Source organism: Microbacterium shaanxiense, assembly GCF_054779995.1.
On sequence record NZ_BAAGXE010000001.1, the window covers coordinates 625,672 to 681,772 of the forward strand.

Annotated in this window: 54 protein-coding genes and 1 tRNA gene (2 of these 55 running past the window's edge); 39 read left to right on the forward strand and 16 right to left on the reverse strand. The window is 67.6% G+C overall.

Features of this window, described 5'->3' with window-relative positions; translation table 11 throughout:
• A protein-coding gene (locus ACYVG2_RS02875) for a TPM domain-containing protein (RefSeq protein WP_460779596.1) crosses the window boundary here: on the reverse strand, positions 1–1,739 show its 5' portion. Its footprint begins 298 nt before the window's first position; 1,739 of the gene's 2,037 nt are visible here — the first part of the coding sequence; its start codon is at positions 1,737–1,739; the stop codon falls past the left edge of the window.
• Between the two features lie 136 nt (positions 1,740–1,875).
• Here ACYVG2_RS02875 and ACYVG2_RS02880 point away from each other — a divergent pair, with 136 nt between their 5' ends.
• The 4 genes from ACYVG2_RS02880 to ACYVG2_RS02895 are packed head-to-tail and all read left to right on the forward strand — an operon-like array spanning position 1,876 to position 4,714.
• Positions 1,876–2,718 carry a DUF3097 domain-containing protein gene (locus ACYVG2_RS02880; protein ID WP_460779597.1) on the forward strand — a complete coding sequence of 281 codons (843 nt, stop codon included), beginning with the start codon at positions 1,876–1,878 and terminating at the stop codon, positions 2,716–2,718.
• A gap of 28 nt (positions 2,719–2,746) precedes the next feature.
• Positions 2,747–3,472, forward strand: coding sequence for a tRNA (guanosine(46)-N7)-methyltransferase TrmB (gene trmB, locus ACYVG2_RS02885; RefSeq protein WP_448965260.1), 726 nt, complete (start codon positions 2,747–2,749; stop codon positions 3,470–3,472).
• Positions 3,469–4,296, forward strand: a complete 828-nt coding sequence (locus ACYVG2_RS02890) for a CPBP family glutamic-type intramembrane protease (RefSeq protein WP_460779598.1) — start codon at positions 3,469–3,471, stop codon at positions 4,294–4,296. The genes trmB and ACYVG2_RS02890 overlap by 4 nt, the downstream gene beginning before the upstream one ends.
• A 25-nt stretch (positions 4,297–4,321) precedes the next feature.
• A complete protein-coding gene (locus ACYVG2_RS02895) occupies positions 4,322–4,714 on the forward strand; it encodes a DUF1304 domain-containing protein (RefSeq protein ID WP_460779599.1) in 393 nt (130 codons plus the stop codon).
• 6 nt (positions 4,715–4,720) lie between these two features.
• Here the strand turns inward: ACYVG2_RS02895 and ACYVG2_RS02900 are convergent, their stop codons facing one another.
• From ACYVG2_RS02900 to ACYVG2_RS02915, 4 genes are all read right to left on the reverse strand, one after another.
• Complete coding sequence (locus tag ACYVG2_RS02900) at positions 4,721–5,341, reverse strand: GyrI-like domain-containing protein (protein ID WP_460779600.1); 621 nt, start codon at positions 5,339–5,341, stop codon at positions 4,721–4,723.
• Positions 5,342–5,445: 104 nt separating this feature from the next.
• Positions 5,446–6,870 carry a threonine synthase gene (gene thrC, locus ACYVG2_RS02905; RefSeq protein ID WP_460779601.1) on the reverse strand — a complete coding sequence of 475 codons (1,425 nt, stop codon included), beginning with the start codon at positions 6,868–6,870 and terminating at the stop codon, positions 5,446–5,448.
• Between the two features lie 97 nt (positions 6,871–6,967).
• On the reverse strand, positions 6,968–7,513 hold the full coding sequence (locus tag ACYVG2_RS02910; protein ID WP_460779602.1) for a hypothetical protein: 546 nt from the start codon (positions 7,511–7,513) through the stop codon (positions 6,968–6,970).
• Positions 7,510–8,799, reverse strand: coding sequence for a hypothetical protein (locus ACYVG2_RS02915; RefSeq protein ID WP_460779603.1), 1,290 nt, complete (start codon positions 8,797–8,799; stop codon positions 7,510–7,512). Before ACYVG2_RS02915 ends, ACYVG2_RS02910 begins: the two co-directional genes overlap by 4 nt.
• A gap of 263 nt (positions 8,800–9,062) precedes the next feature.
• Between ACYVG2_RS02915 and ACYVG2_RS02920 the strand changes: the two genes are divergently transcribed.
• Positions 9,063–9,135, forward strand: a tRNA-Arg gene (locus ACYVG2_RS02920).
• 71 nt (positions 9,136–9,206) lie between these two features.
• On the opposite strand, the gene ACYVG2_RS02925 is transcribed toward ACYVG2_RS02920, so the two are convergent.
• The gene (locus ACYVG2_RS02925) at positions 9,207–9,998 is read right to left on the reverse strand and encodes an SGNH/GDSL hydrolase family protein (protein ID WP_460779604.1); all 792 of its coding nucleotides are present in this window, start codon (positions 9,996–9,998) and stop codon (positions 9,207–9,209) included.
• A gap of 71 nt (positions 9,999–10,069) precedes the next feature.
• Here ACYVG2_RS02925 and argS point away from each other — a divergent pair, with 71 nt between their 5' ends.
• Together argS and ACYVG2_RS02935 are read left to right on the forward strand one after the other, a co-directional pair.
• On the forward strand, positions 10,070–11,734 hold the full coding sequence (argS, locus tag ACYVG2_RS02930) for an arginine--tRNA ligase (protein WP_460779605.1): 1,665 nt from the start codon (positions 10,070–10,072) through the stop codon (positions 11,732–11,734).
• 31 nt (positions 11,735–11,765) lie between these two features.
• Positions 11,766–12,602, forward strand: coding sequence for an LmeA family phospholipid-binding protein (locus ACYVG2_RS02935; RefSeq protein ID WP_460779606.1), 837 nt, complete (start codon positions 11,766–11,768; stop codon positions 12,600–12,602).
• Here ACYVG2_RS02935 and ACYVG2_RS02940 read toward each other — a convergent pair.
• Positions 12,599–13,651, reverse strand: coding sequence for a YhjD/YihY/BrkB family envelope integrity protein (locus tag ACYVG2_RS02940; RefSeq protein ID WP_460779608.1), 1,053 nt, complete (start codon positions 13,649–13,651; stop codon positions 12,599–12,601). The two genes, ACYVG2_RS02935 and ACYVG2_RS02940, sit on opposite strands and share 4 nt — an antisense overlap.
• Positions 13,652–13,790: 139 nt before the next feature.
• Between ACYVG2_RS02940 and lysA the strand changes: the two genes are divergently transcribed.
• From lysA to ACYVG2_RS02970, 6 genes are all read left to right on the forward strand, one after another.
• Positions 13,791–15,200 carry a diaminopimelate decarboxylase gene (lysA, locus tag ACYVG2_RS02945; RefSeq protein WP_460779930.1) on the forward strand — a complete coding sequence of 470 codons (1,410 nt, stop codon included), beginning with the start codon at positions 13,791–13,793 and terminating at the stop codon, positions 15,198–15,200.
• Positions 15,197–16,531, forward strand: a complete 1,335-nt coding sequence (locus tag ACYVG2_RS02950; protein WP_460779609.1) for a homoserine dehydrogenase — start codon at positions 15,197–15,199, stop codon at positions 16,529–16,531. Before lysA ends, ACYVG2_RS02950 begins: the two co-directional genes overlap by 4 nt.
• Positions 16,531–17,463 (forward strand): homoserine kinase, encoded by a 933-nt coding sequence (gene thrB / locus ACYVG2_RS02955; RefSeq protein WP_460779610.1) that lies wholly within the window; start codon positions 16,531–16,533, stop codon positions 17,461–17,463. Before ACYVG2_RS02950 ends, thrB begins: the two co-directional genes overlap by 1 nt.
• 168 nt (positions 17,464–17,631) lie before the next feature.
• Positions 17,632–19,707: a transcription termination factor Rho gene (gene rho / locus ACYVG2_RS02960; RefSeq protein ID WP_460779611.1), complete on the forward strand. Its 2,076-nt coding sequence runs from the start codon at positions 17,632–17,634 to the stop codon at positions 19,705–19,707.
• A gap of 24 nt (positions 19,708–19,731) precedes the next feature.
• A complete protein-coding gene (gene prfA, locus ACYVG2_RS02965; RefSeq protein ID WP_460779612.1) occupies positions 19,732–20,811 on the forward strand; it encodes a peptide chain release factor 1 in 1,080 nt (359 codons plus the stop codon).
• Positions 20,812–20,840: 29 nt separating this feature from the next.
• Entirely contained in the window at positions 20,841–21,242 is a 402-nt protein-coding gene (locus tag ACYVG2_RS02970; RefSeq protein ID WP_448965273.1) for a hypothetical protein, read from the forward strand.
• Positions 21,243–21,255: 13 nt separating this feature from the next.
• Here ACYVG2_RS02970 and epsC read toward each other — a convergent pair whose 3' ends face one another.
• The gene (gene epsC / locus ACYVG2_RS02975; protein WP_448965274.1) at positions 21,256–21,828 is read right to left on the reverse strand and encodes a serine O-acetyltransferase EpsC; all 573 of its coding nucleotides are present in this window, start codon (positions 21,826–21,828) and stop codon (positions 21,256–21,258) included.
• A 6-nt stretch (positions 21,829–21,834) separates the two neighbouring features.
• Entirely contained in the window at positions 21,835–22,773 is a 939-nt protein-coding gene (gene cysK / locus ACYVG2_RS02980) for a cysteine synthase A (protein WP_448965275.1), read from the reverse strand.
• Between the two features lie 107 nt (positions 22,774–22,880).
• On the opposite strand from cysK, the gene prmC reads away from it, so the two are divergent.
• The 17 genes from prmC to ACYVG2_RS03065 all read left to right on the forward strand — a co-directional run bounded on the left by prmC (position 22,881) and on the right by ACYVG2_RS03065 (position 39,679).
• Entirely contained in the window at positions 22,881–23,741 is an 861-nt protein-coding gene (gene prmC, locus ACYVG2_RS02985) for a peptide chain release factor N(5)-glutamine methyltransferase (RefSeq protein WP_460779613.1), read from the forward strand.
• Positions 23,742–23,786: 45 nt separating this feature from the next.
• Entirely contained in the window at positions 23,787–24,476 is a 690-nt protein-coding gene (locus tag ACYVG2_RS02990) for an L-threonylcarbamoyladenylate synthase (RefSeq protein WP_460779614.1), read from the forward strand.
• Positions 24,473–25,639, forward strand: coding sequence for an MraY family glycosyltransferase (locus ACYVG2_RS02995; RefSeq protein ID WP_460779616.1), 1,167 nt, complete (start codon positions 24,473–24,475; stop codon positions 25,637–25,639). Before ACYVG2_RS02990 ends, ACYVG2_RS02995 begins: the two co-directional genes overlap by 4 nt.
• Positions 25,636–26,118 (forward strand): hypothetical protein, encoded by a 483-nt coding sequence (locus tag ACYVG2_RS03000; RefSeq protein ID WP_448965279.1) that lies wholly within the window; start codon positions 25,636–25,638, stop codon positions 26,116–26,118. The genes ACYVG2_RS02995 and ACYVG2_RS03000 overlap by 4 nt, the downstream gene beginning before the upstream one ends.
• Positions 26,119–26,255: 137 nt before the next feature.
• A complete protein-coding gene (gene atpB, locus ACYVG2_RS03005; RefSeq protein WP_448965280.1) occupies positions 26,256–27,056 on the forward strand; it encodes a F0F1 ATP synthase subunit A in 801 nt (266 codons plus the stop codon).
• Positions 27,057–27,095: 39 nt separating this feature from the next.
• A complete protein-coding gene (atpE, locus tag ACYVG2_RS03010) occupies positions 27,096–27,344 on the forward strand; it encodes a F0F1 ATP synthase subunit C (protein WP_033104658.1) in 249 nt (82 codons plus the stop codon).
• Positions 27,345–27,372: 28 nt separating this feature from the next.
• Positions 27,373–27,924 carry a F0F1 ATP synthase subunit B gene (locus tag ACYVG2_RS03015; protein WP_448965281.1) on the forward strand — a complete coding sequence of 184 codons (552 nt, stop codon included), beginning with the start codon at positions 27,373–27,375 and terminating at the stop codon, positions 27,922–27,924.
• Positions 27,924–28,712, forward strand: a complete 789-nt coding sequence (locus ACYVG2_RS03020; RefSeq protein ID WP_448965282.1) for a F0F1 ATP synthase subunit delta — start codon at positions 27,924–27,926, stop codon at positions 28,710–28,712. Before ACYVG2_RS03015 ends, ACYVG2_RS03020 begins: the two co-directional genes overlap by 1 nt.
• 52 nt (positions 28,713–28,764) lie before the next feature.
• Entirely contained in the window at positions 28,765–30,405 is a 1,641-nt protein-coding gene (gene atpA / locus ACYVG2_RS03025) for a F0F1 ATP synthase subunit alpha (RefSeq protein WP_460779617.1), read from the forward strand.
• Positions 30,406–30,424: 19 nt separating this feature from the next.
• Positions 30,425–31,324, forward strand: a complete 900-nt coding sequence (locus tag ACYVG2_RS03030) for a F0F1 ATP synthase subunit gamma (RefSeq protein WP_033104654.1) — start codon at positions 30,425–30,427, stop codon at positions 31,322–31,324.
• A 23-nt stretch (positions 31,325–31,347) separates the two neighbouring features.
• Positions 31,348–32,799, forward strand: a complete 1,452-nt coding sequence (gene atpD / locus ACYVG2_RS03035; protein ID WP_033104653.1) for a F0F1 ATP synthase subunit beta — start codon at positions 31,348–31,350, stop codon at positions 32,797–32,799.
• 2 nt (positions 32,800–32,801) lie between these two features.
• Positions 32,802–33,062: a F0F1 ATP synthase subunit epsilon gene (locus ACYVG2_RS03040; RefSeq protein ID WP_448965284.1), complete on the forward strand. Its 261-nt coding sequence runs from the start codon at positions 32,802–32,804 to the stop codon at positions 33,060–33,062.
• Between the two features lie 112 nt (positions 33,063–33,174).
• Positions 33,175–33,921, forward strand: a complete 747-nt coding sequence (locus ACYVG2_RS03045) for a YaaA family protein (protein ID WP_460779618.1) — start codon at positions 33,175–33,177, stop codon at positions 33,919–33,921.
• A gap of 174 nt (positions 33,922–34,095) precedes the next feature.
• Positions 34,096–34,884: a DUF5684 domain-containing protein gene (locus ACYVG2_RS03050; protein WP_460779619.1), complete on the forward strand. Its 789-nt coding sequence runs from the start codon at positions 34,096–34,098 to the stop codon at positions 34,882–34,884.
• Positions 34,885–34,962: 78 nt separating this feature from the next.
• Complete coding sequence (locus ACYVG2_RS03055; protein ID WP_460779620.1) at positions 34,963–35,946, forward strand: aldo/keto reductase; 984 nt, start codon at positions 34,963–34,965, stop codon at positions 35,944–35,946.
• Positions 35,947–36,016: 70 nt separating this feature from the next.
• Positions 36,017–36,853 carry a PP2C family protein-serine/threonine phosphatase gene (locus ACYVG2_RS03060; protein ID WP_460779621.1) on the forward strand — a complete coding sequence of 279 codons (837 nt, stop codon included), beginning with the start codon at positions 36,017–36,019 and terminating at the stop codon, positions 36,851–36,853.
• Between the two features lie 57 nt (positions 36,854–36,910).
• Positions 36,911–39,679, forward strand: coding sequence for an FtsK/SpoIIIE domain-containing protein (locus ACYVG2_RS03065; RefSeq protein WP_460779622.1), 2,769 nt, complete (start codon positions 36,911–36,913; stop codon positions 39,677–39,679).
• On the opposite strand, the gene ald is transcribed toward ACYVG2_RS03065, so the two are convergent.
• Complete coding sequence (gene ald, locus ACYVG2_RS03070) at positions 39,672–40,784, reverse strand: alanine dehydrogenase (protein WP_460779623.1); 1,113 nt, start codon at positions 40,782–40,784, stop codon at positions 39,672–39,674. The two genes, ACYVG2_RS03065 and ald, sit on opposite strands and share 8 nt — an antisense overlap.
• 53 nt (positions 40,785–40,837) lie before the next feature.
• Entirely contained in the window at positions 40,838–41,833 is a 996-nt protein-coding gene (locus ACYVG2_RS03075) for an asparaginase (RefSeq protein ID WP_460779624.1), read from the reverse strand.
• 61 nt (positions 41,834–41,894) lie between these two features.
• Between ACYVG2_RS03075 and ACYVG2_RS03080 the strand changes: the two genes are divergently transcribed.
• Positions 41,895–42,386 carry an OsmC family protein gene (locus ACYVG2_RS03080; RefSeq protein ID WP_460779625.1) on the forward strand — a complete coding sequence of 164 codons (492 nt, stop codon included), beginning with the start codon at positions 41,895–41,897 and terminating at the stop codon, positions 42,384–42,386.
• Here ACYVG2_RS03080 and ACYVG2_RS03085 read toward each other — a convergent pair.
• Positions 42,355–43,158: a lysophospholipid acyltransferase family protein gene (locus tag ACYVG2_RS03085; RefSeq protein ID WP_460779626.1), complete on the reverse strand. Its 804-nt coding sequence runs from the start codon at positions 43,156–43,158 to the stop codon at positions 42,355–42,357. The two genes, ACYVG2_RS03080 and ACYVG2_RS03085, sit on opposite strands and share 32 nt — an antisense overlap.
• Before the next feature lie 145 nt (positions 43,159–43,303).
• Between ACYVG2_RS03085 and ACYVG2_RS03090 the strand changes: the two genes are divergently transcribed.
• Together ACYVG2_RS03090 and dxr are read left to right on the forward strand one after the other, a co-directional pair.
• Positions 43,304–44,251: an FKBP-type peptidyl-prolyl cis-trans isomerase gene (locus ACYVG2_RS03090; RefSeq protein ID WP_460779627.1), complete on the forward strand. Its 948-nt coding sequence runs from the start codon at positions 43,304–43,306 to the stop codon at positions 44,249–44,251.
• A 48-nt stretch (positions 44,252–44,299) separates the two neighbouring features.
• Entirely contained in the window at positions 44,300–45,382 is a 1,083-nt protein-coding gene (gene dxr / locus ACYVG2_RS03095; RefSeq protein ID WP_460779628.1) for a 1-deoxy-D-xylulose-5-phosphate reductoisomerase, read from the forward strand.
• A 13-nt stretch (positions 45,383–45,395) separates the two neighbouring features.
• On the opposite strand, the gene ACYVG2_RS03100 is transcribed toward dxr, so the two are convergent.
• The 3 genes from ACYVG2_RS03100 to ACYVG2_RS03110 form a co-directional block, all read right to left on the reverse strand.
• Positions 45,396–47,012, reverse strand: a complete 1,617-nt coding sequence (locus tag ACYVG2_RS03100; protein ID WP_460779629.1) for a Mur ligase family protein — start codon at positions 47,010–47,012, stop codon at positions 45,396–45,398.
• Positions 47,013–47,083: 71 nt separating this feature from the next.
• Positions 47,084–47,749, reverse strand: a complete 666-nt coding sequence (locus tag ACYVG2_RS03105; protein WP_460779630.1) for a YcnI family copper-binding membrane protein — start codon at positions 47,747–47,749, stop codon at positions 47,084–47,086.
• Between the two features lie 124 nt (positions 47,750–47,873).
• Positions 47,874–48,443, reverse strand: coding sequence for a hypothetical protein (locus ACYVG2_RS03110; RefSeq protein WP_460779631.1), 570 nt, complete (start codon positions 48,441–48,443; stop codon positions 47,874–47,876).
• Positions 48,444–48,494: 51 nt separating this feature from the next.
• On the opposite strand from ACYVG2_RS03110, the gene ACYVG2_RS03115 reads away from it, so the two are divergent.
• A complete protein-coding gene (locus ACYVG2_RS03115; protein ID WP_460779632.1) occupies positions 48,495–49,805 on the forward strand; it encodes a M50 family metallopeptidase in 1,311 nt (436 codons plus the stop codon).
• A 217-nt stretch (positions 49,806–50,022) separates the two neighbouring features.
• Complete coding sequence (locus tag ACYVG2_RS03120; RefSeq protein WP_460779633.1) at positions 50,023–51,636, forward strand: HNH endonuclease signature motif containing protein; 1,614 nt, start codon at positions 50,023–50,025, stop codon at positions 51,634–51,636.
• Between the two features lie 19 nt (positions 51,637–51,655).
• Here the strand turns inward: ACYVG2_RS03120 and ACYVG2_RS03125 are convergent, their stop codons facing one another.
• Positions 51,656–53,566, reverse strand: coding sequence for an anthranilate synthase family protein (locus tag ACYVG2_RS03125; protein ID WP_460779634.1), 1,911 nt, complete (start codon positions 53,564–53,566; stop codon positions 51,656–51,658).
• 235 nt (positions 53,567–53,801) lie between these two features.
• Between ACYVG2_RS03125 and ispG the strand changes: the two genes are divergently transcribed.
• The 4 genes in view from ispG to ACYVG2_RS03145 are tightly spaced (at most 10 nt apart) and all read left to right on the forward strand, a layout consistent with a single transcriptional unit that may run on beyond the window.
• On the forward strand, positions 53,802–54,953 hold the full coding sequence (gene ispG, locus ACYVG2_RS03130) for a flavodoxin-dependent (E)-4-hydroxy-3-methylbut-2-enyl-diphosphate synthase (protein WP_448965302.1): 1,152 nt from the start codon (positions 53,802–53,804) through the stop codon (positions 54,951–54,953).
• A gap of 7 nt (positions 54,954–54,960) precedes the next feature.
• Positions 54,961–55,569 (forward strand): SIMPL domain-containing protein, encoded by a 609-nt coding sequence (locus tag ACYVG2_RS03135; RefSeq protein ID WP_460779635.1) that lies wholly within the window; start codon positions 54,961–54,963, stop codon positions 55,567–55,569.
• A gap of 10 nt (positions 55,570–55,579) precedes the next feature.
• Positions 55,580–55,912 carry a nuclear transport factor 2 family protein gene (locus ACYVG2_RS03140; RefSeq protein ID WP_460779636.1) on the forward strand — a complete coding sequence of 111 codons (333 nt, stop codon included), beginning with the start codon at positions 55,580–55,582 and terminating at the stop codon, positions 55,910–55,912.
• Positions 55,912–56,101, forward strand: the beginning of a protein-coding gene (locus ACYVG2_RS03145) for an alanyl-tRNA editing protein (protein ID WP_460779637.1). 680 nt of this gene lie beyond the right edge of the window; only the first 190 of its 870 coding nucleotides appear in the window; the start codon lies at positions 55,912–55,914; its stop codon lies off the right edge, out of view. Before ACYVG2_RS03140 ends, ACYVG2_RS03145 begins: the two co-directional genes overlap by 1 nt.

Genomic DNA, 56,101 nt, shown 5'->3' on the forward strand with positions numbered 1-56,101 from the left:
ATGGCTTCGGCGGCGAGACTCGCAGCGCGGGTCGCGCGTTCGGTGGCGAGGGCAGGATCCGTCGCCTGCGCCGCGACGGCTTCTGCGTACGCCGCGTTCGCCTCCGCAAGACGGGTACGGGCGGTCGCACCGATCGCACCGCGACGGGTCGTGATGAAGTCGGTGGCAGCAGATATCTGCGCCTGGGCCTGGGCGAGCTTCTGCTGCAGCATGCGCTGCGTGCGTTGTGCGAGCGCAGAGGCCTCGCGAGCCTGGCCGAGCGCCGCGTCGATCTGCGTGTTCGCCGCGTCGAGCGTCTCGAGCACCTGCTGAGGATTGCGCTGCGCGGTCTGAAGGCTCGTGTGCGCGCTGTCGATGTTGGTCCGTGTGCGGGCGATGAGAGGCGCCAGCTGCGTCTGGGCATCGGGCATCGCGGCTGCCGCGGCGAGGTCCGCCTCGAGGTCTGCGATGAGCGCGCGTGCCTGCTCTTCCACTGTCGACAGGTTCGCACCGAGGTTCGTCACAGCCGCGACGAGCTCCTCACTCTGCTGAACAGCCGCCTCCGCGGTTCGGATGGCGAATGCGGCTTCGCCGTTCTTGCCGGCGGCGATGAGCTGGGCCGCCTCTGCCATCTCGGAGTCGGCGAGCGACAGCCTCTGCTGCGCCTGGGCCGGGTTCTCGGCGACGGTCGACAGGGCTGCCGCGTCGTACTCCTGCGACAGTGCGGCCAGAGCGGCCGGCGCCGTGGTGAGGGCCTGCTGGGCCGCCGCGCGGCGTGCAGTGAGACGTTCGAGCGCCTGCGGCGCTTCGGCCTCGAGCTTTCGCAGTTGTTCGAAGGCTTCGACGTTCTCGTCGAGCAGGTCGTCCGCCGCGTCGCACAGCTGGATGATCTGGATGTGCCAGGCCCGACGCTGCTCTGCCGTGTCCGGCACCTCATCATCGATCTTCTGCTTGAGGGCGAAGGCCTCGGAGACCTTCGCGTGTGCGGCTTCGACCACCTGCGTGAATGCGGCCGTCGAGTCCTCGCCGTACTGCGCGACCGCGAAGCCGACCTCCTGACGGCTCGACGTGATGGCATCGTCGGCCTGCACGAGGGCGCTGCCGGCCTGGGTAGCGAGGTCGTCGTCGCTCACCGAGGCGAAGGGATCGTTCGGATCGGGCACGGTCGGACGGGCTGCATCCTTCGTCTTCCTGCGCGAGCGCACGATCATCACGATCACGATGACGATGATCGCCACCACGACGAGTGCGATGAGGATGCCGATGAATCCGCCGGCGTCGCCGCCCTGGCCCTGCCCGGGGAAGGCATCAGCGGCCGCGATGATCGCGCCGTCCCAGTCGCCCGCGCGCAGGCCGTTCTCCATGGCCTGCACGACCGCATCGATCTGACTGTCGTCCAACGGCCCGCCGGCATCGGCCGATATCGCATACTGTCCTGCGTCGATCGCCACGGCGATCAGGTACTGATCGGGACCGAGTCCGTTGTCGGCGGCCACTCGGTCGGTCCACGCCACGCTGTCTTCGGGGTCTGTGAACTCATCGACGAACACGACGTACAGATCGCCGCCGTTCGCCGCAGCCAGGTCGCCGAGACGCGCATTGGCTGCATCGAGCTCACCGGAGCTGAGCACACCGGCCTCATCCGTCACGAACTCGGAGCTCAACGTCACAGGAGGCGTCGCGACAGCCGAGGATGCCACCCAACCCGAAGCGAACATCGCCACGATCAACCCCAGCACGACCGTCATACGAGTCCGCATTGTGCTCCCTCCGAGGCGGCTCAGAGCCCCCGTGCGCATCGAGTCTATTCACTACCGGCGACCGACGATAGCGACTCTAGGGAAAGAGTCTGTGTCGCCGCCGGGAAGCGCTGAGCAGGCACATACGCTGGAAGGCATGGACGACAGGTACGGCTCGGATGTGCTCGCAAGTGGATGGCGGAACCGCGGCGTGAAGCCCGTTCCGACCGTCGCCGCCGAACACGACCTGGTCGTCGAGGTCGCGGACGACGGATTCTGCGGAGCAGTGACGCGTGTGCAGTCGGGGCATGTCGAGCTCGAGGACCGCGTGGGCCGCAAACGACTGTTCCCTCTCGGTGGCGGTTTCCTGATCGACGGAGAGCCCGTGCGCCTCGCGCCGCCGGCCGCGGCGAAGCAGACGATGAAGCGCACGGCATCCGGCTCATTCGCCGTCGCCGACCAACGCGCTCGTGTGGCGCTGCCCAGCCGCATCCTCGTCGAGGGCAAGCACGACGCGGAGCTCGTGGAGAAGGTGTGGGGCGCCGACCTGCGAGTCGAGGGCGTGGCCGTCGAATTCCTTCAGGGCGTCGACAAGCTCGACGATCTGCTCGCCCAGGAACCGCCGAGTGCAACGCGCCGCTACGGCGTGCTGGTGGACCATCTCGTTCCCGGATCGAAGGAGTCGCGCATCGCCGACGCGATCCTGCGGGGTCCGCACGGCCGTCATCTGAAGATCGTCGGCCACCCGTTCATCGACGTGTGGCAGTGTGTCACGCCGAAGACCCTCGGCATCTCCCGCTGGCCCGAGATCCCGCGCGGAACGGACTGGAAGACGGGGATCTGCCGCGCGTTCGGGTGGCCGCACGAGACGCAGGGCGACACGGGCCGTGCCTGGCAGCACATATTGAGCAAGGTCCACACCTACCACGACCTCGAACCGGCTCTGCTGGGTCGTGTGGAGGAGCTGATCGACTTCGTCACCGAGCCTGCCGGGCGCTGAACGCATACCCGCCGGTTAAGATCGAGGCATGCCCGAAACCCCCGTCTTCCGTGAAGAACCGGTCTCGTTCGTACGCCGGAGCGGGCGGATGTCGGATGCACAGGACCGCGCTTTCGAAGAACTCGCTCCGCGATACCTGCTGGATGTGCCGCGCGGGATCGCCTCCACGAGCGTCCACGCCGACGCACGCATGGATCCTGCGATCGAATACGGCCGGGATGCACGCCTGTTCGTCGAGATCGGATCGGGTCAGGGACACGCGATCATCTCGGCTGCCACCTCAAGACCGGACGACGACTTCCTCGCCATCGAGGTCTTCCGGGCGGGCCTGGCCCGCACGATGCTCGATGCCGACAAGGCGGGAGTGCGGAACCTTCGACTCGTCGAGGCCAATGCGCCCGAAGTGCTCGCGTCGTACGTGCCGGAAGGGGCGGTGTCCGAGGTCTGGATCTTCTTCCCCGACCCCTGGCACAAGAAGCGTCACACCAAGCGTCGGCTGGTGCGCCAGGGCTTCGGTGACGCCGCAGCGCGCGCACTGGCGGACGGTGGTCTGCTGCGACTCGCGACCGACTGGGAGGACTACGCGTTGCAGATGCGCGAGGTGCTGGATGCCGAACCGCTGTTCGAGCGCGCGTTCGAGGGGGACTGGGCGGATCGCTTCGACGGACGGGTCATGACGGCTTTCGAGCGCAAGGGGATCGCCAAGGGCCGCGACATCCGCGACCTCGTGTACCGGCGCAAGACGCGCGCATGACGCCCGCCTCGGCCGCGGCGTTGTCGAAGCTCGCCCCCGCCCTCCTGGTGTGCCTCGCGGCACCGGCGTTCTTCGTCATCCAGTGGCCGTGGCTGGGGTGGCTGCTGCTCGCGGCCGGTGTCGGTGGAGCCTGGCTGATCGAGCGGGGCGACGCGACGGCATCCGGCCCCTCGCTCACCCGGGATCTCTCGCTGATCGCGTTCGGCCTGCTGATCGTCAGCGTGATTCCGCTGGCCGCTGAACTCGACAACATGGCGATGCTGCGATTCACACTCGCTCTGGGCGGTGCGGTGGCCGTGCCTTACGTGATCTCGCGGTTCGTGTATCGCGACAGGGCGATCAGCTTCCCGTGGCGCACGCACCGCCGGTGGGGGCGCCTGCAGTGGGGCTGGCTCGTGGCGGTGCTCGTGCTCGGTTGGCTGATCCTGCCGTTCTACTTCATCACGAGCGGCGTGTATCTGAACTGGCCGGTCGTCGACACCCCGGAGCTGATCGCCAGACTCTTCGTCGGCGTGGGCGCGGTGGGCATCTGGGACGAGCTGTTCTTCATCTGCACGGTGTTCGCACTGCTGCGCCGGCATTTCCCCGATGCGCTCGCGAACGTGCTGCAGATGATCGTCTTCGTGTCATTCCTGTGGGAGCTCGGCTATCGCGAGTGGGGACCTCTGCTGACCATCCCGTTCGCGCTGCTGCAGGGGTACATCTTCCTCAAGACGCACTCGCTGGCGTACGTGGTGACCGTCCACCTGCTGTTCGACGCGGTGGTCTTCGCGGTGCTCGTGCACGCGCACAATCCGGGTCTGCTGCCGATCTTCCTCATCTGAGGCGACGGGGTGGGAGAATCAGCCCATGCTCATACTCGGTCTGGTCCTCGCGGCGGCTGCCGCCGCCTTCCACGTCTTCATCTTCGCGCTCGAATCCCTGAGGTGGACCGAGCCCGAGACACGCAAGATCTTCGGCATCGCCAGTGAGGCGGATGCCGAGACCACGAAGCCGCTCGCGTTCAACCAGGGCTTCTACAACCTGTTCCTCGCGCTCGCGACGCTGCTCGGGATCGCGCTCCTGCTCTCGGGCCTGACGACGATCGGTCTCACCCTCGTGTTCGCGGGTACCGGGATGATGCTCGCGGCTGCGCTCGTGCTGGTGCTGTCGAACCCGAAGTTGGCGAAGTCTGCCGCGATGCAGGGTGGGCTGCCGCTGCTGGCGATCGTCGTCACCGCGATCGCCGTCGCCGTGAACTGATCGGTCTCAGGCGACGGCGACCGGCTGACGGAGGATCGTGCGACGTCTGGCCGGATCGCCCTTGCGCGGATCGCTGAAGTAGATCTCGTGGTGCTTGCCGGTCATCCGCAGACCGTTCTGCGGGATGAACACGTCGTGCATCTCGGCGAGCAGCGGGGCCTCGTCGTCGAACGCCCCGACGTGCAGCGTCTGCACGCATGGTCCCTCGACATATGAGCCGAAGCGCACGTCATGCACCCGAGTTTCCTGGTTCTTCGCGGCGGCGGTGGCGACGGCATCCGCGAACAGCTCGTGATCGATCCACTCTGGCTGCATGATCATCAGCGTCCAGTCCCACTGCGACTTGTCGCGAGCGGCGGTGAACGCCGCATGGTCGTCCGCCCACCACAGCCCCTCGAGCGGCATGACCGTGTAGTCGCGGTCGAGCTCGCGCTTGCTGGTGAACTTCAGTGCGTACGCGAGCGGGTAGAGCGCCTCGACGGCGGTGGTGAACTCAGGGGCGGTGTTCGGGTCGCCGTGCCCGTCGATCATGAGGTACTTCAGCTCTGGCACGTCGATGATGTCGAATCGGCCCTTGCGAGCGCGGTACGCGTCGATCGTCTTCTTGAAGTCGGTCTTGTCGCCCATGCTCCGAGAATAGGGCTCTCGAATCGCGCTCCTGACCGGTCGAAAGGACGAAAACGCATGCTCCGAGCGCGCGGAAGATGCGTTTTCCTCCTTCCGGCTGAGGGTCAGCGCAGGGCGCGCTCGCTGATGTAGGCGCGCAGCTGCTGCTCGTCGTGCGGCATCTCGGTCACGCGCGGCGGAGCATCGAGCATCGCCTGAGTGGCGGCATCGGGTGCGACTGTGGTTCCGAGCGCCTCGATGATGAAGTCTGCGAACTTGGCGGGCTTGGCGGTCTCGAGAACGAGCATCGGGATGCCGGCTTCGACGTGAGCTCCGGCCACCTTGGCACCGTCCGCGGTGTGCGGGTCGAGGACCACACCGCTGTTCGCCGAGAACTCACGGATCGTCGCGATGCGGTCTTCGTGCGTGCTCGTGCCGCTGACGATCCCGAACTCCGACTCGAACCTGTTCAGCTCGCCGGAGAGGTCGATCTCATCGCGCTCCTCGAGCTCGTGCCAGGCCGCGGCAGTGCGCTCGGGGTCGCGACCGAGAAGGTCGAAGACGAACCGCTCGAGGTTCGAGGCGCGCGAGACGTCCATCGAGGGGCTCGAAGTCGCCAGGGTGTTCTCGGCGTTGCGCGGCCGGTAGTGACCGGTGCGGAAGAACTCGTCGAGCACGTTGTTCTCGTTCGACGCGAGCACCAGTCTGCGGATCGGCACGCCCATGCTCTTCGCGTAATGGCCGGAGAGGATGTTGCCGAAGTTGCCCGATGGTACGGCGAAGGAAACCTCGAACTGCGCCCGCTCGCTGTCGGCCACCGCGTCGGTGACGCGCAGCCATGCCCATACGTAATAGGCGATCTGCGCCGAGATGCGCCCGAAGTTGATGGAGTTGACGGCGCCGAGGCTGTGGGCGCGCTTGAAGTCGAGGTCGGTCGCCAGGCGCTTGACGAGGTTCTGGCAATCATCGAAGACGCCCTCGACGGCGATGTTGTGCACGTTCTCGTCCTGCAACGAGTACATCTGTGCACGCTGGAATGCGCTCATCCGGCCCTGCGGGGAGAGCATGAAGATCGAGACGCGGTCACGGCCGCGGAGGGCGTGCTCTGCGGCGGAGCCGGTGTCGCCCGAGGTCGCGCCGAGCACGTTCAGCACCCTGTCGTTCTTCTCCAGCACATACTCCAGCGCCTCGCCGAGGAACTGCATCGCCATGTCCTTGAAGGCCAGAGTGGGGCCTTCAGAGAGACCGACGAGTGTCATGCCCTCGCCGATCTCGCTCAGCGGAACGATCTCCTCGGCGGCGAACTTCCCGTCGCCGTACGCCGCAGCGGTGAGGCGGGCGAGGTCTTCGCGCGGGATGTCTGTGGCGAACAGGCCGATGATCTCCGTGGCGAGTTCTGGATAACTCAGCGGGCGCAGTCGCTCGAGGTCGTCCGCGCTGAGGTGAGGCAGCGTCTCTGGGACGGCGAGACCGCCATTGGGGGCGAGCCCCTCGAGGAGGACGTCGCTGAACTGTCCGAGTGTGCCGCCGCGCGTGGAGATGTACTGCAAGTCTCGAACCTCGATTGTGCTGGTGATGGGTGTCGGAACGTCGGTTCCATCGTAGAGCGTGGGGCGATCATGACTGTTCCGGATGACGTGGACGTGCTCAGGTCGCTCCCTCGGCGTCGTCACGGAGGCCGCGGACGACTGTGCGGATGCCGAGGCCACCCAGAGCACCGACGAGGATTCCGACACCTGTGACGCCGAGCAGCATCCTCAGATCGGTGTATCCGGCACCGCCGAGGACCAGCCCGAGACCGGCCCCGAGCATGCCACTGACCATCGCGATGTGCACGCCGCTGTAGCTCTGCGCCGGCCACGGATCCCACGCACGCAGGAAGAACCGGTGCAGCGCTGCGGCGAGCCCGGCTGCCACGAGCAGGAGGAGCCCCACAGACGGCTCATCAGCAGCCGGCCAACGGGACTTGTAGAGGTGGGTCAGACCGGGGTCCCGGTTCTCATCGCGCGGGCAGATCCGATCGCCGATATCCGAGTAGCACTCGGGATCCATGAGCGGGATGGCCAGCCCCGACACAGTGAAGGCGATGACCACCCACAACACGAACACGACAGCGAGGGGCAGAAGGGTTCGGACCCACCCGCTTTGAGGGGCGGGGAGCATCGACAGGCGCATCGAGGGGCGCCCGGTCATCGACGGCTCCTCTGCCGAGGCGGAGCCGGATCCCGCAGCATCGGGGTGAGCGTTGCCGAGCGCCACCACTCATCTTCTGCGTGGGTGCCTTGCGACGGCGCCAACAGTGCCCAGCCGTCATGGTCGAACCCGCCCTCCGCGAAGTAGCCGCCTTTCGCTTCAAGGCCGAAGATCTCCTCCGAAGCCAGGATGCCGTGTGTGCGCAGCCTGCCGTGCTGCAGCTCCTGGTAGGTGTCGTTGCGACGCAACCACTGCCGGTACGCCGCCACGATTCGGGTGGACTGCGCGTCTGTCGTCCTGTGGTCGATCAGGATCAGGCCGGGAGTATCCGAGAACTCTCCGTTGCTGTGGGCGAAAGGAGAACCATAGATCTCGCATGGGATGCCGTGCTCTGCGATCCACACGGCACGTTCAGCGTCATCTGGCAGAGGGGGAGAGAGCCGCACGCGGATCAGCAATGCGGTTCCGATCGTCAGCCACACTCCCACAGCCACCCACAGGATCCACATCCCTCCGTCAGGCGAGTCGGTGAGCGTCCAGTGGAGCAGAAGCGCTGCGGCGCCGAGAGGCAGACCCACCAGGACGATCGGTGCCAGGTACTTGTCCGCATCATCATCTGACAGATCCAGACTCGCCCATCGGGCCACTCGCTCTGCGGACACCGCAGGCGGAGCCGTGGGGCGCGCAAGTCGTTCGGATGCACTGCCGGCTGTCTCCCATGCCGAGGAAGGGTCGCCGGGCCAGGACCTGCGACGGGTCGGCGTATGTTCATCGGATTCGGCGAACTCCATGACCCCGAGCAGCGGCGATCCCGTCCGGGGCGGCCACACCTGTCGATCGGTCCTCATTCGCACCCCGTCGAGGTTGTAGCCGCGACGTGCCACATCATCGTGTGCTTCCGTGAGGAGACAGCGACCCTGGGGGTGTATGAACCCGTACACCTGGAGAGTCGTGCCGATCGGGAAGCGGGCGAGTTCACCCTCGTGGATGAGATCGGCCACATGCTCCGTGCGGGTTCTGCGGCCGGCATCCGCGTACTGAACCTCGATCTGCCAGAGGTCACCGGTTTCGCCGCTCCTGTTCCGAGTGAAGAATCGGAGCATCTTCTGCGGCGCGATCCTCATGGAGGTCACGGTCGCCGCCCGGGGCACGAGGTCCAAGGGCGGCAACGCCCCGGTTCTAAGCGCGTGCTCCCGGTTGTCGATGACGATCGCGGCCACACTCCACACGAGCCCGAGCGCGATTAGAGCGAGCCACCAGTGCTGCATCACCCACTCCATGACCATGCCTCATTCCGTCGGGATTCCGTCCGGTCGGATATCAGCCATGCTCCTCGGTGGGTGGGCGCTCCCGATCACAGGATGCCTTGCGATCGGAGCGCTCGCCGTAGATCGCTGATCCCTGTGTACAGGTGAGCGGTGATGCCCATAGCCTCGGCTCCGGCCAGTCAAGCGTCCGCGCCTCCTGTGCTTGTGGTGGAGCTCCGCAACGTCGTGTCGGCGGGCGGGTGAATCGCTGGCCCTCGACCAGTGATATCGTCGTTCGGTACGCCTCCGTAGCTCAGTGGATAGAGCGCCGGTTTCCGGTACCGTAGGTCGCAGGTTCGACTCCTGTCGGGGGCACGTACGACAGAAGGGCCATCCGCCATTGGATGGCCCTTCCTGCGTCTATCCGTCGGACGGGTGACCGTCGATCACTGCTGTCCCGCCTCGCCGGCCTCGGTCACCGGAGCGGCTGCGAGTTCGGCCAGCGCCGCGGCGACCTTCTCGGCGAGGTAACGGTGACCGTCAGTGGACGGATGTCGGTTGCCGAGGTCGACATCGATCACATCGAAGTAGTTCTGATCGTTGATCCATTCCTCTTGCACGGGGGAGATGTACCACCAGCCCCGTCCGCCGGCCAGTGCCGCGAGATCGTGATCGATGCGCGCCGTCGCGTCGCCCACCGGCAGCTGATGCGGCGCAGGGCCGAGCACGACGATCGTGGCGTCGGGGTACATCGCGGACAGCGCATCCCACGCCGCCGTCACGGCTTCGCGATACCCCGCGACACCGGAGGCCCGATCATTGATGGACCCCTGGATGAGCACGAGGTCGGGATCGAGCGCCGGATCGAGCGAGGCGATCCGCTCCCCGAACGTGGGACCGTCGACGCCCGGCTTCAGATATCCGCTTCCGCGCACCCCGTCCACCGTCGTGTCGCCGTCGAGCAGGTCCGACAGCAGGTAGGCGTACCCGAGCGTGGGATCGCTGGCGGCTGAGCCGTAGGTCCACGAGTCTCCGAAGACCAGAACACTCGGATGCTCGGGCAGTGCGAGCGGTGCGGGAGCCACGCTGACGACCTCCTCTGAGGCGACGATCGCCGACTCCGCCGGCGCAGGAACCCACGGTCGCCACACACCGAGGACGACCGCTGTGACGGCGGCCGCGAGCGCGACGAACAGCACCGTCGTGCGGGCGCCCCGCCGTATCCTCCCCGAAGCCATGGCAAGAGGGTAAGCGACGACGGCTCGAACGGAAAATTCCGGGGTGCGACGCGCCGTAGACTTGACGGGATATGAACCCCGACACTCTCGCCGAAGCCCTCCTCGCCGTCGTCTCGCCGATCGCCGCGTCCCTGCGACCCGACGAGGCGCTGGGTCTCGATGTCGCCGACATCGCGCTGGAGCGCCCCCGCAACCGCGACCACGGCGACTGGGCGTCCAACATCGCGATGCGGCTCGCGAAGAAGCTCGGGACGAACCCCCGCGAGCTCGCCCAGCGCATCGCCGATGAGATCGTCGCGGTCGAGGGTGTGAAGAGCGCAGAGGTCGCCGGTCCGGGATTCATCAACTTCCGACTGGATGCCGCCGCCGCGGGCGTTCTCGCCAAGACGATCGTCGATGCGGGTGCCGCGTACGGCACGAACGACTCGCAGGCCGGCGTCAGCGTCAACGTCGAGTTCGTGTCGGCGAATCCCACAGGGCCGCTGCACATCGCCCACACTCGGTGGGCGGCTCTCGGCGACTCGATCGTCCGCCTGCTGCTCGCGAGCGGCGCGAACGCGATCCGCGAGTACTACATCAACGATGCCGGCGCGCAGATGCAGCGCTTCGCGAGCTCGATCATCGCTGCGGCGAAGGGCGAGCCGACCCCCGAGGGCGGGTACCCGGGCCAGTACATCGGCATGCTCGCCGCGCGCGTGGTCGAGGCGCGCCCCGATCTGCTCGAACTGTCCGATGCCGAGCAGCTCACCGTCGCCGAGGACCTCGCCTACGAGTTCCAGCTCGCCGAGATCAAGAGCTCCCTCGAGCGCTTCAACGTGCCCTTCGACGTCTGGTTCTCCGAGCGCACGCTCCATGCGAAGGATGCCGCCGGCACCAGCCTCATCGATCAGGCGGTGGACCGCCTCCGAGAACAGGGCCACGTGTTCGACGAGGATGGCGCCGTCTGGGTCCGCACGACCGACTTCGGCGACGACAAGGACCGTGTGATCCGCCGCTCCAACGGCGAGTACACGTACTTCGCCGCCGATGCCGCGTACTACCTCAACAAGGGCGACCGCGGTTTCGAGCACAAGATCTACCTGCTGGGCGCTGATCACCACGGCTACGTGCATCGCCTCAAGGCGATCGCGGGGGCCGCAGGCCAGGACCCGCAGAAGAACGTCGAGGTCCTGATCGGGCAGATGGTGTCGATCAACGGCGCGCGGCTGTCGAAGCGCGCGGGCAACATCATCGAGATGGACGACCTGCTCGAGTGGCTCGGCACCGACGCTCTGCGGTACTCGTTGGAGCGCTCTCCTGCGGACTCGCCGCTCGATCTCGACCCGGAGCTGTTGCAGAAGCGCACGAACGACAACCCCGTCTTCTACGTGCAGTACGCGCACGCCCGTACGCACAACGTCGGTCGCAACGCCGCCGACTCCGGCGTCGATCGCTCGGAGTTCGCGCCTGAGACGCTGACGCATGAGACGGAGTCCGCGCTCCTCGGCGCGCTGCAGGAGTTCCCCCGCATCGTCGCCTTCTCCGCGCAGGTTCGCGAACCGCATCGCGTGGCCCGCTATCTCGAGGAGCTCGCCGGTCTTTACCACCGCTGGTACGACAACTGCCGTGTCACGCCGCTGAGCGATGCCCCGATCGAGAGTGTGCACCGCACGCGACTGTGGCTCAACGACGCCACCGGGCAGGTGCTGCGAAACGGACTGGGCCTGCTCGGCGTGTCCGCCCCCGAACGCATGTGACGCGCGTCGCCGCAGCAGGCAGGATGGTGCCATGAGTGATGACAATCCCACGCGGCCCTATCCGGATCGCTCCACAGAGCATCCGACACTGGCCCTCCCGAGAGATGCCGCCTCTGCGACTCCGAAGCGTCGAGGCGCTCGCTGGCCGTGGGTCCTTCTCGTGGTCGTGGTCGTGCTCGCCGTGCTCGTCATCGCCGCGGAGTTCATCGCCCGCGCGGTCCTTCCCGGCATCGTGCGGGGGATCGTCATCGAGCAGCTCGAACTCCCGGCCGACCAGCAGCTCGACGTCGACGCATCCGGCATCCTCCTGCCGCAGCTGATCGGCGGTCGGCTCGACGAGCTGCACCTCACCACTGACTCCGTCACGATCGGCGGTGTGACCGGTGCCGCCGACGTCACAGCAACGGGGATCCCGTTGCGCGGTGGAGACCTCACCGACGCGCGGGGCACCGTGCGACTCGACGGCGAACAGTTCACCCCTCTCATCGCGGCATCCGAGCTGCCGATCGATTCGGTCGTGTTCGCGGAGCCCGACGTCACGGTGTCGGGCAACCTCGCCGTGTTCGGCATCTCCCTGCCGCTCGCGCTGACAGTCACCCCCGGTGCAGAATCCGGCGAGCTGCTGCTCACTCCGGTCTCGCTGCAGGTCGCGGGGACCACACTGGATGCCCAGCAGATCGCCGACCGGTTCGGATCGTTCGCCGAACAGTTGACGCAGACGCAGCGCATCTGCATCGCCGATCAGCTTCCTGCTGGACTCACCATGACCGGCCTCGCCGTGGAGGGAGACGAGGTCGTCGTCGACGTCCAGGTCGACGGCGCGATCGTGACGGACGAGTCGTTGCAGGAGAACGGCGTCTGCCCCTAGGCACCTCGTTCCGCGGCCTCAGCCTTCTCAGCGGCGCGGAGAGCATCGGTCGCGATGCGCACGTCCTGCTGAGCACGCCTCACCCGTCGCTGTGCGAATGTTCGGGCGCCCTCCGTGGCCGAGACGCGGTCATGCTCCTCCTCGGCTCCCGTCACGATGTACGCGCACGCGATCAGCATGACCTGTGCGCTGAGGTTCAGCCAGATCAGCAGCGCCAGCAGCGACGCGAACGACGCGAGCAGCGGGTTCGAGGTCGCACCCCCGACGAACAGGCTCGACAGCTCCTGGAGCACGAGAAGCCCCAGGCCACCGAGCAGCGCGCCGGGCCAGATGACCCTGGCCGAGACCCGCTGGCCCGACAGCATCCGGAACACGCCGTAGATGAGCAGCGCGTCCAGCGCGAAGACGACGAGAAGCGACACGATCCTGATTCCCCAGACCGAGGCCACGGCATCCGACGGCATTCCGAGGAGATCGCTCACGAAGCCGAGACCGATGCGGGCGACGAATGTCACCGCCGCTGCGACGAGGAAAGACAGCCCGATGCCGATCGCGAGAGCGAGATTGCGCAGCACGACCCAGAGCCAGAACACGTCGTCGAGGACCGCTCCCGCGATCGTGCGCACCGCCGTGCGCAGGGATCCGATCGCGCCGAGCGCCGCGCCGATCAGCGCGACGAGCGAGATGATCCCGGCGACCGACAGCCCGCCCACCGCATCGATGGTCGAAGGGTCTTCGACGACGCCGCCTTCGCCGACGAGACCGGGGATTGCGGAGTCGATCGCCGCGATGATCGCAGCCCACGCCTCGTCGTTGCCCGCGAGCCAGATCGCGGCGATCGAGAATCCGAGCAGGAGCCCCGCGAAGACGCTGAACAGTGCGCGGTACGTGACGCTGTCGGCGAGCATCGGGCCGCGCCGCTCCGAGTAGAGCAGCGCGGCACGTGCGATCTTTCTCGCAAGTATCCATGCGGTCACGGTCCTGACCAGTCCGGCGATGCCGCCCGACTTCTTCTCGTGCACCGGGTCATCGGTTCGCGAAGTGCTCATGCCTTCACCGTAATGAATCGTGATCTGAGTCTGCGAGGGGCTTGCGCGTACGGGTGGCGCGTGGTCATTGCCTTAGAATCGGGGGCAGCCTCGCATGGCGTGATCTTGCCCGAGGATCCCTCCCGACGATTGGTGTGTGGTGCATTCTTCTGCTGTCTCGCTCGCCCCCGAGTGGCTCGACGTGCCCGAAGACCCCAACGCGCTGGCACCGTCCGTCTGGCCCTCATCCGCTCACCGCGACGACGACGATGTGCTCACGATCGCAGGGATGTCCGCCACCGCCCTCGCCGGAGCCCACGGCACGCCGCTGCTGGTTCTCGATGAGGACGAGGTGCGCGCTCGCGCTCGCGCCTTCCGCGACTCCTTCACGACCGCCGCGGCCGGCCACGAGACCTCGGCGCGTGTCTACTACGCGGGCAAGGCGCTCCTCTCGACCGCGATCGCGCGCTGGGTGACCGAGGAGGGTCTGGGCGTCGACGTGTGCTCCCGGGGCGAACTCGAGGTCGCACTCGCAGCCGGAGTGGATCCCTCGAACATGGGCTTCCACGGCAACAACAAGTCCGTGAACGAGATCGAGCGGGCCGTGCAGGTCGGCATCGGCACGATCATCGTCGACAGTGCGATCGAGATCGAGCGCATCGCGGCGGCGGCGGAGCGCGCCGACATCGTCCAGCGCGTGCTGGTCCGGGTCAACAGCGGCGTGCATGCGGAGACGCATGACTTCCTGGCGACGGCCCATGAGGATCAGAAGTTCGGCATGACGTTCGCGGATGCCGAGATCGCTGTCGCCCGCATCCGAGAACTGCCGGCACTGCAGTTCATCGGGCTGCACTGCCACATCGGCTCACAGATCTTCGGCGTCGCAGGCTTCCGGGAGTCCGCATCGCGTGTGCTCGAACTGCACCAGAAGCTGCTCGCGGGCGGCGACATCCCGCTGCTGAACCTCGGAGGGGGTTTCGGGATCGCCTACACGAGCGTGGACGACCCGACCCCGATCGAACAGCTCGCCGCCCAGATCGTGACAGCGGTGGCCGACGGCTGCGCGTCGCGCGGCATCCCGATGCCGCAGCTCGCATTCGAGCCCGGACGTGCGATCGTCGGCACAGCGGGTGTCACGCTCTACGAGGTCGGAACGACCAAAGACGTGCGTCTGGGGTCCGGTGCGAGCCGCCTGTACGTCAGCGTCGACGGCGGCATGAGCGACAACCCGCGTGCAGCGCTCTACGGCGCGCAGTACTCCGCCCGTCTCGCATCGCGCGCAGGATCGGGTGAACCCGTTCTGACCCGTGTGGTCGGCATGCACTGCGAATCGGGCGACATCGTCGTCGACCACGAGTATCTCCCCGCCGACATCGCGCCGGGAGACCTGCTCGCCGTCCCGGCGACCGGCGCCTACTGCGCCCCGCTGTCGAGCAACTACAACCATGTCCCTCGCCCGCCCGTCGTCGCCGTCTCCGGCGGTCGCTCCCGCGTGATCGTGCGCGGCGAGAGCATCGACGATCTGCTGGCACGGGATGCGGGTATCCGCACGAATGAAGGAGCACGATGACCCATCCCCAGGTGAGCAGTTCGGCGCAGTACCGACGGCTGCGAGTGGCTTTGCTCGGCGCCGGTGCCGTCGGATCGCAGGTCGCGCGCATCCTGCTGGAGCACGGCGAGGAGCTCGCCGATCGGTCCGGAGCAGCCCTTGAGCTCGCCGGTATCGCCGTGCGCGACGTCGACGCGAAGCGCGACGTCGATCTGCCCAAGGAGCTGTTCACCACCGACGCGGAGAGCCTGATCGTCGGCAGCGACATCGTGATCGAGCTGATGGGCGGGATAGAGCCCGCTCGTCAGAACCTGCTGCTCGCCCTGAACTCCGGCGCCGATGTCGTCACGGCCAACAAGGCGCTGCTCGCGACCCACGGGCCCGAGCTGTTCGAGGCCGCCGATCAGGTCGGCGCCTCGGTCTACTACGAGGCCGCGGCCGCCGGAGCGATCCCGATCATCCGTCCGCTGCGGGATTCGCTCGCCGGTGACCGCGTCGTGCGCCTGATGGGCATCGTCAACGGGACCACGAACTACATCCTCGACCGCATGGACGGTGAGGGCGCCGACTTCGGCGAAGTGCTCGCCGATGCGCAGCGGCTCGGATACGCCGAGTCCGACCCCACAGCGGATGTCGAGGGCTACGACGCCGCGCAGAAGGCCGCGATCCTGGCATCCCTCGCCTTCCACACCGCTGTACCGCTGGAAGCCGTGCACAGAGAGGGCATCACGCAGATCACGCCGTCGATGATCGAGGAAGCACGCGCCGCCGGGTTCGTCATCAAGCTGCTCGCCGTGTGCGAGCGTCTCGATGTCGACGGCGCGGAGTCGATCTCGGTACGGGTGTATCCGGCACTGGTCGCACGCACGCACCCGCTCGCCGCCGTGCACGGTGCGAACAACGCCGTGTTCGTCGAAGCCGAGGCCGCAGGTTCTCTGATGTTCTACGGCGCGGGCGCCGGCGGCGTGCAGACCGCCTCCGCTGTGCTCGGCGACGTCGTCTCCGCGGCCCGTCGGCACATCGCAGGGGGAGTGGGCGTGGGTGAGTCGACGCGCGCGAATCTGCCGACCGTCCCGATCGGCAATGTGATCACGCGCTACCAGATCACGCTCGAGGTCGACGACCAGCCGGGTGTCCTCGCAGCGGTCGCAGGCATCCTGAGCGAAGGCGGGGTCTCCGTCGCGACGGTCGTCCAGACCGTCGAGGGCGAGGGCGAGGAGGACACGACCGCGCGTCTCATCATCGGCACGCACAAGGCCACGGAGCGAGCGCTCAGCGACACCGTCGCGCAGCTGGCCGCGAGCACGGTCGTAGAACGCGTCGTGTCGGTGCTGCGCGTGGAAGGCGAGTGATGGTGGCTGAAGGGCGTTCCGTCACGGTACGGGTCCCTGCCACGAGCGCGAACCTCGGTCCGGGGTTCGACACGCTCGGGTTGGCGCTGAGCGTCTACGACGAACTGACCGTCTCCGCTCTCGACGACGACCGCCTCGAGATCGACGTGACGGGATCGGGCGCCTCCGAGATATCGCGGGATGAGTCGAACCTGGTCGTCCGATCCATCGAGCACGTCTACAAGGACGCGGGGCGCGTGATGCCCGGTCTGCGGATCGAGGCCCGTAACGGCGTCCCGCATGGCCGCGGGCTGGGTTCCTCCGGCGCCGCAGTGACAGCGGGTGTGCTCGCGGCGAAAGGTCTGCTGGAGGGTGAGGTCGAGTTCACGGACATCGACCTGCTGCGCCTGGCCACCGAGCTCGAGGGGCACCCGGACAACGTCGCACCTGCGTTGTTCGGCGGCCTGACGATCGCGTGGACGGGGGAGCGCGGCCCGCAGCACAAGAAGCTTCTCGTGCACCGCGGCGTCGCACCTCTCGTGCTGGTTCCCGAGCGCACGATGTCGACCGTCCTTGCTCGATCGCTGCAGCCGCCGCAGGTGTCGCGTGAGGATGCCGTCTTCAACGTGTCCCGCTCGGCACTGCTCATCGCCGCGCTCACGCAGAGCCCGGAGCTCCTTCTCGATGCGACGGCGGATCGTCTGCATCAGGACTACCGCGCGGAGGCGATGCCAGAGACGCACGCCCTGGTGCAGACGCTGCGCAAAGCGGGATTCGCCGCGGTCGTGTCGGGTGCGGGACCGAGCGTCCTGGTCCTCGCCGACGGACCCGGCAGCCGACTCGAGGCGGCCGAACTCGCGGCATCCGCCGTCGACACCCCGTGGGAGGCGCTCATGCTGGCCGTCGACGTGCGTGGTGGTACAGTAAGGGATCGAGCGGAGGGCTCCACGTAATTTCGTGAATCTGGCCCCCATCGCAATTCTGCGAGATCCGCACGCAACCGCCAGAACTTCTTTCCTGGTCCTGGCCGGCAGGTGCCGAGCATCTGCCCGTGCGATCGCGCGCAGCACCCGTTGTGCGCGAGACATGCTCGTTTTCCCATGACATATGAGGGAGTACTCGTGGAGAATTTCTCCGAGACCCAGAACGACCAGGCATCGACCGCCACCGAGGCGACCGCTGCCGCACCAGAGGCTGCAACCGCTGCCTCCGAGACCACCGCACCTGTGAAGGCGCCGGCGCGCAAGCGAGCGCCACGACGGGCGACCACCGCGACCGCGGCCGCAAAGGCGGAGGCCGCCCAGGCCGCTGAGACAGCGCCTGCCGCCGAGGCAGCGCCCGCCGCCGACGCGGCGCCTGCCACTGAGGCTGCGCCCGCTGCCGACGCGCCTGCAGAGGCTGCCGCGCCGAAGGCGAAGGCTCCGCGCCGCAGCCGCGCGAAGAAGGCGGACGCCGCGCCCGCCGCCGACGCACCTGCAGAGGCGGAGGGCACCGCTGCACAGCAGGCCGACTCCGGCACCGCGCCCGCCGAGTCCGCGTCGGCCGAGGATGCGGCTGCAGACGCTGCGCCCGCAGAGCCTGCGCCGAAGACCTCGGGCCGCGGCCGCCGCGGCGCCAAGAAGGCAGAACCCGCGACAGACACTGCCGCAGCCGACGGCGCCTCCGACAGCTCGGCTGCCGAGAAGCCCGCGGATGCCGCATCGGACGAGAAGACGGCGGGCAAGGGCACCGAATCCGGGCAGGCCGAGAACAAGCAGTCGCAGAACAGGCAGCAGGCCGCGAAGCCGGACTCCGGCGACAGCAACGGCGGCGAGTCCGGCGACGGCGAAGAGGGCACCGGCCGTGGCCGTGGCCGCAACCGCAGCCGCAACCGCGGTCGGGGCAGCAGCCAGGATGCACCGCAGCAGCAGAACGGCGGCGCGTCTTCCGATGATGAGAACGGCAACGGCCGCGGGCGTCAGCGCAACAAGCGCCGCGGCGGCACCACCTCGGACGAGTTCGAGACCGAGATCGGCGAGGACGACGTCCTCATCCCGATCGCCGGCATCCTCGATGTGCTCGACAACTACGCCTTCGTGCGCACCACCGGCTACCTCGCCGGTGCCAGCGACGTCTACGTCTCGCTCGGCCAGGTCAAGAAGTACAACCTGCGCAAGGGCGACGCGATCGTCGGCGCCATCAAGCAGCCCCGCGAGAACGAGCAGCAGGGCCGCCAGAAGTACAACGCCCTGGTGAAGGTCGACTCGGTCAACGGCCTGTCGGTCGAAGATGCGGCCACGCGCGTCGAGTTCGGCAAGCTCACGCCGCTGTACCCCCAGGAGCGCCTGCGCCTGGAGACGGCCCCCGAGAAGCTCACGCAGCGCATCATCGACCTGATCGCACCGATCGGCAAGGGCCAGCGCGGCCTGATCGTCGCTCCGCCGAAAGCCGGCAAGACGATCGTGCTGCAGCAGATCGCCAACGCCATCGCCCAGAACAACCCCGAGGTCCACCTCATGGTCGTCCTGGTCGACGAGCGCCCCGAAGAGGTCACCGACATGGAGCGCACAGTGAAGGGCGAGGTCATCGCCTCGACCTTCGACCGCCCGGCCGAAGATCACACGACCGTCGCCGAACTCGCGATCGAGCGCGCCAAGCGCCTCGTCGAGCTGGGGCGCGACGTCGTCGTGCTGCTCGACTCGATCACCCGTCTCGGCCGCGCGTACAACATCTCCGCCCCGGCATCCGGTCGCGTGCTCACCGGCGGTGTCGACGCCTCGGCGCTGTACCCGCCCAAGCGCTTCTTCGGCGCCGCACGCAACATCGAGAACGGTGGATCGCTCACGATCCTCGCGACCGCGCTCGTCGAGACCGGATCCAAGATGGACGAGGTGATCTTCGAGGAGTTCAAGGGCACGGGCAACAGCGAGCTGCGCCTGTCCCGTCAGCTCGCCGACAAGCGCATCTTCCCCGCCGTCGACGTCAACGCGTCGAGCACGCGCCGCGAGGAGATGCTCCTGTCGGCCGACGAGGTCAAGATCACCTGGAAGCTGCGCCGCGCCCTCGCCGGACTCGACCAGCAGCAGGCTCTCGAGGTCGTCCTCGGCAAGCTGAAGGAGACGAACTCGAACGTGGAGTTCCTCGTGCAGATGCAGAAGTCGATGCCGGCACCCGCCGCGGGCGGCTCCAGCCACAGCCACGAGAACAACATCCGCTGATCCGACGCTGACCGGAGCATAGGCGTGTTCGAATCCGTCCAGGCCCTCATCGACGAACACCGCCGGGTGCAGGAGGAGCTCTCCGACCCCGCGGTGCACGCCGACGCGGCGCGTGCGAAACGCGTCAACCGTCGCTACGCCGAGCTCAGCCGGATCGTCGCGGCCTACGACGCGTGGACGGGGGCGGCGGAGGATCTCGACGCCGCTCGCGAGCTCGCCAAGGAGGACGACGCCTTCGCCGAGGAGGTGCCGGGCCTTGAAGAAGGGCTCGCGCACGCGCAGGAGCGACTGCGTCGGCTGCTGATTCCTCGCGATCCGGACGATGCCCGTGACGTGATCATGGAGATCAAGGCGGGGGAGGGCGGCGCAGAATCCGCGCTGTTCGCCGCGGATCTGCTGCGGATGTACATGCAGTACGCCGCGCACAAGGGCTGGAAGACAGAGCTTCTCGACCGCAACGAGTCCGACCTCGGCGGCTACAAGGACGTCCAGATCGCGATCAAGGGCTCCTCGACCGACCCTGCACAGGGCGTCTGGGCGCATCTGAAGTACGAGGGCGGCGTGCACCGCGTGCAGCGGGTCCCCGCGACCGAGTCGCAGGGACGCATCCACACCTCCACCACGGGTGTGCTGGTCTTTCCCGAGGTCGATGAGCCCGACGAGGTCGAGATCAGTCAGAACGACCTCAAGATCGACGTGTACCGCTCATCGGGCCCGGGCGGGCAGTCGGTGAACACCACCGACTCCGCCGTGCGCATCACGCACCTGCCCACCGGCATCGTGGTCTCGATGCAGAACGAGAAGTCGCAGCTTCAGAACCGTGAGGCCGGCATGCGCGTCCTGCGCGCACGCATCCTCGCCAAGCGGCAGGAAGAACTGGATGCCGCGGCATCCGACGCGCGCAAGTCGCAGATCCGCGGCATGGATCGATCCGAGCGGATCCGCACGTACAACTTCCCGGAGAACCGCATCGCGGACCACCGCACCGGTTTCAAGGCGTACAACCTCGATCAGGTGATGGACGGCGCTCTCGATCCCATCATCGAGTCGGCGATCTCCGCCGACGAAGAGGCGCGGCTCGCCGCCGTCGGCCAGGACTCCTGATCGCGCGACCCGAGCGCTAGGATCGGGGCGTGATCACGCTCCTGTTCCGCACGCTCACCTACCTCGTCTCGGCGGGGATCGGGCTCATCGTCGCCGATCTCGTGCTGCCCGGCTTCCAGATCCAATGGGACAAGTGGTGGGGCTTCGTCATCTGCATCGTCATCTTCGCGGTCCTGCAGAGCGTGCTGAGCCCCTGGATCGCCAAGCTCGCGGATCGCTACGCGCCCGTGCTCATGGGAGGCATCGGCATCTTCTCGACCCTCGTGGCGCTGATCGTCGTCGTGCTGCTGCCGATCGGCGGGCTGCGCATCGTCGACGTCACCGGCTGGTTGCTCGGCTCCGTCATCGTGTGGCTGGTCTCGGCGCTCGGCACAGTGCTGCTGCCGCTGATCTTCCTCAAGCGCCAGGTGAAGGAGCGCCGCAGGCGCTGATCGGCCGCTCTGCTCAGATCGAGTAGTCGGACACGACGCGCAGGTCGGAGAAGTCGTCGTGAGTGCTGCGACGACGGGCCTTGGCGGGTACGCCGACGAGGATGCTGTCGCTCGGGGCATCCTTCGTGACGACGGCGTTCGCACCGACGACGGTGTTCGCACCGACCGTGATCGGTCCGAGGATCTTCGCGCCGGCTCCGACGACCACGCCGTCAGCGAGTGTCGGGTGCCGCTTTCCGGTCGCGTCACGGGTACGGCCGCCCAGCGTGACCCCGTGGTAGAGCATCACGTCGTCGCCGAGCTCCGCCGTCTCGCCGATCACCACGCCCATGCCGTGGTCGACGAAGAAACGCCGCCCGATCCTGGCTCCCGGATGGATCTCGATGCCGGTGAGCCAGCGCGATATCTGCGAACCTGCGCGCGCGAGCAGCCGCAGGTCGCGCTGCCAGAGCCGGTGCCACACCCGGTGCCACCAGATCGCGTGCAGCCCGGGGTACAGCAGCACCAGCTCGAGTCCGCTCCGTGCGGCAGGGTCGCGGAGGCGCGCAGCTGCGACGTCCTCGCGCATTCGCCCGATCATGCCCATTGCAGGTCAGCTCTCGCGCAGATCCTCGAACAGCGCAGTGGAGATGTAGCGCTCACCCGTGTCGGGAATGATGACGACGATGGTCTTCCCGGCGTTCTCGGGACGCGATGCGACCTGAAGCGCCGCGGAGACGGCGGCGCCGGAGGACATCCCCACCAGCAGGCCCTCCTTGGCGGCGAGCTCACGGGCGAGGCGCAGCGACTCGTCGAACTCCACCGCGATGACCTCGTCGAGGACGTCGCGATCGAGCACGTCGGGAACGAAGTTCGGCCCGATGCCCTGGATCTTGTGAGGCCCGGGGTGCCCCTCCGTGAGCACGGGGGAGTCCTTCGGCTCGACGGCGATGACCTGCACGTCCGGCTTGACGGCCTTCAGCGCCTGTCCGGTGCCGGTGACGGTACCACCCGTGCCGACGCCGGCGACGAAGATGTCGATGTCTCCGTCGGTGTCGCGGAGGATCTCCTGCGCGGTCGTCTCGCGGTGGATCTGGGGGTTCGCGGCGTTCTCGAACTGCTTGATCCACACGGCGCCCGGTGTCTCGGCCACGATCTTCTTGGTCTCCTCGATCGCGCCGCTCATGCCCTTGGTCGGGTCGGTGAGCACGATCTCGGCACCGAAGGCCTTGAGCAGCACGCGGCGCTCCTTCGACATGGACGCGGGCATGGTGAGGATGACCTTGTAGCCGCGCGCCGCTCCGACCATCGCGAGCGCGATGCCGGTGTTGCCGCTGGTCGACTCCACGATCGTGCCGCCGGGCTTCAGCTCGCCCGAGGCCTCGGCCGCGTTGATCATCGCGATGCCGATGCGGTCCTTCACGCTGGAGGCGGGGTTGTAGTACTCGAGCTTCGCCAGAACGGTGGCCCCGACGCCCTCGGTGACGCGGTTCAGTCGAACCAGCGGCGTGTTGCCGAATGCGGTCGTGATGTCGGAATGGATGCCGGACATGAGGAGGCCTTTCGTTCGCGGAACGTTGCACCCGCCAGCCTATTCGAGCAGATGCATCGTCGGCGCATTGTGTCGGGCACCGCCGCAGTGCCCCGTACGCTGAGAGGATGGCCGAAGTGACCCTTGCCGCCGTCGTCCGTGCCGCCGCAGAGCGTCTCGCCGCGGCCGGTGTACCCGATCCGCTCGTCGATGCCGAACTGCTGGCCGCTCACGTCAGCGGCACGCGCAGGGGAGAGGTGCAGGCGGCGATCGTGCGCGGCGACCGCATCGGCGAGGACGACGTCGACGCGCTCGATGCACTCGTGGTCCGTCGTGCATCGCGCGAGCCGTTGCAGCATCTGACGGGGCTCGCGCCCTTCCGCCACCTCGAACTCGCCGTCGGCCCCGGCGTGTTCGTGCCGCGGCCGGAGACCGAGACCGTGGCGCAGTTCGCCATCGACGCGCTCTCCCACGCTCCTGATCCCGAGCCGATCGGAGTGGATCTGTGCACGGGGAGCGGCGCGATAGCCCTGGCGATGGCCACCGAGGTGCCGCACTCCAGGGTCTTCGCGGTCGAGCTCTCACCCGAGGCGTACGAGTGGGCGGCCCGGAACACCGCGTCGGCGGCGAACCTCACGCTCGTGCAGGGCGATCTCGCCGATTCGCTCGAAGAGATCGACGGGACGGCATCCGTCGTGATCTCGAATCCGCCGTACGTGCCGGACGACGCGATCCCCAGGGATCCGGAGGTGCGGCTGTTCGATCCGGCGATGGCGTTGTACGGCGGGCCGGACGGCCTCGACATCGTGCGCGTGCTGAGCCGCAGAGCACTGGCGCTCCTGCGCCAGGGCGGGATGCTCGTGATCGAGCACGGGGAGCTCCAGGGCGAGGCGATCCGCGCTCTGCTGACCGCGGACGGTTGGCGCGTCCCGCGCACCCATCCCGATCTCACGCACCGCGACAGGGCGACCACGGCGCTGCGCCCCTGACGCCCGCAGGCGGCGGCGCCCACGTGCACCTAGAATGGTGGGGTCATGTCCTCTGTCTTCGATTGCCGCGATGAGGCACAGCTGCTCGCCGGAATGCGCCATGCTCGTCAGGCCATCGCCCGGGGCGAGCTCATCGTCATGCCCACCGACACCGTCTACGGGGTCGCCGCCGATGCCTTCACACCCGCCGCCGTGCAGAGACTGCTCGACGCCAAGGGTCGCGGCAGGGACCAGCCGCCGCCGGTGCTCGTCGCAGGTCAGGCCGCGCTCGCGGCGCTCGTGGAGGAGATCCCCGAGCCCGTCCAACGACTCGTCGACGAGTTCTGGCCGGGCGGGCTGACGATCGTCCTCCCAGCCCAGCCTTCGCTCGCCTGGGATCTGGGCGACACGCTCGGCACCGTCGCGGTGCGGATGCCCGACCAGCGCGTGGCGCTCGAACTGCTCGAGGAGACCGGACCCCTCGCCGTCTCGAGCGCGAACCTCACGGGTAAGGCCGCAGCCATCTCCGCGCAGGACGCGGAGGAGATGCTGGGAGACAGTGTCTCGGTGTATCTCGACGGCGGCATGAGCGAGACCGGAGTGGCGTCCACGATCATCGACGCCACCTCACTCGTGCGACGCGGCGCCGACACCGCTGAGCCACGGATCCGGCTTCTGCGCGAGGGGGCGGTGACGATGAAGCAGCTGCGCGGCGTCGTCGGTGAACTGCTCGACGCGCCGGACGGCGCGGCGTGAAGCAGTACCTCTTCACGATCATCCTCACGGCGACCGTCACGCTCGTGATGTCGTGGGTGGTCTGGCAGCTCAGCCTGCGCTTCAAGCTGTATCCCGGCATCCGGGAACGCGACGTCCACACGACTCCGACGCCGCGACTCGGGGGAGTGGCGATCTTCCTCGGCATCGCCGCAGCCATCGCCGTCTCCGCCGCCAATCCCTTCTTCAGCATCATGTGGGTGCCGCCCCAGACGATGTGGGCAGTGCTCGGCGCGACGCTGCTGATCGCCATCATCGGGGTGATGGACGATCTGTGGGACCTCGACTGGTTCATCAAGCTCGGCGTGCAGTTCCTCGCCGCGGGCATCATCACTGTGTTCGGCGGACTGCAGATCCTCTCCCTGCCCCTCGGCGAGATGGTCATCGTCTCCAGTTGGGTGAGCATCGCCGTCACGATGTTCGCGATCGTCGTCGTGATGAACGCCGTCAACTTCATCGACGGCCTCGACGGGCTCGTCGCAGGCGTATGCCTCATCGCCAACGGCGTCTTCTTCGCCTACTCGTACATCCTCACTCGCGACACCGGCACGAGCAGCTACTTCAACCTGGCCTCCTTCCTCGCCGCGGTCGTGATCGGCGCCTGCATCGGCTTCCTTCCGCTGAACTGGAGTCCGGCCAAGCTGTTCATGGGCGATTCGGGCGCCCTGGTACTCGGCCTTCTGATGGCGACGTCGGCGATCGCGCTCACTGGCCAGATGTCGTCGAGCGCGATGGATCCGGAGGAGTTCGGCCGCTCGCAGCTGCTCGGCGCGTTCATCCCGATCCTGCTTCCCCTCGTGGTCGTCATGCTCCCGCTGCTCGATTTCGGGCTGGCCGTCTTCCGCCGCATGCGGGCCGGGAAGTCGCCGTTCTCACCGGATCGCAAGCACCTGCATCACCGGATGCTCGATCTCGGTCATCGTGATCGCGATGCCGTGCTGATCTTCTATGCATGGACGGCAGTGATCTCGCTGGCCGTCCTGCTCATGTACATCGGCTCGCGGGAGGACTGGCCAGGTCAGTACCTTCCAGGAGTCGCCTTCGGTGTGATCGGCGTCGCGGCCTGCCTCGTCGTCACACTTCTTCCGACCACGCGCGCTCAGCGAGCGCCCACCGAGCCGACACCTTCCACGGAGACCCGATGAGCGACACACCACAACGCCAGACGCCCGCGATCAACTCGATGCTGCGAAAGGTGCTGATCTGGACCGGAGTCGCGGCCATCGTGCTCGTCGTCCTCAGCGGCGGGATCGGGTTCCTCACGGCAGGCTCCGACGGGCTGTGGAGCGGATTGGCCGGGGTCGCCCTGGCCATCGTCTTCCTCGCCCTCACGCCGTTGAGCGTCCTGATCGCGAACCGCTGGTACGGCAAAGAGATGTTCGCGACCGTCTTCTTCGGCATCGTCATGGGCAGCTGGTTGTTCAAGCTCGTCGTCTTCGTCGTCGCGATCGTGATCCTGCGCGGTCAGGACTGGGTCGTCCCGCTGGTGATCTTCCTGTCGCTCGTCGCGGGGATCGTGGTGAGCCTGGTGATCGACGCCGTGGTCTTCACACGGATGCGGATGCCCTACGTCTCGGAGGTGTCCCTGCCCGAAACCAACCCGGAGGACCGCGAGGATTCGTGACCCTGGAAAAATATTGATAGTCTGATTCCGGGTTCGCTGGGCAAGCTCTCGCGTGATGCGAGATGCTCCGATCCAGCTAGAACTCCCCACTCAATCGTCGCGTCGATCTCGGTCGATGCCCCGAAGCTGGAGCAACGTTGACTCACGCCGCGAGCCTCCTCGTCCGTCTCGCAACGGATGAATTCCACCCACCGTCGATCGCAGAGTTCTTCCCGGAGATCCTCTTCAGCATCGGCCCGCTCTCGGTGCACCGCATCCACCTTGTGCAGTTCCTCGCGACCATCGTGGTCGTACTCATCCTCTGGCTCGGCACGCGCAAGCTCAAGCTGATCCCCGGCCGTGGTCAGGGCGTCATCGAGATGCTCTTCGACATCGTCCGTGTGAACGTCGCGCACGACATGATGGGCAAGAAGGACGGCGATCGCTTCCTGCCGCTGCTGACGACGATCTTCTTCATGGTGCTGTTCTTCAACATCACCGGCGTCATACCGTTCTTGAACATCGCGGGCACGAGCATCATCGCCGTGCCGCTGATGCTCGCCGTGATCAGCTACGTCACCTTCATCTACGCGGGTCTGCGCAAGAGCCCATGGGGCTTCATCCGCAACTCGCTCTTCCCGCCCGGGGTTCCGCCGGCTCTGTACATCATCGTCGCGCCGCTGGAGTTCATCTCGACCTTCATCGTCCGGCCGGTCACGCTCACGCTGCGACTGCTGATGAACATGATGGTCGGCCACCTCATGCTGGTGCTGTTCTTCGCGGCGACCCAGTTCTTCATCTTCTCGATGGGCGGCTTCTGGACGGTTCTCGGAGCGGGCACACTCGCCTTCGGCTTCGCGTTCACGGCCTTCGAGATCCTGGTGGCCTTCCTCCAGGCGTACGTCTTCACCATCCTCACCGCGGTCTACATCCAGCTCGCAGTCGCGGACGAACACTAATCGGGGCGCGCCAGCTCCCCTCAATGAAAGGAAACACCTGTGGATCCCAACTCGGTTCTTGCAGCCATCAACATCGACATCACCGGCTCGATCGCCAACGTCGGCTACGGCCTGGCAGCCATCGGCCCGGCCATCGGTGTGGGCATCGTCGTCGGCAAGACGATCGAGGGCATCGCTCGCCAGCCTGAGCTGTCCGGCAAGCTTCAGGGCACCATGTGGATCGGTATCGCCTTCACCGAGGCGCTCGCGTTCGTCGGTATCGGCGTGGCGTTCCTCTTCGGCTACTGATCCTCTCACCCACACGTAAGGAGACAGGATGCTGAACGCTCTTGTCACGCTCGCAGCCGAGGAGGCGGAGCACAACCCGCTTCTTCCGGCGATGTACGACATCGTCTGGTCCGCGGTCTGCTTCGTCATCATCCTGGTCGTGGCCTGGAAGGTCGCGCTTCCGAACGTGGCGAAGATGCTCGACGCGCGGTCCGCCGCGATCGAGGGCAACATCGCCAAGGCCGACGAAGCGCAGAAGCAGGCGGAGGCGGCTCTCGAGGAGTACACCCGTCAGCTCGCCGAGGCGCGCACCGAAGCCGGTGAGATCCGAGAGGCCGCCCGTGAGGACGGCAAGAAGATCGTCGCCGAGGCCAAGGAGACCGCGACCGTCGAGGCCGCACGCGTCACCGCGGCAGCTCAGGCGCAGATCGAGGCCGAGCGTCAGACGACGCTCGTCGCCCTCCGCTCCGAGGTGGGCACTCTCGCCATCGATCTCGCCGGCGGCGTGGTCGGCGAGACGCTCTCGGATGACGCTCGTGCGACCGCAGTCGTCGATCGCTTCCTCGCAGACCTCGAGGCATCAGAGAAGGCGGCCAAGTAATGGGCAGCGCGACCACTCAGGCACTCGCGGCTTCGACGGCGGCCCTCGCTCAGGCGAAGGACGTCACCCTCGACACGGCCGGTGAGCTCTTCACCGTGGCGCGTCTGGTGGGCGAATCCGGTCAGCTGAGCGGCGCGCTGGCCGACCCCGCGGCCCCTGCGGGCCTGCGCGAGCAGGTCGTCGCCAAGGTCTTCGGCGGGTTGTCGGACACCACGCGTCAGGTGCTTTCGGCCGCGGTCGGACAGAGGTGGTCCGATGAGGACGGCCTCGTCGCGGGGATCGAGGAACTCGCCATCCGCGCGGCCGCCATCGCCGAGCCGGCCACCGACATCGAGGGGGAGCTGTTCTCCTTCCTCCGTGTCATCGCGGCCAACCCCGAGCTCGAACTCGCCCTCGGCACCCGATTGGGTGACGATGCGGCGAAGGGTGGACTCGTGGAGAAACTGATCGGCGGCACGGCGAGTGCTCCCACCACGCTGATCGTCTCATCGCTCGTCCGTCAGCCGCGAGGACGTCGCGTACGTCAGCTGCTGAACCGCGCGATGAAGATCGTCTCGGCTCAGGGCGACCGCATCGTCGCCACGGTGCGCACGGCTGCGTCGCTGTCCGCTGCGCAGCGCACGCGCCTCGGCGACGCGCTGGCCGCGCGTTATGGCGGCCAGGTCTCGATCAATGAAGTGATCGACCCCACCGTCGTGGGCGGACTGCGTGTGCAGATCGCCGATGACATCATCGACGGCAGCATCTCCGCGCGGCTCGCCGATCTTCGACAGAAGCTCGCGGGCTAATACGACTTCGCGCGGGGAACCGCGCAGACTCTCTCAATACAAAGGGAAGACAATGGCAGAACTATCGATCAGCCCCGACGTCATCCGTGACGCGCTGAAGGACTTCGCCGCTGCGTACGAGCCCACCGGCGCCGCAGCGACCGAGGTCGGAACCGTCATCGACGCGGCAGACGGCATCGCGCACATCGAGGGCCTGCCCGGCGTCATGGCGAACGAGCTCCTGACGTTCGAAGGCGGCACGCAGGGCCTCGCACTGAACCTCGACGAGAGCGAGATCGGCACCGTCGTGCTCGGTGACTTCGCCCGGATCCAGGCCGGTCAGGAAGTTCGCCGCACCGGCGAGGTCCTGTCGGTCGCCGTCGGTGACGGTTACCTCGGACGCGTCGTCGACCCGCTCGGCAACCCGATCGACGGTCTCGGCGAGATCGCCTCCGAAGGCCGCCGCGAGCTCGAACTGCAGGCGCCTGGCGTCATGCAGCGCAAGAGCGTGCACGAGCCGATGCAGACCGGCATCAAGGCCATCGACGCCATGATCCCCGTCGGCCGCGGTCAGCGCCAGCTCATCATCGGCGACCGCCAGACCGGTAAGACGGCCATCGCGATCGACACGATCATCAACCAGAAGGACAACTGGGCGTCCGGCGATGTCGACAAGCAGGTGCGCTGCATCTACGTCGCCATCGGCCAGAAGGGCTCCACGATCGCCTCCGTCAAGGGCGCGCTCGAGGACGCCGGAGCGATGGAGTACACCACCATCGTCGCCGCTCCCGCGTCGGACCCCGCCGGCTTCAAGTACATCGCGCCCTACACCGGATCCGCGATCGGCCAGCACTGGATGTACAGCGGCAAGCACGTCCTCATCATCTTCGATGACCTGTCGAAGCAGGCAGAGGCCTACCGCGCCGTCTCGCTCCTCCTGCGCCGTCCGCCGGGCCGCGAGGCATACCCGGGCGACGTCTTCTACCTGCACTCCCGTCTGCTGGAGCGTTGCGCGAAGCTGTCCGACGAGCTCGGTGCCGGTTCGATGACGGGCCTCCCGATCATCGAGACCAAGGCGAACGACGTCTCGGCGTACATCCCGACCAACGTGATCTCGATCACCGACGGTCAGATCTTCCTGCAGTCCGACCTCTTCAACGCCAACCAGCGTCCGGCGGTCGATGTGGGTATCTCGGTCTCCCGAGTCGGTGGTGACGCTCAGGTCAAGAGCATCAAGAAGGTCTCCGGAACGCTGAAGCTGGAGCTCGCGCAGTACCGCTCGCTCGAGGCCTTCGCGATGTTCGCGAGCGACCTCGACGCGACCTCACGTCGTCAGCTCGACCGAGGCGCTCGTCTGACCGAGCTGCTCAAGCAGCCGCAGTACTCGCCGTACCCGGTCGAGGACCAGGTCGTCTCGATCTGGGCCGGCACCAAGGGCAAGCTCGACACGATCGAGGTCTCGGACGTGCTGCGCTTCGAGCGGGAGCTGCTCGACCACCTGCGTCGCAACACCAAGGTGCTCGACACCCTTCGCGAGACGAACGTCCTCGATGACGACACCGCTGCCGAACTGGAGAAGCAGGTCGATGCCTTCCTGCTCGAGTTCCAGGGAGGCAAGGGTCAGTCCATCGGCGCCGTGGGCAACGAGGAGCACGCGGCCCAGGATGTGGACGACGTCAACCAGGAGAAGATCGTCAAGGGTCGTCGCGCGTAATCGCGTGAGGTACTGAAACATGGGCGCTCAACTCAGGGTCTACAAGCAGAAGATCTCTTCTGCTCAGACGACCAAGAAGATCACGAAGGCGATGGAGCTCATCGCAGCTTCGCGCATTCAGAAGGCGATGGCGCGCGTGCGCGCGTCGTCGCCCTTCGCTCGGGCCGTGACGCAGGCTGTCTCCGCCGTCGCGACGTACTCCAATGTCGACCACCCGCTCACGCGTGAGCCGGAGACGATCCGCCGGTCCGCCGTCGTGGTCTTCTCCTCCGACCGCGGTCTCGCGGGTGCCTTCAACTCGCAGATCCTCCGCGAGGCGATGGAAGTGGGCGAGCTGATCCGTTCTCAGGGCAGCGAGCCGGTGTACTACCTCGTCGGTCGCAAGGCCGTCGGATACTTCCAGTTCCGTGGCATCAAGGCCGCTGCGGAGTGGACGGGCGACACAGACACTCCGCAGTTCAAGACGGCTGAGGAGATCTCGGCCACGCTGCTCGAAGCGTTCAACCGCGGCGGTGAGGATGGCGGCGTGGACGAGCTCCACCTCGTCTACAACCGTTTCGTCAGCATGATGACGCAGTCGCCGGAGACGGTGCGCCTGCTTCCGTTGGAGATCGTCGAGAACACCGAAGCCGCCGAGCCGAGCGGAGCGGTGTACCCGCTCTACGAGTTCGAGCCGGATGCCGAGACCGTTCTCGATGCGATCCTGCCGGTGTACCTGCAGAGCCGCATCTTCAACGCTCTGCTGCAGTCGTCGGCCGCCAAGCAGGCCGCGACGCAGAAGGCGATGAAGTCCGCCAGCGACAATGCCGACAAGCTCATCACTGACTACACCCGCCTGCGCAACAACGCGCGTCAGGCGGAGATCACGCAGCAGATCGCTGAGATCGTCGGCGGCGCCGACGCCCTCTCGAGCAAATAGACCATCAAGAAAGAGACGAAGATATGACCCCCACCGCCACAGCTGAGGCTGGGACCGCGGTCGTCGGGCGCGTCGCACGCGTCACGGGCCCGGTCGTCGATATCGAGTTCCCGCACGACTCGATTCCTGACATCTACAACGCGCTGAAGACCACGATCGTCATCGGCGAGGAGTCGACGGAGATCACGCTCGAGGTCGCACAGCACCTCGGCGACGACCTGATCCGCGCTATCGCGCTCAAGCCCACCGACGGCATCGTCCGCGGCCAGGAGGTGCGCGACACCGGAGAGCCGATCTCGGTTCCCGTCGGCGACGTCACGAAGGGCAAGGTCTTCAACGTCATCGGCGAGGTGCTCAACGCCGAGCCTGGTGAGCAGATCGAGATCACGGAGCGCTGGCCGATCCACCGTTCGGCTCCGCCGTTCGACCAGCTCGAGTCGAAGACCCAGATGTTCGAGACCGGCATCAAGTCGATCGACCTCCTCACGCCGTACGTGCTCGGTGGAAAGATCGGCCTCTTCGGTGGTGCGGGTGTCGGCAAGACCGTCCTCATCCAGGAGATGATCCAGCGCGTCGCACAGAACCACGGTGGCGTGTCGGTGTTCGCCGGAGTCGGTGAGCGCACCCGTGAGGGCAACGACCTCATCGCCGAGATGGAAGAGGCGGGCGTCTTCGACAAGACCGCCCTCGTCTTCGGTCAGATGGACGAGCCGCCGGGAACGCGTCTGCGCGTCGCCCTCTCGGCACTGACCATGGCGGAGTACTTCCGTGACGTGCAGAAGCAGGACGTTCTGCTGTTCATCGACAACATCTTCCGCTTCACGCAGGCGGGTTCCGAGGTCTCCACACTGCTGGGCCGCATGCCCTCCGCCGTGGGTTACCAGCCGAACCTCGCTGACGAGATGGGCCTCCTCCAGGAGCGCATCACCTCGACCCGCGGTCACTCGATCACCTCGCTGCAGGCGATCTACGTCCCCGCCGATGACTACACCGACCCGGCTCCGGCGACGACCTTCGCGCACCTCGACGCGACGACCGAGCTCAGCCGTGAGATCGCGTCGAAGGGTCTGTACCCCGCCATCGACCCGCTGACCTCGACCTCGCGCATCATGGATCCCCGCTACCTGGGCGAGGACCACTACCGCGTCGCGACGACGGTCAAGCAGATCCTCCAGAAGAACAAGGAACTGCAGGAGATCATCGCGATCCTCGGTGTCGACGAGCTCTCCGAAGAGGACAAGATCGTCGTGTCGCGTGCACGTCGCATCCAGCAGTTCCTCTCGCAGAACACCTACATGGCGAAGAAGTTCACCGGTGTCGAGGGCTCGACGGTTCCGCTCAAGGAGACGATCGAGTCGTTCGACGCGATCGCCAAGGGCGACTTCGATCACGTTGCAGAGCAGGCCTTCTTCAACGTCGGTGGCATCTCCGACGTCGAAGAGCGCTGGGCTCAGCTCCAGAAGGAGAACGGCTGATCATGGCGCTGAAGGTCAGCCTCGTCTCCGCGGACGCGGAGGTCTGGACGGGAGAGGCCACGCTCGTCGTCGCCAAGACCGTCGAGGGCGAGATCGGCATCATGAGCGGTCACGAGCCGATCCTGGCGATCCTCGCCGAGGGTCAGGTTCGCATCACGCAGGCCGACGGCACCAAGGTGCTCGCGAACGCTCAGGACGGCTTCCTCTCCATGGAGGGAAGTCAGCTGACGATCGTCGCGGGCAACGCGGCACTCATCGCCTGAACACGCTCATCACGGACGCGCTCATCTGTCAGCCTCGAGCTGGCGGGTGGGCGCGTTCCCGTCTGCCCTTCCGACCCGTCCGAACCGGCACGGGCCCGACTTCGTGGAGCTCATGAAGATCCTTCTGCCGCCTTCTGAGACGAAGCGCCCCGGTGGCGACGGCGCACCGTTGTCGATCGAAGAACTCGCACTGTCCGCCCTGGCCTCAGAGCGGGATGCCGTGACGACCGCCCTCGTGTCCCTTGCGGCTGATCCCGCTGCCGCCAGGCGTGTGCACAAGCTCAGCGATCGCCAGCTCGACGACATCGCCCATAACGCCGCGCTGCGTTCGGCGCCGACAATGGCAGCGGTCGATCGGTACACGGGCGTTCTCTACGATGCGCTGGATGCGTCGTCCTTGGATGCGGCGGCGAGACGCTGGCTGAACGGTCACGTATGGATACATTCGGCGCCGTTCGGCCCGATCGCCGCACTGGACGCCATCCCGATGTATCGACTCGCCGCAGGCACATCGCTGCCCGGCGTCGCGCCGCTGCGTCGTCATTGGGCCGACGCGACTTCGCAGGCGATGGCGCGGGAGGCGCCGCCGTTCGTCCTTGACCTGCGAAGCGAAGCCTATGTCGCGCTCGGACCGGTACCGGCATCCGTACCGTCGGCGTACGTGCGCGTGGTCACCACCGAGGGACGCGCCCTCAATCATTTCAACAAGAAGGCCAAGGGTGATCTGGTGCGCGCTCTGGCGGAGGATCGACCGCGCGTGCGCTCTCTGGAGGGGCTTCTGGATTGGGCGGCAGCGCGACCCATCATGATGCGACGGGGCGCGCAGGCGGGCGTCGTGGAGCTCGTGACAGCGTCCTGAACGCCGCAGCGGCGCATGACGTGCCCGGTGCGCGTGTCGTTGCCAGGGGACGAATGACCCCGCTACCATGGCCAATGCGCGAAGCGAAGGCTTCGTTCTCGGGGGGCGAGGTACGCTTCCTCTGTCAAAAGGAATGTGAGTCTCATGTATTCCGACTATTCCGACTATTCCGGCATGAGCGCCGGGATTCTTGTTGTGACCGTCCTCGTCAGCTTGCTGTTCGCCGCCGTCGGCTATGTCCTCACCTCGCTATTCCTTATGAAGATCTTCGAGAAGGCCGGCGTGCAGGGCAAGTGGCGCGCGTGGGTCCCCGTGTACAACAGCATGATCTTCCTCAAGCTCGGCGACCTCAGCCCGTGGCTGATCCTCTACGGGATCGGCGCATCGCTGCTGCTCGGCTGGATTCCCTTCATCGGGCAGCTCGTGATCCTCGCGGCGGCCGTGCTCATGATCCTCGCGGCGTACCGTGTCGGTCAGAAGCTGCAGAAGGAAGGCGCCTGGGTCGTCCTGTACATCTTCCTCTCCATCGTCTGGCTCGGAATCATGGCCTTCGACAAGTCGCGCTGGAACACTCAGATCCCGCCGGCGCCGTGGGCAGGCAACGCGTTCTTCGGTGACCGCACCACGTGGGACGGCATCCCGGCTCAGCCTTCGGCTCAGGCCGCGCCCGGTGCCGCACCCGGCTACGGTGCAGCTCCGCAGGGCTACGCACCGCCGCAGGGCTACCAGCCGCCGGCTCCCGGGTACCAGCAGCCCAACCCCGGCTACCAGCAGCCAGGTGCGCCCGGCTACCAGCCGCCTGCAGCGCCCGCGTCGCCCGTGACGCCGCCGCCTGCTCCGTCCGCGCCGCCCGCTGCACCGTCCACCCCGCCGGCTGCACCGACGACGCCGCCCGCGGCTCCGCCGGCACCGCCCGCAGCGCCTCCCGCGCCGCCGACGGACCCGACGCAGCCACCGGCCTGATGAACTGACGAAGGACCCCCGATCTCGAGATCGGGGGTCCTTCGTCGTATCGGACCGATAGTCCGATAGCGTGGACACATGGTCATGTCGCAGCGTCGGGTCGGAGCTTCCGGTCTCCTCGTCTCTTCGACAGGTCTCGGATGCAACAACTTCGGTCGTGCAGGTACGGCGACCGAGACGCTGGACGGTGCACGAGAGGTCATCGACGCGGCGATCGCGAACGGCGTCACCTTCTTCGACACCGCTGACATGTACGGCAAGGACCCCGGTCTCAGCGAGTCGCTGATGGGGGAGGCCCTGCAGGGCCGTCGGGATCGGATCGTGCTGGCGACGAAGTTCGGGCACGAGCGCGACATGGGGTACGACTTCCCCGGCGGACGAGGATCGCGGCGCTACATCCGACGCGCGGTCGAGGAATCGCTTCATCGTCTGCGGACGGATTGGATCGACCTGTACCAGCTTCATCTTCCGGATCCCGAGACCCCGATCGCGGAGACGACGGATGCTCTCGATGAGCTCGTCCGTGAAGGCAAGATCCGCTATTACGGGCACTCCAACCTCCCCGGGTGGCAGATCGCCGAAGCCGAGCTCACCTCGCGATTGCGCTCGAGCGGGCGCTTCATCTCGGCGCAGAATCACTACTCTCTGCTGGCCAGAGCCGCCGAACGAGAGGTGCTGCCGGCCGTCGAGCGCCACGCTCTCGGGTTCTTCCCCTACTTCCCGCTGCACAACGGACTGCTGACGGGCAAGTTCTCGCGCGAAGGCGGTCCGCAGGCGAGCCGGATCATGTCCGCGCGCCGCCACGTGTGGGACAACGCCCCGTGGGGCGCGTTGGACGCGTACCGGGACTTCTGCACCGAGCGGGGCATCACGATGCTGGAGGCGACCTTCGGATGGCTTCTGGCACAGCCGGCGGTCTCCAGCGTCATCGCAGGGGCGACCTCGGCGGTCCAGATCGAGGCGAACGCGAGCGCCGCGGACGCGTGGACGCCGACCGCCGACGACCTCGATCTCATCGACGGGATCTTCCCTCTGCCCGCCGACCCTGGCGCGCAGGTATGACGCAGTTCCACTACGATGTGTGAGAATCCTGCGGCCGCCCGTATCGCCGCATCCAATCCGGAGGAACCCTTTGTCTGAGACGTCCACGCAGACCCATCGCGTCGCGACCCCGGATGGCGGCGAGATCGTTCTGACCTGGGCCGGAGTGACGGATACCGGACTTCGACGCGACAACAACCAGGACGCTTTCCTGGCCCAGTTCCCGCTGTTCGTCGTCGCCGACGGCATGGGCGGGCACGCGGGTGGCGAGATCGCGAGCCAGAGCACGATCGCTCGCCTGCAGGAGGTCGTCGACTCGGGCGATGTCGGCACGTCCGCCATCGAGAACGCTCTCGCGCAGGCCGTGAGCGACATCGCCGCGCACCCGGAGACCACGGACGAGGGCACCGGCACAACCCTCACCGGGGTCTTCTTCGAGGTGACCGAGGACGAACCGCGGTGGATATCGCTGAACATCGGCGACTCCCGTGTCTACCTGCTGCGCGATGAGCGGCTGGTGCAGGTGACAACCGATCACTCCGTGGTGCAGGAACTGATCAGCTCTGGTCGACTGAGCGCGGAAGAGGCGGAGAGCCACCCGTACAGCAACGTCATCACCCGCGCCGTCGGAGCGAGTGAACTCACGCCACCCGACTACCTCGGCATCGAGGTGCTCGACGGCGATCGGTTCGTGATCTGCTCGGACGGCCTGACCAAAGAGCTCACCGACTACGGCATCCAGCACTTCCTGCGGGAGGAGAACGATCCCGCAGTGGCGGTCGACGCCATGCTGGCCGCAGCGCTGGAGAACGGCGGGCGCGACAATGTCACGCTGATCATCGTGCAGGTGCAGCGCACCGGACACGATCGCGCCACCGACGAGGCCGCGGAGCAGTCGTCCTCCACAGCGGAGGACACCGCCGAATAGTCCGCGGGAGCTGTGGAGAACGGCATCCGCAGGCCGCGGATGCCGTCCAATGAGGTCATGGACCTCGAACCTCTCACGCTCCCCGTCTCGGCCGCGGAGCCCCGACGTCAGCCGATCCCTGTGCTGGCAGCCGTGGTGCCGATCGCGGCAGGTGTCGTCCTCTGGCTCATCACCGGTTCGATCTTCTCGCTCTGCTTCGCGGCGCTCGGCCCGTTGATGATCGCCGCATCGCTGCTCGACGGGCTGCGCATCCGGCGTCGGGAGCGGCGCGCGGCGGCCGCCGACGAGACCGCAGGATGGCGCCGCGCAGAGCAGGACCTGCTGCGACGGCATCAGAGCGAGCGCCGTGAACTGCGCCGTGCTCATCCCGACGCGGCAGCGTGCCTCAGGGACGCCCCGCTGAGAGACCTGCGAGCGATAGACGAATCGACTCCTGTCGTGATCGGCTCCGGTGCCGGACGCAGCGCGCTCAGGGTGACCGGCGATGACAGCGAACGGGCACGTGCGTTCAGGAAGCGCGCGGCGCAGGTGTCGGACGTACCGGTGAGCGTCGCACTGGGGCGCGGCATATGTCTGCGGGGACCGGCGCCGGTGGTGGCTGCAGCGGCCAGGGCTCTGATCGTGCAGATGTGCCTGCGGCACGCTCCGGCGCAGCTCGCGCTCGTCGGAGACGGACTCGAGCCGTTGGGGCTCTCCGGGTTCCCGCACGCCGGGCGAGCTCGTCGTGGTGCGTGGCGCCTCGCCGTCGTGATCGGCGACGGTGACGGATCCATCGATGCTGCGGCGCAGGTTCGGATCTGCGATGCAGGGCAGGATGTGCCGGAGGGTGTGACGACGGTCATCGACTTCTCCGATCCGGGCGGCGCTCGACTGCGTACCGCCGAAGGTGTCGAAGACGTCGCGGTGGAGTGCCTGTCGCGTGCTCAGGCAGTGGCGATCGCCGCCAGCAGCGTGGAACGGGAGGGGCAGTCCGCGCATCTGCCGGAAGGCATCGCGCTCGGAGAGCTGACACCGCCCAGAGATGCGGAAGGCTCCGGCCTCGCAGCGGTGATCGGCCGCTCGGATAATGCGGACGTCGTGCTCGATCTCGTGGAGGACGGGCCGCACGCGATCGTGACGGGGATGACCGGGTCAGGAAAGAGCGAACTGCTCGTCACATGGATCTCCTCGATGGCACGCTCTCACGCACCCGACGAGGTGACGTTCGTCCTGGCAGATTTCAAAGGAGGGACCGCGTTCGACCCGCTGCGGGCCCTCCCGCATGTGGCGGCGGTGATGACCGACCTCGACGAGGAGGGAGCACGGCGCGGTGTGGAGAGCCTGACGGCGGAGCTCCGGCGCCGCGAGGCCGCCTTGGCGGACGTCGGAGCCAGGAGCATCACCGAGGCGGGCGGAAGGTTGGGCAGGCTCGTGATCGTCGTGGACGAGTTCGCGGCGCTGCTGCAGGAGCATCCCGATCTCGGTGCGGTGTTCACGGACGTCGCCGCTCGCGGGCGTGCGCTCGGCATGCACCTCATCCTCGGGACGCAACGCGCTGCCGGGGTGATCCGAGACGGGCTCGCCGCCAACTGTCCGTTGCGCGTGAGCCTGCGGGTGACAGAAGCGTCGGACAGCCGGCTCGTGATCGGATCGGATGATGCAGCCGAACTGCCCGGAGGTGCCGCCTCACGCGGGCTCGCTTTCGTCCGACGCCCGCAGGACGCCACCGCCACCGCCGTGCGGGTGGCGCTGACCGGTGCGGCCGATCTACGAGGGATCGGGGCTCGCTGGCCGGATGCTGCGGCACCGGCGAGCCCGTGGCTTCCTGCCCTTCCGGCTCGTCTCGATCTCGACGAGCTCGCCATCACCCACCCGCCAGGCGCGTCGCTGCTGCTCGGACTCACGGACGAGCCGGAGCGGCAGCGCCAGACCGCGCTGCTGCTGAGGCCCGGCACCGACCGCGGCCTGGCCGTCGTCGGCGGAAGCGGTTCGGGGCGGACGTCGGTGCTGAGGGTCCTCGCGGCGCAGGCCGATCCGGTGTTCCTGGGGCCTGACCCCGAACGCGCATGGGACGCATTGGAAGACGTCCTCGACGCCGCGGGCGGCTCTCCTGCGCTCGTGCTGTGCGACGACCTCGATCAGCTCGTCGCGGCGTTCCCCGTGGAATACGGGCAGGCGTTCCTCGAGCGCATGGAGAAGCTGGTGCGCTCCGCTGCGGCGCGCGGCTGCACGGTGGTCGTGACGACCGGTCGCGCATCCGGACAGACCGCCCGGGTGATCGAGGCGCTGCCTTCGCGGATGCTGCTGCGAATGGGCACCAAGATGGAGCATCTCGCCGCGGGCGGCGACGCCGAGGCCTACCGCCGTGACCGTCCCGCCGGTCGAGGCAGACTCGGACAGCACGAGGTGCAGATCGCCTGGACGGATCCACCGGCAGGCGCGGGCACCGTCGTCCGGGACCGCCTCGAGCGCTGGATGCCGATCGCGCGAGTCGTCGGTGTCATCGCGCTCGGCGCAGGACGGGTGGTGGAGCGGTTGCGAGAGGCGTATCCGGATCACGTCGTGTCCTTCGTCAAGGATCACGGGCAGGAGCCGGTGCAGACCTCCGACACAGCGACGATCCTGGTCGGTGATGCGGACAGCTGGCAGCGGCAATGGACGCTGTGGCAGCGCATCCGGCTCGAGGGCGAGATGCTGTTCCTCGCCGAATGCGCGGCAGAGCTGCGCACCTTCGCCGGCACTCGCGAGCTGCCGCCCTACGCGAGGCCGCACGCCGGTCGGGCATGGTCCATGCACGATGGACTGGCCCCGCGGCGTGTGGTCATCCCCGCACTCGACGTCACATGACGGAGTCGACCGACTGGGCCGACATACCGTGCGCGACGGCCACACCGTCGTTGATCACGGCGCCGTTCGCGACGTTGAGTCCGCCGGCGAGCGCGGGATCGGCGCTCAACGCGTCCTGCCATCCGCGCGCCGCGATCTGGCGCACGTACGGCAGCGTGGCGTTGGTCAGCGCGGACGTCGATGTGTTCGGCACCGCCCCTGGCATGTTCGCCACGCAGTAGAACACGGTGCTGTGCACGGGGAAGGTCGGGTCGTCATGCGTGGTCGGATGCGTGTCCTCGAAGCAGCCGCCCTGGTCGACGGCTATGTCGACGAGCACGCTGCCAGGTCGCATCTGGGCGACCATCTCGTTCGTGACGAGCTTCGGCGCGCGTGCCCCGGGGATCAGCACCGAACCGATGACGAGGTCCGAGTCGATCACGGCGCGACGAAGATCCAGCGGATTGGAAGCGGCGGTCTTCACCCGGCCGCTGAAGTGATCGTCCAGCGTGCGCAGACGCGGGATGTTCGTGTCGAAGATCGTGACGTCCGCACCCATCCCGCTCGCGATGACAGCCGCGTTCGCGCCGGCGACGCCGCCGCCGATCACGGTGACGGTCGCAGGCCGGGTACCGGGCACGCCCGACATGAGCAGTCCGAGTCCACCGTTGGAACGCATCAGCGTGTTCGCGCCGACGAGGGGAGCCAATCTCCCGGCCACCTCGCTCATGGGCGCGAGCAGAGGGAGGCCGCCGCCGGGCAGCTGCACGGTCTCGTAGGCGATCGCCGTCACGCGGTCGGCGAGAAGCCGCTCCGTGAGCGGACGATCGGCAGCCAGGTGAAGATAGGTGAACAGCGTGAGATCGTCGCGGAAGTGCTCGTACTCGTCGGCGATCGGCTCTTTCACCTTGAGCAGCAGCTCGGCGCGCGACCACACCTCCGCAGCATCGTCCAGCAGCGTCGCACCGGCGTCGGCGTACTCGGTGTCCGGCATTGACGAGCCCAGACCCGCTCCGGACTGCACGAACACCTCGTGGCCGGAGCGCACCAGATCGTGCACGCCCGCAGGCGTCAGGGCGACGCGGTACTCGTTGTTCTTGACCTCGGTGGGGACGCTGATCCTCATCGTGGCTCCTCTTCTCCCTCGGCGTTGAGGGCTCATTGCCCCGGGTCAGGGCATCAGACGGCGGCGCCGGGACGGATCATCCCGACGTCGCTCCCACCGCCGAGGACGGCGAGGGGAAGTGCGTTGGACAGCGTCGCCAGATCGGCTTCGTTCAGCGCTCCAGCGCGAGCGAGCAGCGTCGCGGCGACGATCGTGAGCGCTCGGGCGCTGCCGTCGAGCAACTTGAGCGCGACGGTCGTACCGTCGGGAGCGACCATGACGGTGACGCCCTCTGCGCCGCTCTTGGCGAACACCCCGAGCGTCTCGATCGCGATCGTGTCCGGACGACCGGGGCCCTCGATCGTCCAGGGGTTCTCCTTGACCGCTCTCACAAGGGTGCCTGCGACGCGATGCAGGGCGAAAGGGGAGCGCTCGGAGGCCGAACCGATGCGATGGATGGCGCGGCCCAGCCCGGCGAGCGTGATGGCGTGGACCGGTGCTCCGCAGCCGTCGACGGCTGTGTGCGCGATCTTCTCGCCGGTGAGACGTTCGACCACTTCACGTATGTGCGACTGCAGCGGATGCGCCGTGTGGAGGTATCCGTCGGTGGACCAGCCGGTCGCTACGCATGCGCGCAGCATCGCGGCATGCTTGCCAGAGCAGTTCATCCGGATGCGCGATGCGCTCCCGTGCTCGCGGATCAGTTCGTCGCGGCTCGCGGAATCACTCGGCCATGCGGGCGGGCATGCGAGGTCGTCCTCCGTCAGTCCACCCGCGGTCAGGATCTCGCGGACGACATCGGCGTGGCGGTCGGTGCCGGTATGGCTCGCGGTCGACATGGCGAGCTGGGCACCGCTCAGTTCGGCGCCGGCCGTGACGCAGGCCACCGCCTGGAGCGGCTTCAGGCTGGAGCGAGGAAGGATCAGCGCGTCCGGGTTCCCCAGCCGCTTGACGACGTCGCCGTCCGGTGTGAGCACGATCGCCGAACCGGCATGGCGGGATTCGATGAATCCGCTGCGTTCGACGACGGCGAGTTCGACAGCATCCGCGACAGTGAGAGTCTCCAGCACCCGTCCAGCCTAGCGCCGACGTCTTCGCCGGTGCCGAGCCGCACCGTGTCAGACTGAGCGCATGACGATCGGCGAACATCGGTACGAACTCACCGCCACGTGGCAGGGCAATCGGGGAACCGGGACCAGCGGGTACCGGGACTACTCCAGGGATGTCACGATCGAGATCGACGGCAAGCAGGACCTGCTGGCTTCAGCGGACAGACCCTTCAGAGGCGACCCCGCCCGTTGGAACCCGGAGGACCTGCTGATCGCGTCGCTCTCCGAGTGCCATCTGCTGTCGTATCTGCATGCGTGCGTGACTGCAGGGGTCGTCGTCGTGTCGTACCGCGACCGTGCGAGCGGCGTGATGCGCGAGGACGGAAAGGGCGGGGGAGCCTTCACCGATGTGCTGCTGCGGCCAGAGGTGGTCGTGGCCGAAGAGTCGATGATCGAGGCCGCCGAGCGCGCGCACGAGGACGCTCATCGGATGTGCTTCATCGCGAACTCGGTGAACTTCCCGGTCCGCCATGAGGCGAATGTCACCGCCGCTCGTGCGGAAGAGCCTGCTTGATCTTCTCGATCGGACCCTGGGCGGGCGGCTCGTTGTACACGCCGGCGAGCTCCTGACCGCTCAACGCGTGGATGGCCGTCATGATCTGGTCGGTCGCGAGTCTCCTGGCCTTGCCGCTGCCGGCCGTGCCGTGCACCGTCACGTCGATCGGTTCGCCGAAGCGCACGGTGATCCGCTCGCTCAGCGACGGCATCCTGGCGCCCTTGGGCATGGCCCGGTCAGTGCCGATGAGTCCGACCGGTACCACGGGTGCTCCGGTCTGCAGGGCGAGGAAGGCCACTCCAGTGCGGCCCTTGTACAGGCGACCGTCCGTTGAGCGGGTGCCTTCCGGATAGAGCGCGACCGCGAGCCCCTGGTCGAGAAGCCGCCGCTGCTGGTCCAGCGCGTCGAGTGCGGCCTGCCCTGCACCTCGATTCACCGCGATGGCACCGATGGACTGGAAGAAGGTGCGCATGACCGCTCCCTTGAACCCCGTCCCCTCGAAGTACGACGACTTGGCGAGGAAGTGCACGGGGCGAGGGGCGGCGACCGGTATCGCGATCGAGTCGATGAACGACAGGTGGTTGCTCGCGAAGATCACGGGACCGTCCAGGGGGACGTGATCGCGTCCCTCGACGTGCGGACGGTAGACGAGGCGGGCAAGCGATCCGATGATCGCCCGACCCAACGCATAGGTGGCCCCTGCCTTGCGGGGGACGGATGCCTCGTCGGCTGCCTGCTCCTGATCCGAGTCTTCGGTCGGCTCGGGCACGGCAGACTGCTCAGAGGTCATCAGATCAGGCTACTCCGCGATCCATGCCGCACATGGAATGAGACCGGCCCTGTTCCGAGCGCGTCGATCAGGCGCGCCTCTCAGCGCGAGCAAAGGCGAATACGACAGTATGGAGTGTCCCTCCCCACGATCATGAGGTCCCACCGTGCGCAATCGTCCGCTCATCGCTCTGTCCACCATCACCGTCGCGACCATGCTGTTGGCCGGATGCACGGGAACAGAGGGCTCGACAGGCGACGAGACCGAGACGCCATCTGCCGACCTCTGCTCGGCGGCAGTCGAGTCGGGTGACGCCTCGGACGGCGTCACCGTCGACGGCGATTTCGGCAGCGCGTCGACGGCGACGTTCGAGCTGGGACAGACGGTGGAGGCCGCGGAGCGCACAGTGGTCAGCGAGGGCGACGGCGACACGATCGCCGAGGGCGACTACGTCAGCTACGCACTGAGCGCATTCGACGGCGACACCGGCGAGCGCCTCGGCGATGCCGGCTATACGGACGGTGAGCTTCTTCCGGCCGCGCTCACGGCCGATGCGCCGCTCGGACAGCTCATCGGATGCGCGAGCGTCGGTTCGCGACTGTCGATCGTCTTCCCGACGACGGAGGACGCCGCAGCGCAGTACTACATCCTCGACGTGCTCGACATCGTGCCCACCGCGGCACGGGGGGAGGAGCAGGCTCCGGTCGCAGGCATGCCGGCGGTCACGCTCGACGACGACGGAGCACCGACGATCGAGATCCCGGATGCGGCCGCTCCCACCGAGGTGCAGATCTCGGTGCTCAAGCAGGGTGACGGCATCGCGGTCGGAGAGGGCGACACGACGCTGCTCCAGTACCACGGAGTGGGTTGGGAGAGCGGCGAGACGTTCGACTCCTCATGGGCCAACGGCGCGCCGATCACCAGCGAGGGCAACGGCTACGTGCCAGGATTCGTCCAGGCGCTGGCGGGGCAGAAGGTCGGCTCCCAGGTGCTGGTCGTCATCCCACCGGCCGCAGGGTACGGCGAGGGCGAGATCAACGAGGAAGACCTCAAGGGCCAGACGCTGGTCTTCGTGATCGACATCCTCGCGACGATGCACCCGGCCGCCGCATAAGCGACCGCCCTCACGGCGAAGGCCGTGCACGCGCAATAGGCTGACGGTATGCGTCGCATCATCGTCCTCGGCTCCACCGGTTCCATCGGCACTCAGGCACTGGATGTGATCCGCGCCAACCCTCGTCGGTTCGAACTGGTCGGACTCGCCGCAGGCAGCGATGCGGAGACGCTCGGCCGCCAGGCCGAGCAGTTCCAGGTCGAGGACACGGCGCTCGGCGCCGAACAGGCAGAGCAACTGGTGCGAGACGTCGAGGCCGACGTGGTGCTCAACGCGATCACGGGCTCCATCGGGCTCGGATCGACCCTCGCGGCGTTGAAGGCAGGACGAACGCTCGCCCTCGCCAACAAGGAGTCGCTGATCGTCGGTGGCGACCTGGTGAAGTCGGCAGCCGCCGAGGGGCAGATCGTGCCGGTCGACTCCGAGCACTCCGCGCTCGCTCAGGCGCTGCGCTCCGGGACGCATTCCGAGATCAGGCGACTGGTGGTCACAGCATCCGGCGGGCCGTTCCGTGGACGCCGGCGCGACGAGATGACGAAGATCACGCCAGCCGAGGCGCTCGCGCACCCGACCTGGGCGATGGGGCGCATGGTCACGACCAACTCCGCCACACTGGTCAACAAGGGCCTCGAGGTCATCGAGGCGCATCTGCTCTTCGACGTCGACTACGAAGACATCCAGGTGGTCGTGCACCCGCAGTCGATCGTCCACTCGATGGTCGAGTTCATCGATGGCTCCACGATCGCCCAGGCGTCCCCGCCCGACATGCGTCTGCCGATCTCCTTGTCGCTGGACTGGCCGCACCGGATCGGCGGGGTCGGTCGTCCACTGGACTGGACGAAGGCCGGCAGCTGGGACTTCGAGCCGCTCGACGACGCGGCGTTCCCGTCCGTGGCCCTGGCCAAGAGCGTGGGGCGCGCCGGCGGCACGTTCCCCGCGGTCTTCAACGCGGCGAACGAGCAGGCGGTGGACGCGTTCCACGAGGGTCGGCTGTCGTTCCTCGGCATCGTCGACACGATCGCGAGGGTGGTCGACGCCCATGAAGCGCCCGACCGGCTCACCGTGGAGTCGCTGGCCGAGGCCGAGGCCTGGGCGCGGGCGACAGCGGATCGTCTGATCGCGCGGCAGTGACGTCTCGTCCGACTCAGTCGGGGTACGGCACCGGCCAGTGCGGCTCTGGCACAGGCCATCCGGCGTCGCGCAGCGCACGGCGGGCGAGCTCGCGCGCCGAGTACGGGGTGCGCACGCCGCGGATGTCGCGGTAGTCCTGGTGGCCGGGGCCGGCCCAGAGGATCGCATCGCCGTCGCCGACGAGGCCGACCGCGGCGATGATCGCCTTCTCCGGCGGGGAGTACTCGTGGATATCCGCATCCGGACGTGCCATCCGCGCGCCCTCGATGAGTGTGGCGCGGATCGACTCCGGGTCTTCGAAGCGCGGATGGTGGTCGGTGACGACGAGGATGTCGCTGCCCATGACGGCCGTACGGCCCATGTCGTGGCGCTTGGTGGCGTCGCGGTCGCCGTCGGCTCCGAACAGCATCAGCGTGCGCCCAGGAGTGACGCGACGGATCGCGGCGAGGGTCTTCTCGAACGCATCGGGTGAGTGCCCGAAGTCGACGAACACGGCGGGGCCGCTGTCGCCGGACACGAGCTCGGTGCGCCCCGGCAGGTACGCTTCGATGCGTCCGTCGCGCTCGAGGGCCGCGGTGATGCGCTCCCAGTCGTATCCGCCCTCGAGCAGCATGACGATCGCGAGGGCGGCGTTGGCCGCCATGTGCGGACCGATCACCGGTACGACCGTGGTGAGGGTGCGCCCCTCCGGGCCGGTCATCGTGAAACGAGTACCGCGCTGACGCTCCTCGTCGATCGTGACCACCCAGTCCGCGCCGGCCGCGACGGACGCATCGGCGGCGATCGCGGGGGTGCCCACGGTGACGACGGGGACCTCGGCGGCGGCGACCACGTCGACGCCGGAGGCGGAGTCGAGGCAGATCACGGCGCGCCTGGAGCGGTCCGGCTTGAACAGGGGGAGCTTCGCAGCGAAGTACTCCTCCATGTCGGCGTAGTCGTCGAGGTGGTCGTGACTGAGGTTCGTGAAGCCGGCGACGTCGAACACGAGCCCGTCGACGCGCTTGCGCGACAGGGCCTGCGCGCTCACCTCGACGGCGACGGCTTCGACCTCGCGCTCGCGCATGAGCGCGAGGAGTGCGTGCATCTCAGACGCCTCGGGCGTGGTCAGTCTGGAGACGATGACCTCGCCGGCGATGTGCCGCTCGGCGGTGGAGGAGAGCCCGGTGACGACGCCGAGCTGGTCGAGGATGCCCTCCAGCAGGTGAGAGACGCTCGTCTTGCCGTTCGTGCCCGTGGTCGCGAACAGCAGCGGCAGGTCGTCCTCGGCTCCGGTGCCGTAGACCCAGGCGCTGAGCGCACCCAGCACGCCACGCGGATCGTCGACGATCACGATCGGCAGACCGATGTTGCCCGCGATGTCGGCGCCGGCTTCATCCGTGATGATGGCGACGGCGCCCTTCTCCGCGGCGGCGGGAGCGAACACCGCTCCGTGCTGATTCACGCCCTGGATGGCGACGAACGCCTCTCCGGCGCGGAGATCGGCGGTCGCGAGAGTGATGCCGGTGAGGATGACCCCGCTGGTGTCGCCGCGGGTGGCGGTGGCGAAGCGGGCGGCGAGATCCGTCAGATTCCGCTGTGGCGGAGCATCGGGGCGGAGCACGGGAGGAAGGCTGGGCTGTGTGGTCGACATGGCACCACAATGATCTCACGAGCGGCTGCGAGGGACGCGCTCAGGCACGCCTCTCGCAGCCGCACGATGGGTCAGGCCGCGCGTCGGTACGCGAGCACCGCGACCACGAGGGCGGCGATGCCGGCCAGCAGTCCTGCGCCGCCGACGATCGTGCCCACCGGGGATGAGTCGGATGTCTGCTGCGACGTCTGCTCCTGGGCATCCGAGTGGCCGGCGTGCGCGGCATCCGCTGCGCTCTCGCCGCTCGCATCGACGGTCACCACCGGCGCGGGCGATTCGAGATCGTGCGGGTCGGCGCCGTCCTCGGCGATCTCGACCCATTCGTTCACTCCGCTCTCGCAGGTCTGCTCCACGGGGAATGCCAGTGACTCCGGGGCGTCGTCGGCGATCTGCACCGCCATGCTCGCGACGCCCTGAAGCCCGGTCGGGATCGGGGAGAGTGCGGTGTAGGTGACGGCCGAGACGAGACCGTTGTCTGCGCGCTCGATCGCGATGTCCCAGTTGCTGTCGACGGTCGGGGAGACCGACGCCAGCCCCTCTGGCATCGTGATCCGCAGTGCGGTGGTCGGTGATTCCTCGCAACCGTGGGTGAACGCGAAGTTCAGCACAGCGGAGGCGCCAGGTGCGACGGCGTCGGGGCTGACTCCGACATGGGCCTGGGCCGCGGCGGGCGCGGCGAGGACAAGACCGGTGGCGAGGGCGGCGATGACGACGCCGCGACGGGTGATTCGGGACATGAGTTTCTCCTGTGTTCCTGTGCAGATCAGATTCTGCGTGCGGGCGCGCCGACGGCGCGTTGGATCCGCGGATGGATGCCGTGAGCAGGTGTGGCCTCGGACGGCGTTGAGCACGTGCGGCTGATCAGCCGCGGGAGAAGACGGGTGGCCCGCGCAGCGAGATGTCACCGGTGCGGATGCTCGAGACGAATCGACGCGCCGAGGTGGCGATCGAAGCAGGCGGCAGCCAGCCGGTGTGCAGCCGCGGCATCCGTGCGCGCAGCGCCGCTCGCACCCAGTCCCTGATGAGACGCAGAAGGCGTTCGCCCCGCCAGAGCATCGCGACCGTGACAGCGGCGGCGATGACGTGGGCGCCGAGCATGCCGGCGTCAGGGGCGACTGTCGACGAGAGCGGGTCCAGGATGAGGACATGGTGGTGGCCCGTCGCCGCTGTGGGCGATGCTGTGGCGCCGAGCGCGACGAAGAGGACGTGGAAGATCGTCTGCGAGACAGCGACCGCAGCGCTCAGGCGGCCGACGCGAGACGTTCGTCCGACCAGCAGTGCCGCGAGCGGTGTCAGGAACACGCTCAGAGCGATCACGAGCAGAGGGTGCGGGGGAGCCCCGCCGCCGATCGTGTGCGAGACGGCGGCGATGATCGTCGCGATCGACGATGCGGCGGCTCCACGGAGGAGTCGCAGCTGCCGAGAGGTCACGACTCCACCCTATGCGGCGGATTCCTAGTCCGCGCGCAGTAGCGTGGGGACGTGGAAATCCTGCTGTACATCGCCGGCATCCTGTTCATGCTGGTCGGACTCGGTCTGTCGATCGGTCTGCACGAGATCGGACATCTCGTGCCCGCCAAGCTCTTCGGTGTGCGCGTGGGGCAGTACATGATCGGTTTCGGTCCGCGCCTGTGGTCGAAGAAGATCGGCGAGACGGAGTACGGATTCAAGATGCTGCCGCTCGGCGGCTTCATCTCGATGTCCGGAATGTACCCGGCATCCGATGGCAAGCCCGTGCGCGGGCTGTTCCGCACGCTCGTCCAGGACGCCCGTTCGGCGAACGACGAGACGATCGCGGAGGGCGCGGAGGAACGCGTCTTCTACAGACTGCCGATGTGGAAGCGGATCGTCGTGATGCTCGGCGGTCCGGTCATGAACCTGATCCTCGCCGTCATCATCTTCACGGTGCTCGCATCGGGTATCGGGCTGCAGCAGGGCACGACGACGATCGCCGGGGTCAACGAGTGCGTGCTGCCCGCCGGCACGTCGCAGACCGAGTGCGAAGCGGGCGATCCGGCGACGCCGGCCGCGGAGGCAGGCCTGCTCCCGGGGGATGTGCTGGTCTCGGTGGGCGGAACGCCCGTGTCGACGTTCGCAGAGGCGACCGAGATCGTGCAGGCGGCTCCGGGGGAACGCCTCGACCTGGTCGTGCTGCGAGACGGTGAGCGTGTCGATCTGACCATCACGCCCATCCGTGCCGAGCGGGAATTGACGGATGCGTCAGGGCAGCCGCTGCTCGATGAGGACGGCACGCAGATCGTCGCCGAGGTCGGTTACGTCGGAATGCTGTCTCAGATGGGCTACGTGCCGCAGCCGATCGGTGTCGGTCCGGAGCTCGCCGGCGAGAACGTCGGGCGGGTGGTCGGCCTGATCGCGACCCTGCCGGTGAAGCTGTGGGACGTCGGGGTGTCGCTGTTCACCGGGTCCGACCGGGATCCCGACGGTCCACTGAGCGTGGTCGGTGTCGGCCGCCTCGCAGGTGAGGTCGCGGCGACGGACGCTCCTGTGCTGAACAGGTTCGTCGTGCTGCTCAACCTGCTGGGGTCGCTCAACATCGCGCTCTTCGTCTTCAACCTGATCCCGCTGCTGCCGCTGGACGGCGGACACGTCGTCGTGGCCCTGTGGGACGGGATACGGCGCGCCTGGGCGAAGCTGTTCCGCCGACCGCCTCCCGCTCCTGTGGACGCCACGCGGCTCGTGCCGCTCACGGTGGTCGTCGCGGTGCTGCTGATCGGGATGGGTGCACTGCTGATGATCGCGGATGTCGTGAACCCGGTGGATCTGCTCGGGTAGCGTTCCGGGATGCCGCTCCGCGGCGGGAGCGTATGGTCGCGCCAGGAATCGCTCTGGTGGTGGTGAACACGCAGGGTGTCGCGTGCATCGTGCGAACGGTGCGCCCGAGTGCTCGACTCGTCCTCCACAGACCGGCCATATCGGGTGGTTCTCCACGGTTCGTTAATATCCCCTGATCTGGGGTTTGAATGTCGGTGGCCCTGGGTTGAATGGGGGTATGAGATCACTGGTGCAGGAGTTGGAGGGCGTCGATCGGTTGTTGGCCGAGGCGATGGGTTCTTCTGCTGCGGGCGATGGTCTGCGTTTCGCCGGTGATGCGGAGTTGTTGGATGCGATCCGAGTGTTGGGTCGGGTGCTGCGGCGTGTGGACGGTGCGGTGGTGGCGGTCACGGAGCGGATCGCGGGGCGGGATCAGTGCGAGCGGGACGGGCGGTTGTCGACGCGGGCGGGATGCCGGGACGCGGCCGACGTGTTGCGGCGCACGCTGCTCGTGGACGGGCCGACCTCGCGGCGGTTCGTGGCGGCGGCGGGGGCCGTGCACCGGGATGCGGGTCTCACCTCGGGTGGGGTGTTGCCGGGGAAGTTTCCGGAGTTGGCGGCGGCGCTCGCGGACGGGGTGTTGTCGGTGGGCGGGTTTCTTGCGTGCACGACCCCGTTGTTGAAGGCGTCTCGGATCGGGGCCGCGGACCGGTGGGCGGCGGATGCGGTGCTCGCACGCTTCGCCTGCGGGCTGCCGTTGGACGGCTCGGCGTCCGGGGAGCGGGCGCCGGCGCCGACGACGGATGAGCTTGCCGCTCTTGCGGCGCATATCGTGGCGCGGTTGGATCCGGATGGGGCGGAGCCCTCGGATCGGGCAGGGAAGCGGCGCCGGCATTTCACGATCGGGAAACTGCGGGACGGGTCCGTGCCGGTGCGGGGAGAGTTGTTGCCCGAGGTCGCGGCGCAGTTGCAGAAACTCGTCGACGCGCTGATGAACCCGAAAGCCGAAGACAAAGCCTCCGGCTCCACGGTGCGCTTCCGTCCCTCCGATGCTGACGGTGACGGAGAACGCGGCGACAGCGACCGCGACAGAGACAGGGACACCGACTTCGCGGCGAAGTACTCCAGTGACAGCACCGAGTACGGGGCGGAGGAGTTTTCGGATCGTGCCGATGGGCTCGAACCGCACAAGGCGAAATCGCCGCCTGTGGAGTCGGCGGACATGCGCACGCACGCGCAGAAACGACACGACGCGCTCGCGACGGTCTTGATGATCGCTGCCGCGTCCGGGGGCATGCCGACACTGGGCGGTGCCGCGCCGACGCTGGTCGTGTCCGTCACCGCCGCCGACTTCGCCCACCGCACCGGGCGGGCCAGGGTCGAAGGCGCCGGATACGACGTGCCCCTCGGCGCGGCCGACCATGCCGGGTGCGCCGGGGGTGTCCAACGGGTCCTGTTCGATGAGAAGGGGGCGATCGTGGGCATCGGCACCAGGGCGCGGTTGTTCAACGTGACCCAACGGCGCGCGATCGTGCTCAGAGACCGCGAATGCCTCATCCCCGGATGCGAGGTCCCCGCCGAATGGTGCGAGATCCACCATGTGGAAGAACACGCCCGCGGCGGACCGACGCATACGTCTAATGGGGTGCCTTTGTGCTGGCATCACCATCGCACCCTCGATGAAGGCATCTGGGAGATCCGGATGCGTGACGGGCTCCCCGAGATCCGCGGCCCCGGATGGTGGGACCCCTACGCCAAATGGCGCTCACCCCACCTCGACTACACAGCCGTCGACGAAGCCCTCGACACCGAACACCAAGGAGAACGAGAACCCGCATGGAACACGTGGTGACGGGTCTTCGAGTCGTTGATCAGGCGAATGCGTCGCTGATCAGACGCTCCAGCGTGCGGATGCCGTCTCGGGACAGGATCGACTCGAGATGGCCCTGCACCGATGCGAACGACGGGCCGCGCAAGGCGTAGACATCGCCCGTCACAGGGTCTGCGGACACTTCGGCTGAACCTGCGACCTTCGTCCCTGGCGTCACTCGAGCCGTGAAGGTGTTGTAGAAGCCGATCGATGCGTCCTCGCCGAACACCGGCACGACCTTCTGCAGTCCTTGGTGCGGCGTCGTGAGCGGTGCGAGTTCTATGCCGAAGCTGTCTGCCAGGATCTGATGGCTGAGGCACACGGCGAGAAGAGGCGCACCGGCTGCCAGCCGACGCGCGACGATCTCGCGCATGCGCGACACCCGGAAGATGCTCTCGTCGCGAGGGTCACCCGGTCCGGGTCCGGCGACCAGCAACTCGGCGGCGTCGACGTCCGCATCGGAGACGTCGCTCCACGGCACGATCGTCGCGTCGAGTCCGAGGTGGCGCAGCTGATGGGCGAGCATCGTCGTGAAGCGATCCTCCGCGTCGATGACGAGCGCCCGGCGCCCGGCGAACGGCCCCGCGGAACCGTCCTCCTGAGGGTTCAGCCAGAACTCCGCGAGGCGCGAGTTGCGCGAACTCAGCAGCTCGGCGACGTCGGGATCGTCGGCAAGGGTCGTCTCGGCGGCGGGGGCATCCGGATCGATCTTGGTCTCGGCCACGACGTCGCGTGCGATCGCACCGATCGCGCCGAGCACACCGGCAGCTTTGCCGTGGGTCTCGCTGACCTCACCGAACGGATCCGAGTGACGCACGAGCGTGGCTCCGACCGGCACGCGGAGCTCACCGTTCTCCAGGTACACCGTCCTGATCAGGATCGGAGCGTCGACGTCGTGGCCGCCGTCGGCGTTCGGCGTGAACAACGCAGCGACACCGGAGTAGTAGCCGCGCGGCCTCGTCTCGTGCCGGCGGATCACCGAACAGGCGTTCTGCATCGGGGAGCCCGTGACCGTCGGAGCGAACATGGTCTCGCGGAGGATGTCGCGCGGATCGAGCCTGCTCCGACCGCGCAGCATGTACTCCGTGTGCGTGAGCCGCGACATCTGCTTCAGATGCGGGCCCGTGATCCGACCGCCGTCCGAGCAGACCGCGCTCATCATCTTCAGCTCCTCGTCCACCACCATGAAGAGCTCCTCGGTCTCCTTGGTGGAGGAGAGGAACTCGACCAGTGTGTCCTTCGTGGCCCCGCCTGCGGGGTGACGGAACGTCCCGGAGATCGGATTCATCGTCACGATGCCGTCACGCGCGACGACGTGCGCTTCCGGACTCGCCCCGACGGCGATGTGACCGGGCGTGATGACGGCGAAGGTCCAGTAGGCGCCGCGCTCGTGCGTCAGCAGGGCTCGGAACCAGGTGAGCGCGGCCGTCCGCTCCGCACGGTGGGCATCGCCCGCACCGAGGTCGATCCTGGCGGTGTAGTCGCGGCGGATGACGAAGTTCGCCCCTTCGCCACGACCGATCTCATCGGCGATCACCCGCGTCACGATCTCGGCGTAATCCTCATCGCTGATGTCGAAACCGGCATCCTTCAACGGGACGGTGTCCTGGGGCAGCGACTCCGCGACTTCGTGAAGGGGAAGATGCTCGTGCCGGTCGACGATCAGGCACCGCAGGGGAGTGCCATCGTCCTGCGCCTCGAAGCCGCGCTCGCGCACCTGCCGATACGGAACCATCGCGAAGACCTCACGCGGGATCCCATCGGCGGAGAGCGGGATGTCTGCGAGCAGATCGACGTCCTCGACGTCTCCGGTGAGCACCTCGACATTCTGAGCGCCGTCGCGAGCGATCAGCACGAAGGACGCGTCAGGGTCCTGAACGAGTGCGTCGAGCAGGGCTGCGGTATCGGTCATCGATGTCTCCTGTGCAGGGCTCCGGCTCGGCTCACGAAAAGACCGCCCCGGAGGCGGTCTGGATTCGTGGGAACGCGAACACACCGCCTAAGAGGCGGGCCACCAGATGAAGTTCGCGAGCATGCGCCGAAACTATCACAGTGCGGCAGCCCGCTCAGACGTCGCGGCATCCGAAACCGGCCCGCATGGAGCCGGGTTCCAGCCTCCGACGACCCGGGCGGCGTAACCTGGTCTTGTGCCTGCAGTGAATCTTGGGATGCCGCGCGTCCCCGAAGTCCTGAGTCCCCGACGCAAGTCCCGGCAGATCAGCGTCGGAAAGGTGCTCGTCGGTGGCGATGCGCCCGTGAGCGTCCAGTCGATGACCACGACGAAGACGACCGACATCAACGCCACGCTCCAGCAGATCGCCGAGCTCACCGCCTCCGGCTGCGAGATCGTGCGCGTCGCGGTTCCGCACCAGGACGACGCGGATGCGCTGAAGATCATCGCGATGAAGAGCCAGATCCCGGTGATCGCCGACATCCACTTCCAGCCGCGCTACATCTACACCGCCATCGACGCCGGCTGCGGCGCCGTGCGTGTCAACCCGGGCAACATCCGCGAGTTCGACGGCAACGTCGGCAAGATCGCCGAGGCGGCGAAGGCTGCCGGAGTCTCGCTCCGCATCGGTGTGAACGCCGGTTCGCTCGACAAGCGCATCCTGCAGAAGCACGGCAAGGCCACTGCGGAGGCACTCGTGGAGAGCGCCGTGTGGGAGGCGTCCTTGTTCGAGGAGCACGACTTCCACGATTTCAAGATCTCGGTCAAGCACAACGACCCGGTCGTGATGGTCAAGGCCTACCGTCTGCTCGCCGAGCGCGGCGACTGGCCGCTGCACCTCGGCGTCACCGAGGCCGGACCCGCCTTCCAGGGCACGATCAAGTCGGCGACCGCGTTCGGCATCCTGCTCTCCGAGGGCATCGGCGACACGATCCGCGTCTCGCTGTCGGCCCCGCCGGCAGAAGAGGTCAAGGTCGGCCACCAGATCCTGCAGTCGCTGAACCTGCGCGAGCGCAAGCTCGAGATCGTCTCCTGCCCCTCGTGCGGCCGTGCGCAGGTCGACGTGTACACGCTGGCAGACAACGTGACCGAAGGCCTCAAGGACATGACGGTCCCGCTGCGCGTCGCCGTGATGGGGTGCGTTGTGAACGGCCCAGGTGAAGCACGCGAAGCCGACCTCGGCGTGGCGTCCGGCAACGGGAAGGGCCAGATCTTCGTCAAGGGCGAGGTCATCAAGACGGTCCCTGAGGCTGACATCGTCGCGACCCTGATCGAGGAGGCGAACCGCATCGCCGCCGAGATGGGGCCCGAGGCGCCGCTCGGCACCGCGCAGGTCGTCACGGCGTGATGCGCTCATGACGCTGATCACGGTGGAAGGCCGCGGCGAGCGGCATCTGCGCGCAGAGAGGGCGACGCTGACGGCACAGGTCGCGGTCGCGTATCGCGATCGCGCCGAGTCCATCGCGCAGGGCACGGCGGTGCACACCCGGATCGCACACCATGTCGCGCAGCTGCGGGAATCGGGTGCCGCCACGTGGCACTCGGTCGACCCGCTCGCCACGAACGTGCGCACGTGGTCGGACAAGGACGGCAAGAAGCACCAGGATCACGTCACGAGCGGCACGGTTCGAGTCAAGCTCGGCCGGCTCGCGCTCGTCGCGGATGCCGTCGCCGAGCTGAGCGCACTCGGCGCCACGGTCGCGACCTCCTGGGCGCTGACCGACGCGACCAAGCATCGTGTCACGAAAGAGCTCCGCACGGCCGCGGTGCACGACGCGCGTGCCAAGGCGGATGACTTCGCTGCGGCGCTCGGGTCCGACGTGAACAGCGTCGAGCGCATCACCGAGAAGGCCGATTACACACCTCAGGGCGGGCGCGGTGCTGCCGCGGGCCAGAGCGACGAACTCACGATTCCTGAGATCACCGTGCGCGTGAGCATCACGGGCGAATACGAGACCGACTGAAGAGGACATGATGGCTGAGACCGCACTTCCCGCTCCCGCGCAGGCATTCGTCGATGCGATCAACGACGCGGACACCGACGCGTTCGTCGGGGCCTTCGCACCCGATGGATTCGTGAGCGACTGGGGAACGGTCAAGAGTGGCCGGGACGGCGTCCGTGCCTGGGCCGACTCCGACGCCATCGGTGCCGGCGCGAAGATGACCGTGCTCTCCGCGGAGACCGAGGGCGACACGACGCGCATCCGATTCGGCTGGTCGAGCCGCGTGTTCAACGGCGAGTCCGACGGCATCTTCGTCGTCACCGGCGACCGACTGGCGAGCTTCACGATTCCGCCGGCTCACTGATGGCGGCGACGGAGGTCACGTTCGCGGCGGGTGCCGTCAGCGGCGAAGGCATCGTCACACGCATCGAGCGGACGCCGGAGGGCAGCGTCGTCGTCGTCGTGGACACCACGCCGTTCCATCCGGTGGACCACACCTGGCCGGATCAACCCGGGGATGCCGGTGTGCTGAGCTTCGGCGATGAGCATGCCA

Bases quoted from the DNA above. Each gene is read 5' to 3' on its own strand.
- ACYVG2_RS03135 (WP_460779635.1), top strand. From the start codon at position 54,961: ATGACGCTGATCACGGTGGAAGGCCGCGGCGAGCGGCATCTGCGCGCA.
- ACYVG2_RS02910 (WP_460779602.1), bottom strand. From the start codon at position 7,513: ATGACCGGGCGCCCCTCGATGCGCCTGTCGATGCTCCCCGCCCCTCAA.
- ACYVG2_RS03040 (WP_448965284.1), top strand. From the start codon at position 32,802: ATGGCGCTGAAGGTCAGCCTCGTCTCCGCGGACGCGGAGGTCTGGACG.
- atpA (WP_460779617.1), top strand. From the start codon at position 28,765: ATGGCAGAACTATCGATCAGCCCCGACGTCATCCGTGACGCGCTGAAG.
- ACYVG2_RS03020 (WP_448965282.1), top strand. From the start codon at position 27,924: ATGGGCAGCGCGACCACTCAGGCACTCGCGGCTTCGACGGCGGCCCTC.
- ACYVG2_RS03065 (WP_460779622.1), top strand. From the start codon at position 36,911: ATGGACCTCGAACCTCTCACGCTCCCCGTCTCGGCCGCGGAGCCCCGA.
- ACYVG2_RS02890 (WP_460779598.1), top strand. From the start codon at position 3,469: ATGACGCCCGCCTCGGCCGCGGCGTTGTCGAAGCTCGCCCCCGCCCTC.
- ACYVG2_RS03140 (WP_460779636.1), top strand. From the start codon at position 55,580: ATGGCTGAGACCGCACTTCCCGCTCCCGCGCAGGCATTCGTCGATGCG.
- ACYVG2_RS03055 (WP_460779620.1), top strand. From the start codon at position 34,963: ATGGTCATGTCGCAGCGTCGGGTCGGAGCTTCCGGTCTCCTCGTCTCT.
- trmB (WP_448965260.1), top strand. From the start codon at position 2,747: ATGCCCGAAACCCCCGTCTTCCGTGAAGAACCGGTCTCGTTCGTACGC.
- ACYVG2_RS02895 (WP_460779599.1), top strand. From the start codon at position 4,322: ATGCTCATACTCGGTCTGGTCCTCGCGGCGGCTGCCGCCGCCTTCCAC.
- ACYVG2_RS02950 (WP_460779609.1), top strand. From the start codon at position 15,197: ATGACCCATCCCCAGGTGAGCAGTTCGGCGCAGTACCGACGGCTGCGA.
- ACYVG2_RS02915 (WP_460779603.1), bottom strand. From the start codon at position 8,799: ATGGTCATGGAGTGGGTGATGCAGCACTGGTGGCTCGCTCTAATCGCG.
- ACYVG2_RS02900 (WP_460779600.1), bottom strand. From the start codon at position 5,341: ATGGGCGACAAGACCGACTTCAAGAAGACGATCGACGCGTACCGCGCT.
- epsC (WP_448965274.1), bottom strand. From the start codon at position 21,828: ATGGGCATGATCGGGCGAATGCGCGAGGACGTCGCAGCTGCGCGCCTC.
- ACYVG2_RS03030 (WP_033104654.1), top strand. From the start codon at position 30,425: ATGGGCGCTCAACTCAGGGTCTACAAGCAGAAGATCTCTTCTGCTCAG.
- ACYVG2_RS02880 (WP_460779597.1), top strand. From the start codon at position 1,876: ATGGACGACAGGTACGGCTCGGATGTGCTCGCAAGTGGATGGCGGAAC.
- ACYVG2_RS03125 (WP_460779634.1), bottom strand. From the start codon at position 53,566: ATGACCGATACCGCAGCCCTGCTCGACGCACTCGTTCAGGACCCTGAC.
- ACYVG2_RS03050 (WP_460779619.1), top strand. From the start codon at position 34,096: ATGAGCGCCGGGATTCTTGTTGTGACCGTCCTCGTCAGCTTGCTGTTC.
- cysK (WP_448965275.1), bottom strand. From the start codon at position 22,773: ATGTCCGGCATCCATTCCGACATCACGACCGCATTCGGCAACACGCCG.
- ACYVG2_RS02925 (WP_460779604.1), bottom strand. From the start codon at position 9,998: ATGGCTTCGGGGAGGATACGGCGGGGCGCCCGCACGACGGTGCTGTTC.
- ACYVG2_RS02990 (WP_460779614.1), top strand. From the start codon at position 23,787: ATGTCCTCTGTCTTCGATTGCCGCGATGAGGCACAGCTGCTCGCCGGA.
- ACYVG2_RS03120 (WP_460779633.1), top strand. From the start codon at position 50,023: ATGAGATCACTGGTGCAGGAGTTGGAGGGCGTCGATCGGTTGTTGGCC.
- ald (WP_460779623.1), bottom strand. From the start codon at position 40,784: ATGAGGATCAGCGTCCCCACCGAGGTCAAGAACAACGAGTACCGCGTC.
- ACYVG2_RS02940 (WP_460779608.1), bottom strand. From the start codon at position 13,651: ATGAGCACTTCGCGAACCGATGACCCGGTGCACGAGAAGAAGTCGGGC.
- ACYVG2_RS03045 (WP_460779618.1), top strand. From the start codon at position 33,175: ATGAAGATCCTTCTGCCGCCTTCTGAGACGAAGCGCCCCGGTGGCGAC.
- ACYVG2_RS02935 (WP_460779606.1), top strand. From the start codon at position 11,766: ATGAGTGATGACAATCCCACGCGGCCCTATCCGGATCGCTCCACAGAG.
- ACYVG2_RS03015 (WP_448965281.1), top strand. From the start codon at position 27,373: ATGCTGAACGCTCTTGTCACGCTCGCAGCCGAGGAGGCGGAGCACAAC.
- atpD (WP_033104653.1), top strand. From the start codon at position 31,348: ATGACCCCCACCGCCACAGCTGAGGCTGGGACCGCGGTCGTCGGGCGC.
- prmC (WP_460779613.1), top strand. From the start codon at position 22,881: ATGGCCGAAGTGACCCTTGCCGCCGTCGTCCGTGCCGCCGCAGAGCGT.
- ACYVG2_RS03105 (WP_460779630.1), bottom strand. From the start codon at position 47,749: ATGTCCCGAATCACCCGTCGCGGCGTCGTCATCGCCGCCCTCGCCACC.
- argS (WP_460779605.1), top strand. From the start codon at position 10,070: ATGAACCCCGACACTCTCGCCGAAGCCCTCCTCGCCGTCGTCTCGCCG.
- ACYVG2_RS03100 (WP_460779629.1), bottom strand. From the start codon at position 47,012: ATGTCGACCACACAGCCCAGCCTTCCTCCCGTGCTCCGCCCCGATGCT.
- dxr (WP_460779628.1), top strand. From the start codon at position 44,300: ATGCGTCGCATCATCGTCCTCGGCTCCACCGGTTCCATCGGCACTCAG.
- ACYVG2_RS03080 (WP_460779625.1), top strand. From the start codon at position 41,895: ATGACGATCGGCGAACATCGGTACGAACTCACCGCCACGTGGCAGGGC.
- ACYVG2_RS03085 (WP_460779626.1), bottom strand. From the start codon at position 43,158: ATGACCTCTGAGCAGTCTGCCGTGCCCGAGCCGACCGAAGACTCGGAT.
- thrB (WP_460779610.1), top strand. From the start codon at position 16,531: ATGGTGGCTGAAGGGCGTTCCGTCACGGTACGGGTCCCTGCCACGAGC.
- ACYVG2_RS03000 (WP_448965279.1), top strand. From the start codon at position 25,636: ATGAGCGACACACCACAACGCCAGACGCCCGCGATCAACTCGATGCTG.